Annotated in this window: 32 protein-coding genes, 1 tRNA gene, 2 pseudogenes and 1 riboswitch; of the genes and pseudogenes, 29 read left to right on the top strand and 6 right to left on the bottom strand. The window is 34.6% G+C overall.

Annotated elements, in window-relative coordinates:
• Positions 1-76, bottom strand: a tRNA-Lys gene (locus tag KBI38_01110).
• 144 nt (positions 77-220) lie between these two features.
• Between KBI38_01110 and KBI38_01115 the strand changes: the two genes are divergently transcribed.
• From KBI38_01115 to KBI38_01145, 7 genes are all read left to right on the top strand, one after another.
• Complete coding sequence (locus tag KBI38_01115; protein MBP8628664.1) at positions 221-1,570, top strand: cytochrome ubiquinol oxidase subunit I; 1,350 nt, start codon at positions 221-223, stop codon at positions 1,568-1,570.
• Positions 1,570-2,574, top strand: coding sequence for a cytochrome d ubiquinol oxidase subunit II (gene cydB, locus KBI38_01120; protein MBP8628665.1), 1,005 nt, complete (start codon positions 1,570-1,572; stop codon positions 2,572-2,574). The genes KBI38_01115 and cydB overlap by 1 nt, the downstream gene beginning before the upstream one ends.
• Complete coding sequence (gene cydD / locus KBI38_01125) at positions 2,575-4,296, top strand: thiol reductant ABC exporter subunit CydD (protein ID MBP8628666.1); 1,722 nt, start codon at positions 2,575-2,577, stop codon at positions 4,294-4,296.
• Complete coding sequence (cydC, locus tag KBI38_01130; protein ID MBP8628667.1) at positions 4,296-5,999, top strand: thiol reductant ABC exporter subunit CydC; 1,704 nt, start codon at positions 4,296-4,298, stop codon at positions 5,997-5,999. The genes cydD and cydC overlap by 1 nt, the downstream gene beginning before the upstream one ends.
• 83 nt (positions 6,000-6,082) lie before the next feature.
• A complete protein-coding gene (locus tag KBI38_01135; protein MBP8628668.1) occupies positions 6,083-6,805 on the top strand; it encodes a DUF2225 domain-containing protein in 723 nt (240 codons plus the stop codon).
• An 18-nt stretch (positions 6,806-6,823) separates the two neighbouring features.
• Positions 6,824-8,467, top strand: a complete 1,644-nt coding sequence (locus KBI38_01140; GenBank protein ID MBP8628669.1) for a DUF4127 family protein — start codon at positions 6,824-6,826, stop codon at positions 8,465-8,467.
• A 1-nt stretch (position 8,468) separates the two neighbouring features.
• On the top strand, positions 8,469-10,046 hold the full coding sequence (locus KBI38_01145) for a DUF4127 family protein (GenBank protein ID MBP8628670.1): 1,578 nt from the start codon (positions 8,469-8,471) through the stop codon (positions 10,044-10,046).
• Positions 10,047-10,105: 59 nt separating this feature from the next.
• Here KBI38_01145 and KBI38_01150 read toward each other — a convergent pair whose 3' ends face one another.
• Positions 10,106-10,606: a flavin reductase family protein gene (locus KBI38_01150; GenBank protein MBP8628671.1), complete on the bottom strand. Its 501-nt coding sequence runs from the start codon at positions 10,604-10,606 to the stop codon at positions 10,106-10,108.
• Between the two features lie 90 nt (positions 10,607-10,696).
• Positions 10,697-11,788: a 3-phosphoserine/phosphohydroxythreonine transaminase gene (gene serC / locus KBI38_01155; protein ID MBP8628672.1), complete on the bottom strand. Its 1,092-nt coding sequence runs from the start codon at positions 11,786-11,788 to the stop codon at positions 10,697-10,699.
• A gap of 415 nt (positions 11,789-12,203) precedes the next feature.
• Here serC and KBI38_01160 point away from each other — a divergent pair, with 415 nt between their 5' ends.
• From KBI38_01160 to KBI38_01195, 8 genes and pseudogenes are all read left to right on the top strand, one after another.
• The gene (locus KBI38_01160; protein MBP8628673.1) at positions 12,204-13,787 is read left to right on the top strand and encodes a phosphoglycerate dehydrogenase; all 1,584 of its coding nucleotides are present in this window, start codon (positions 12,204-12,206) and stop codon (positions 13,785-13,787) included.
• Between the two features lie 153 nt (positions 13,788-13,940).
• The gene (locus KBI38_01165; protein ID MBP8628674.1) at positions 13,941-14,687 is read left to right on the top strand and encodes a hypothetical protein; all 747 of its coding nucleotides are present in this window, start codon (positions 13,941-13,943) and stop codon (positions 14,685-14,687) included.
• A 136-nt stretch (positions 14,688-14,823) separates the two neighbouring features.
• A complete protein-coding gene (locus KBI38_01170) occupies positions 14,824-17,094 on the top strand; it encodes a methyl-accepting chemotaxis protein (GenBank protein ID MBP8628675.1) in 2,271 nt (756 codons plus the stop codon).
• 34 nt (positions 17,095-17,128) lie between these two features.
• Complete coding sequence (locus tag KBI38_01175; protein MBP8628676.1) at positions 17,129-19,747, top strand: hybrid sensor histidine kinase/response regulator; 2,619 nt, start codon at positions 17,129-17,131, stop codon at positions 19,745-19,747.
• Positions 19,748-20,500: a response regulator gene (locus KBI38_01180; GenBank protein MBP8628677.1), complete on the top strand. Its 753-nt coding sequence runs from the start codon at positions 19,748-19,750 to the stop codon at positions 20,498-20,500.
• Between the two features lie 130 nt (positions 20,501-20,630).
• Complete coding sequence (locus KBI38_01185) at positions 20,631-21,389, top strand: dihydrodipicolinate reductase (protein MBP8628678.1); 759 nt, start codon at positions 20,631-20,633, stop codon at positions 21,387-21,389.
• 69 nt (positions 21,390-21,458) lie between these two features.
• On the top strand, positions 21,459-22,772 hold the full coding sequence (locus tag KBI38_01190; protein MBP8628679.1) for a TIGR00341 family protein: 1,314 nt from the start codon (positions 21,459-21,461) through the stop codon (positions 22,770-22,772).
• A 6-nt stretch (positions 22,773-22,778) separates the two neighbouring features.
• Positions 22,779-23,348: pseudogene (locus tag KBI38_01195) on the top strand (GntR family transcriptional regulator).
• On the opposite strand, the pseudogene KBI38_01200 reads toward KBI38_01195, so the two are convergent.
• Positions 23,235-24,326: pseudogene (locus KBI38_01200) on the bottom strand (EamA family transporter). The pseudogenes KBI38_01195 and KBI38_01200 sit on opposite strands and share 114 nt — an antisense overlap.
• Before the next feature lie 126 nt (positions 24,327-24,452).
• A complete protein-coding gene (locus tag KBI38_01205) occupies positions 24,453-25,580 on the bottom strand; it encodes an HD-GYP domain-containing protein (GenBank protein ID MBP8628680.1) in 1,128 nt (375 codons plus the stop codon).
• A 568-nt stretch (positions 25,581-26,148) separates the two neighbouring features.
• A riboswitch (SAM riboswitch) is annotated at positions 26,149-26,247 on the top strand.
• Positions 26,248-26,336: 89 nt separating this feature from the next.
• Between KBI38_01205 and KBI38_01210 the strand changes: the two genes are divergently transcribed.
• The 12 genes from KBI38_01210 (at position 26,337) to rsmI (ending at position 37,917) form a co-directional block, all read left to right on the top strand.
• Positions 26,337-27,386: a methionine ABC transporter ATP-binding protein gene (locus tag KBI38_01210; GenBank protein ID MBP8628681.1), complete on the top strand. Its 1,050-nt coding sequence runs from the start codon at positions 26,337-26,339 to the stop codon at positions 27,384-27,386.
• Entirely contained in the window at positions 27,355-28,008 is a 654-nt protein-coding gene (locus KBI38_01215; GenBank protein ID MBP8628682.1) for an ABC transporter permease, read from the top strand. Before KBI38_01210 ends, KBI38_01215 begins: the two co-directional genes overlap by 32 nt.
• Positions 28,009-28,029: 21 nt before the next feature.
• Positions 28,030-28,827 (top strand): MetQ/NlpA family ABC transporter substrate-binding protein, encoded by a 798-nt coding sequence (locus tag KBI38_01220; GenBank protein ID MBP8628683.1) that lies wholly within the window; start codon positions 28,030-28,032, stop codon positions 28,825-28,827.
• Between the two features lie 291 nt (positions 28,828-29,118).
• Positions 29,119-30,258, top strand: coding sequence for a type III PLP-dependent enzyme (locus KBI38_01225; protein MBP8628684.1), 1,140 nt, complete (start codon positions 29,119-29,121; stop codon positions 30,256-30,258).
• Positions 30,259-30,607: 349 nt separating this feature from the next.
• On the top strand, positions 30,608-31,684 hold the full coding sequence (locus KBI38_01230) for a sensor histidine kinase (GenBank protein ID MBP8628685.1): 1,077 nt from the start codon (positions 30,608-30,610) through the stop codon (positions 31,682-31,684).
• Positions 31,685-31,701: 17 nt separating this feature from the next.
• The gene (locus KBI38_01235) at positions 31,702-33,144 is read left to right on the top strand and encodes an aminotransferase class I/II-fold pyridoxal phosphate-dependent enzyme (protein MBP8628686.1); all 1,443 of its coding nucleotides are present in this window, start codon (positions 31,702-31,704) and stop codon (positions 33,142-33,144) included.
• Positions 33,145-33,819: a deoxynucleoside kinase gene (locus KBI38_01240; GenBank protein MBP8628687.1), complete on the top strand. Its 675-nt coding sequence runs from the start codon at positions 33,145-33,147 to the stop codon at positions 33,817-33,819. It begins immediately after the preceding gene.
• A 203-nt stretch (positions 33,820-34,022) separates the two neighbouring features.
• Entirely contained in the window at positions 34,023-34,469 is a 447-nt protein-coding gene (locus KBI38_01245) for a YaaR family protein (protein ID MBP8628688.1), read from the top strand.
• A gap of 11 nt (positions 34,470-34,480) precedes the next feature.
• Positions 34,481-35,470, top strand: a complete 990-nt coding sequence (holB, locus tag KBI38_01250) for a DNA polymerase III subunit delta' (GenBank protein ID MBP8628689.1) — start codon at positions 34,481-34,483, stop codon at positions 35,468-35,470.
• Entirely contained in the window at positions 35,451-36,290 is an 840-nt protein-coding gene (locus KBI38_01255; protein MBP8628690.1) for a stage 0 sporulation family protein, read from the top strand. Before holB ends, KBI38_01255 begins: the two co-directional genes overlap by 20 nt.
• On the top strand, positions 36,283-37,032 hold the full coding sequence (locus KBI38_01260) for a tRNA1(Val) (adenine(37)-N6)-methyltransferase (GenBank protein MBP8628691.1): 750 nt from the start codon (positions 36,283-36,285) through the stop codon (positions 37,030-37,032). Before KBI38_01255 ends, KBI38_01260 begins: the two co-directional genes overlap by 8 nt.
• A 12-nt stretch (positions 37,033-37,044) precedes the next feature.
• Positions 37,045-37,917 (top strand): 16S rRNA (cytidine(1402)-2'-O)-methyltransferase, encoded by an 873-nt coding sequence (rsmI, locus tag KBI38_01265; GenBank protein ID MBP8628692.1) that lies wholly within the window; start codon positions 37,045-37,047, stop codon positions 37,915-37,917.
• A 40-nt stretch (positions 37,918-37,957) separates the two neighbouring features.
• On the opposite strand, the gene KBI38_01270 is transcribed toward rsmI, so the two are convergent.
• On the bottom strand, positions 37,958-38,212 hold the full coding sequence (locus KBI38_01270; protein MBP8628693.1) for an AbrB/MazE/SpoVT family DNA-binding domain-containing protein: 255 nt from the start codon (positions 38,210-38,212) through the stop codon (positions 37,958-37,960).
• Positions 38,213-38,445: 233 nt separating this feature from the next.
• Between KBI38_01270 and metG the strand changes: the two genes are divergently transcribed.
• Together metG and KBI38_01280 are read left to right on the top strand one after the other, a co-directional pair.
• Entirely contained in the window at positions 38,446-40,356 is a 1,911-nt protein-coding gene (metG, locus tag KBI38_01275; GenBank protein MBP8628694.1) for a methionine--tRNA ligase, read from the top strand.
• Positions 40,357-40,359: 3 nt separating this feature from the next.
• Positions 40,360-41,127: a TatD family hydrolase gene (locus KBI38_01280; protein ID MBP8628695.1), complete on the top strand. Its 768-nt coding sequence runs from the start codon at positions 40,360-40,362 to the stop codon at positions 41,125-41,127.
• The last annotated feature ends 8 nt before the right edge of the window (positions 41,128-41,135 follow it).

Here is a 41,135-nt window from a genome sequence, read left to right on the forward strand (position 1 = left end):
TGGTGACACACCGGGGAATCGAACCCCGAACCTACTGATTAAGAGTCAGTTGCTCTGCCAGTTGAGCTAGTGAGTCGAAATATTATGCTTTAATAATACTCCTTTTATTTTTAAATTGCACTAATTTTTTGTAATTGCCAATATTCCTTACTAATTAATAAAGGTTATTATAAATTTATATGGAATATATTATATAAACTATGTAAAAGGAGGAGTTATTTTGGATATTGTAATTTTATCAAGACTACAGTTTGCGATTACAACTTTGTACCATTTTTTATTCATCCCGTTAACCTTAGGCTTAGCTTTTTTCATTGCTGTTTTAGAAACAATGTATGTTAAAACAGATAATGTTAAATATAAAGAGATGGCTAAGTTTTGGGGTAAATTATTTCTTGTGAATTTCTCAATGGGCGTTGTTACAGGAATTGTGCAGGAGTTTCATTTTGGGATGAACTGGTCGGAGTATTCTAGGTTTATGGGTGATATTTTTGGTGCGCCATTAGCCTTAGAAGCTTTGACAGCATTTTTCTTGGAGTCAACTTTTTTAGGGATATGGATTTTTGGTTGGGATAAACTCGGCAAAAAGTTACATGCTGCTTGTATTTGGATTGTAGCGTTAGCTAGTAATTTATCAGGGTTTTGGATTTTGGTAGCAAATTCCTTTATGCAACATCCGGTAGGTTATGTTATCAATAATGGCCGAGCAGAAATGGTTGATTTTATTGCACTTATTACTAATTCTTATGTGGTTGGGCAGTTTTTACATAATTTTCTAGCAAGTATTGTTACAACGGCTTTTTTTGTTTTAGCAATTAGTGCTTATAAAGTTTACCAAAAAGCTAATACAAATGAATTTACGTTGTCTTTAAAAATGAGTTTAGTTTTAGCAACAGTAGGGTTGTTGGGGGTTATGGGAACCGGACATTTGCAAGCGCAACAAGTGGCGGCGATGCAACCAATGAAATTGGCGGCAGTGGAGGCGCTATGGGAGACGAAAAATCCGGCACCGTTTGGTATTTATGCAAAAATTGATGAAATTAAACAAGAAAATGATCATGAAATTAGTGTGCCATATTTATTAACGGCATTGGTTTATAATGATCTTAAAGGTGAAGTTAAAGGAATTAAAGAACTGCAAGCTAGAGCGGTTGAACAGCATGGTGCAGGTCATTATATTCCGGATGTTACTGGTTTGTTTTGGAGTTTCCGCATTATGATTGTGTCAGGTTTAATAATGGCGGGAGTCGTTTTTATCAGTTTAATTGGTTGGTTTAGAAAAACTTTATTTGAAAGTAAATGGATATTAAAATTGCTTATTTTAGTGTTGCCATTGCCGTATTTGGCTAATAGCACCGGTTGGTATGTTACTGAAGCTGGTCGGCAGCCTTGGATTGTAGTGGGCTTACAAAAAGTTAGTAGTGCAGTTTCGCCGAACTTAACACCACTGGAAGTTAATATAACGTTGATTGGCTTTACGCTTATTTATGCTATTTTAGCCGTGGTTGCAGTAAAAGTAGGTTTTAAATTTGTTAAAAAAGGGCTAACCAGTGAAGGAGGTGCTAATTAATGGATCTAAATATTATTTGGTTTATTTTAATTACAGTGCTGTTTATTGGCTTCTTCTTTCTCGAAGGTTTTGATTATGGGGTCGGTGGCTTGTTGCCGTTTTTGGGTAAAACTGATGTAGAGCGTCGGATGATTATCAATACTATTGGACCGGTGTGGGATGGTAATGAAGTTTGGATGATTACGGCGGGCGGAGCATTATTTGCTGCTTTTCCACACGTTTATGCGACAATGTTTAGTAGTTTTTATTTGGCGTTGTTTTTAATCTTGTTAGCACTGATTGTTAGAGGAGTAGGGTTTGAGTTTCGCAGTAAGGACGATAGTCCGGTTTGGCGCAATACTTGGGATTACTTGATTTGCTTTGGTAGCGTGGTTCCGGCGTTAGTCTGGGGAATTGCGGTGACAAATCTGATTAAGGGACTGGCTATTAATGAAAAAATGATTTATACCGGTTCGTTTTTTGATTTATTTAGTGTCTATACTATTGTTGGTGGGTTAACTTTTTTAACTTTATTTTTATTTCATGGTGCATTATTTATCACCTTAAAGGTTGAAGGTGATTTAATTAATAGAGCCGGTGAGCTGGCTAAAAAAATCGGGATTGTGGCCGGTATCAGCTTTGCACTTTGTGGTATTTTAACTTATACTAATACTGATTTATTTAATAGTATGTTGGCGACAATTAGTTTGATTTTGGCAGTTGTTTTATTAGGGGGCAGTTATTGCTATGTGACTGTAGGCAAGTATGGTAGAGCTTTTATTGCTAGTTCTTTAAGTATTGCGATGGTTACATTGGCTTTTTTTGCAGGACTATTCCCGCGCTTCATTGTTTCTACTTTGAATGAAGCTTGGAGTCTTAATATTTATAATGCAGCTTCTTCACCTTATACTCTGAAAATCATGACGATAGCAGCTTTTATTTTGGTGCCGATTGTTTTGGTGTATCAAGGTTGGACGTATTGGGTGTTTAGAAAAAGAGTTGGAGCCAAAGATTTGGAGTATTAGATGTTTGATAGAAACTTGTTACTTGAGCTAAAAACTCACCAAAAGTCGGCGGTGCTACTCTGCTTGTTAGTGTTACTAAACGGCTTTTTGTTGGTGGCACAAGCTAATTTAATAATGGTTATTATCAATAGTGTCTTTAGTGAAGGGTTAGTAATCGGCAGTATGAAAAATTATTTTTACTGCCTATTACTAGCTCTTGTTTTGCGTTCAGCGGTTATATTTTTTCATGAACTTTTAGCACATAAGATTGGCCAGGCGGTAAAATATAATTTACAACAAAGGATTTTGAAAAAATTAATGGATCTAGGGCCGGTAGCCTTAGCGAGTAAACAAAGTGGACAACTGCTGAATTTGGTGACTGAGGGTATTTCTAGTTTAGAAGTTTATTTTTACAAATATTTGCCGCAGTTAGTAATAACTTTATTTATACCGCTGATTATTTTGAGTATTGTTTTTAAGTTAGACTTTATAAGTGGGATAATTTTATTGATAACAGTGCCGCTAATGCCACTGTTTATGATTTTAATTGGTAAAATGTCAGGTCAAGCTAGTAGTAAACAATGGCAGGTTTTAAAATATCTTAGTGGTCATTTTTTAGATGTTATTAAAGGTTTAAAAACTTTAAAACTGTTTGGGCGTAGTACCGAGCAGATTGAAGTTATTGAAAAAATAAGTAATGATTTTAAGGATGTAACGCTGGGTGTGTTAAAAATTGCGTTTGTATCAGCGTTGGTCTTAGAATTGATTGCGACAATGGGCATAGCAATGGTAGCAGTATCGATCGGACTAAGGCTATTAGCGGGTGAGATGGTTTTTAGTGTGGCTTTTTTAATTTTATTGTTGATTCCAGAATTTTATTTGCCGTTTCGTCAGTTAGGAACTAGTTTTCATGCTGGGATGAATGCAATGGCAGCAAGTTCCAATCTTTACCAGACCTTGTTGCTAGAAAATGATGAACTGAAGGGTAGTATCATAATTAAAACCTTTGACTTTTCGACGATTGAATTTCAAGCAGTAAGCTATGTTTATCCTGATCAGCGCAAGGGTTTACAGGAATGTAATTTTAAAATTGAATTGGGTGAAAAGGTTGCAGTGGTCGGTAGTAGCGGTGCTGGCAAAAGTACGGTTTTAAATTTATTGCAAGGTTTAATAACGCCAACGGCAGGTAGTATTGTAATAGATTCAATTCCGTTAAAGTCAATTAATCTTAAAAGTTGGTCGGAACATATTATTTGTATTAATCAAAGACCACATATTTTTGCGACTACTATTTTAGATAATATTAAAATAGCTAATAAAAGTGCTGATTTTGAGGCAGTAAGAACGGCGGTGCAACTTGCCGATGCTACTGCTTTTATTGAAAATTTACCACAAGGCTATGATACGGTAGTCGGTGAGGGTGGGGTAGCATTAAGTGGCGGTCAAATACGCAGAATATCGTTAGCGCGAGCTTTTTTGAGTAAAGCTAAAATAATTTTATTAGATGAGCCGATGGAAGGCTTGGATATTGAGACGGAGCTGGCAATTTTAAAATCATTAGAAAAACTTAGTGTTCAAAAAACAATTATTGTAGTTTCGCATAAACTAAATATGACTGTTAATTTTGATAAGGTTATTTTATTGTCAGAGGGTGCAGTAATAGAGTGTGGAACACCGGCGGAGTTAATCAAGGGCAAAAGTTATTATGCAAAGCTACTGCAAGCTTATCGAGGTATAAGATAATGCTAATAAAAGAATTAATAATCTTAGTAAACCCAAAAATATTATCAATAATGACGGCCTTGGTGTTAGGCATAGGGACAATTGTCAGTTCGCTCTCTTTAATTGGTTTTGCGGCCTATCTTATTAGTATGGCAGCATTACGACCCGGTTTTGAACAGCTGTATTTGGCGATTGTAGCAGTTCGTTTTTTTGGAATTGCTAAAGCGATTTTTCGTTATGGTGAAAGATATGTCGCCCATCAAGCTACTTTTGAAATTCTTACCGCTTTAAGGGTTTGGTGTTATGAAAAACTAGAACCATTGGTGCCGGCAAAACTGAAAAATTACCACAGTGGAAAAATTTTCAATATTATCGTTAAAGATATTGAGATTTTAAAAGACTTTTATTTACGTATTTTTGCACCGATATTTATTGCCTTAAGTAGTATTGTGGTGTTGGGGTTGTTCTTAAGTTATTATTCGCTAACTTTAGCGTTACTGACAGTATTATTTTTGGTGGTGCTTGGCTGTGTAGTGCCGATTCTTACTCATTACTATAATAAAAATAATGATGATAATTTAGCAGTAGCACAAGCTGGTTTTAATATTAAAGTATTAGATATTATTGCTGGGTTAGCGGAGATTAAGAGCTTTTCACTGGAACAAGAACAGTTTGAAAAGTTACAACAAAACATCAATAGCATTGAAAGAATTGAAAATAAAACAGAGTTAGCAAAGTTGTTATTAGAAGCTATCAGCAGTTTTTGGATGGGACTGCTTGTTATGGCAAGCTTATTTTGGTGTGGTTATTTGGTGAATGAACAGATGATAGCCGGTGTTACAATGGTAGTTTTGGTTTTAGTAATTCAAAGTAGCTTTGAAATAGTAGCAGGATTGCCGGCCGTAACATATTATTGGCGTGATAGTTATAATGCGGCCATAGAATTATGGAGCTTATTAAAACAGCAACCTGAAATTGAAAAGCAGTATGGTTTGGGATTACAATCAGGTCAGTTAGTGGTAGAAAATTTGAGTTTTGCTTATGATGATGATCTTATCTTGCGAAATATTAATTTTACCGTAGCAGAACAGCAACATTTAGCCATTGTCGGGGCTAGCGGGAGCGGAAAAACAACGCTGATAAATTTACTATTGAAGTTTTTACACGCTAGCAGTGGTAAAATAATGTTGTCAGGGATTGATTATACATTGTTAAGCAGTACAGAAATTTTACAGAAAATTGCTGTAGTAGAGCAAGAAACACATTTGTTTAATGACACTTTGGCAGCTAATTTATTAATTGCTAAGACTGATGCCACAACAGCGGAGTTACTGACAGTTTTGAAATTAGCACAATTATATGATTTTGTGCAGTCTTTACCAAAAGGTCTTGAGACTGAACTTGGCGAAAATGGTAAAGTTTTATCGGGGGGGCAACGCCAAAGAGTGGCATTGGCTCGAGCGTTGTTGAAAAATGCACAAATAGTTATTTTAGATGAGCCCACGACTGGTCTTGATCCTGAAAATGCTAATGCTTTTATGCAGGTGGTGCAGGAAGTTTTACAAAATAAAACGGTTATTATTATTTCACATGTATTAACAACATTAAGGTCAGTTGATGAAATAATAGTATTAAAAGACGGCGATATTTGGGAAAGAGGGACTTATGCTGAACTGAGTACCAAGGACGGATTGTTTTCAGCGTGGCTAGGACTGCAGACTTAACTGTAAAATATTTCTTGAAATTAGTGCATAGGGTGTAAAATATTTCTTATTTGTGGTAATCTATAAGATAAGGGGTGAAGTTAATGGCAGAATCAGATTATACCTATGTAGCAGAGCGAGAATGCCCGGTATGTAATAAAAAAATCAAGGTTACGATGGTTAGAACGAGGCTAATTAAAACAAAGCAGGATTCAGATTTTTGTACCTACTATAAAGATATTAACCCTTATTATTATTCAATTTGGGTCTGTGAACATTGCGGTTATGCTGCGCAGGATACTTATTTTGAGTCAATAAATGAGCGTGATAAAAAGGTTATTGCAGAATTTTTAAAATCCCGAGAAATTTCTATTAAAATAGATTTAAAAAGAAGCAGAGAGCAAGCGTTGGTTGCTTTTAAATTGGCAATTTACTATGCGGATTTACTAGGTATGCCGGCCAGTAAAATGGGCGGTTTGTATCTTAAATTGGCGTGGATTTATCGAGCAGATAAAATGGAGATGGACGAAAAGAAAGTATTATTACGTGCACTGGGTTATTATGAAAAAGCGTTAATTTCTGAGCGATTTCCTATTGGCAATATGACGGATACTTTCTTGATGTATTTGATTGGAGCGTTGTATCAACGGATCGGTAATTACGATCAAGCGGTGTCATATCTTAGCAAGGTAGTTTCCAGTGAAAGATCAAAAATGGAGCCTAATATTTTAAAAATGGCGCGTGATTTATGGCAAGATATTAGAGAACTAAGACGTCTGGAAGCCGAAGGTCAAACAACCGATGAAACAACAGACAAAATTATTTAGGGGTTTGGAGGAATTTTTTTGAGCAGGAGACTTGTAAGCTTATTTTTAGCTACCTTAATGGTAGTGATGCTTACTGCAGTCACTGGTGAAGCTGCCGCCAAAAAACAACGGATTATTTACATCCCACATGACAATCGACCGATATCTTTTGAACAAACAATCAGTTCAATCAAGGGGATGGAGTTTGAAGTATTGACGCCACCGGAAGAATTGTTAGGCAATCGCACTTATGGTGGTGATCCTGATGGGTTATGGCGTTGGTTGTTTAAAACTACAGTAAAATCATTTACCGATAAGGATAATGAAGTTGAAGATTATATTGTAATGTCATCCGACTCAATGATTTATGGCAGTTTGGTTGCTTCACGCAAGCATGAATTCAGTGATGAAACTATTTTAAGAAGAGTGGATAATTTTAAGGCATTGAGAAAGTTTAATCCTAATGCTAAAATCTATGTATTTTCTTCGATTATGAGATCGCCGAAAGTTAGTCACGGCGGTGTAGAGCCTAATTATTATGAAGAGTTCGGCCCGGCTATTTTTGAAATAACTTCACTTAGGGATAAAGCTGAAATTGATGGTTTAAATAATATTGATATTGAGCGATTGAATAAACTACAAAGCGAAATGCCGAATGCTTTTATTAATGATTGGCTCAGGCGAAGGCAGAAAAACTTTGGCGTTAATGTTAAGTTAATTGAATATGCTAAAGAAAATGTTTTTGATTATTTAGCACTGGGACGTGATGATAATGCAGTTTATTCTCAAACCAGCAAAGAAAATAGAGAGCTTAGCAAGCTGACGTTAAATTTATCAACTGAAAAGTTTAGATCGCTAGCTGGTGTTGATGAAATGGGCTTGATCTTGTTAACAAGAGCGGTTAATAAAATCAAGCAACTTACACCGCGAGTTTATGTTCAATATGGTTATGGAGTTGGTGGAGCAACTATTCCCACTTATTCTGACAGTGAAATCAGCAAATCTATCAATGACCATATTTTAGCGGCGGGAGGCAAGGAAATTTATTTGCCTAATAATATTGATTTGGTTTTGATGGTTAATACTAATGAATATGGAATAACACGAGATGCCAGTTCGTTAATGAATATACCGATTGATAATAAAAATATTATTGAATTTGTTGATAAAGTTAGTAAATTTATTGGGCATGGCTATAAGGTGGCGATTGCTGATATTACTTTTTCCAATGGTTCTGATAATGATTTAATGGCACAATTGGAAAAACGCGATTTACTAACCAAACTTACGGCCTATTCTGGATGGAATACTGCGGATAACTCCGCCGGCTTTGTTATTGGACAAAGTTTGCTTAGTCCAAATTTGTCGACTGATAAAATTAAAGAGTTATTAGTGTTGCGCTTGATTGATGATTGGGGTTATCAAGCTAATGTTCGCCAACAATTAGTGAAAGAGGTTTTAACACCGGAAAATATAAGTTATGTTGATTTAAATGGCAAAGAAAGTATTTTAGAACAAAATGCTAATAAAAGAATATATAAATTTATCAGTAAACATTTGTGGCGTTTTGATATTAAGACGGCAAAACTTTCATTCCCTTGGAAGCGGATGTTTGAAGTTAAGGTTGATGTTAGTTTGAATTATGCTAATCAAAGTTTATTGTATAAAACAAAGGGCTGGTGAGATGATGGTGAGGAAGCTTACGAAAAACTTTGTGGGTCTGATAATAACATTAATAGTGCTAATGGGGCTGCAAAGTAGTGTTTGGGCTAATAGTAAGATAATTTTTATACCACATGATAATCGCCCTATTTCTTTTGCCCAAACGGTAGAAAGTGCCGAAGGATTAGGCTTTGAAATAGTGGTGCCTCCGGAACATTTATTAGGTAATAGAACCGATAGTGGCAAAGTAGAAGCATTATGGCAGTGGTTATTTCAAGAAATAAAAACAGCTGATAGCGTGGTGCTATCAGCAGATTCTTTAATTTATGGCAGTTTGGTTGACTCGCGTAAGCATGAATTATCGCTTGAAACATTATTGGAGCGTACTGATAAGTTTGCTAAGCTCAAACAATTACAGCCTAACTTGCGGATTTATGTGTTTGCTTCAATTATGCGTTCGCCACGCAGTAGTTTTGGTGGGGTTGAACCGAGCTATTATGAGCAATATGGTCCTAGTATTTTTGCGGCAACAGCCTTAGAAGATAAAGCTGAAACGGTAGGGTTAACAAAAGTTGAAGAGAAAGAACTTTTAAAATTCAAAAAAAATGTTCCAGAGGCTGCGTTTGCTGATTGGTTAGAACGCAGAAGTAAAAACTTTACAGTTAACGCTAAGTTAGTATCTTTGGTGAATAATAATGATTTTGTCTATTTGGCGTTGGGGCGTGATGATAATGCTCCCTTTTCACAAACGCGGAAAGAAAGTAGACTGTTAAAAGAACAGGCCGATGCTACTCCTGTTAGTAAATTTCAATGTCTAGCTGGTATTGATGAGTTAGGGATGGTCTTATTAACCAGAGCGATTAACGATCTTTCATTTAATATTCCATTGGTAAAAATTGAATATGCCAATGGTGTGGGAAAAAATACAGTGCCAACTTATTCGGATGAAGAAATTGATAAGTCGATATGGCAACATTTATTGGCAACCGGTGCGCTACCAACAAAATATTATGATAGAGCTGATTTTGTGTTAATGGTTAATACTGCCTTTGATGGTACAACGTTAGAAGCTAACAGTAGTTCCAATGATGTCAACCTAAAGTACAATACGAAAAGTTTTGTAGATGCTGTTGATAAAGTGTTGAATCAAGAACGTGAAGTCGTTATTGCCGATATTGCTTTTGCGAATGGCGCTGATAATGCTCTAATGCAGGAGTTGACAGAGCGTAAACTTTTACCGCAATTATTAGCTTATGGCGGTTGGAATACAGCCAATAATACGGCTGGTTTTGCAATTGGGCAAGGTATTTTGGCTAAACAAAAAAATGAGACTGAAAAGAATTACTTGCTAAGTGTGAGATTATTAGATGATTGGGCTTATCAAGCTAATATCAGACAAGAACTTAACAATGAAATTATTTATAAGTATAATGGTAGTGGTGTTGATGTGGAAAATTTAAAACCATTATTAATTGCTAAGGGCAATGAAAAATTAAAATTGTTTATTAATAAAAACTTGAAGCAATTTAAGATTAAAGAAGCTCAAATAAGTTTTCCGTGGAACAGAATGTTTGAAGCGGAAATTGATGTTAGCTTATAAAAAGAAAAACCTCTCTAAAGTTAATGCGTTAACTTTAGGGAGGTTTAGTTTATATTATCTTATTTTTCGATATAGCAACTTAATATTTCTCCATAATAAAGAGTGTGCAAATCTCCACTGGCATATTTATGATTTAAAATTTCGGGGTTAAGATGATTTGTATCCATAGCTTGTTTATACATTATTTTGCATTCGAAATGTAAACCGCAATTTTTGATGGCTTTAGTTTTAACCTTTTGTCCCGGCATCAATTCGAGGCTAGCAGCTTCGAATTTGTTGATATCTCGACCGGATTTTGAACCGCAAATTTTTAATGCATTACTCATATCGGTTAGTGGAATACTAACCGTAAAATCTTCTTGGCTTTCAATGTTATTAAAAGAATAACGGGAAGGGCGAACCATTACCATAAAAATAGGCTTACCCCAGATAAAACCGATTGAGCCCCAGGCAATGGTCATGGTATTGTCGGTTGTCCCGTCAGTAGTGTTTAAAAAAGCGCCCTTACTTAAAATCTCAATCGCTTGCTGTGCATAATCAGCATAATCTACTTCTTTAATCATTATTTTCTCCTTTGCTGTACAGATGATTTTATATAAATAAAGTTTGCACAAAAAAAGAGAGCTACGCTCTCTTTTTAAAGTTTATAATTATTGCGGGTTGTTTTTTTGAAACTCTACCATGAAATCACCTAAAGCTTGGCAACCTTCTGTTGGCATAGCGTTGTAAATGGAAGCGCGTAAACCACCTACAGAACGATGACCTTTTAAACCATTTAAGCCGGCTTTAGTTGCTTCAGCAATGAATTTTTGTTCTAATTCTTCGCTTGGCAGACGGAAAGTTACGTTCATGATTGAACGACTATTAGGTTCAGCATGGCCGGTGTAATAACCATTGCTTTCATCAATTGTTTTATAGATGATAGCAGCTTTAGCTTTGTTGCGTTTACCCATAGCCTCTAATCCGCCATTATTTTTAACCCATTGTAAAACAAGGTTTAAAATATAAATACCAAAAGTCGTTGGAGTATTATATAAGGAGTTGTTTTTGATATGAGTTTCATATTTTAACATTGTTGATAAATTTTCTGGAGCATTTTTTACTAAATCTTTACGCATGATAACAACAGTAACACCGGAAGGACCAAGATTTTTTTGTGCCCCAGCATAAATTAACGCAAATTTAGTAGCATCAAATGGTTGTGATAAAATATCGGAAGACATATCAGCGATTAAAGGAATAGCACCGGTTTCCGGGAAAACAGTCCATTCAGTACCAAAAATAGTATTATTAGAAGTTATATGAACATAAGCTGGATTTTCGCTGAATTTTATTTCGTCTAAATTCGGAATGCGTTTGTAATTTTCTTCTTTAGTAGAAGCGGCAACATGAGTTTTACCAATTAATTTTGCTTCTTTATGAGCTTTTTCAGCAAAAGAGCCGGTTAAAATATAATCAGCAGTTTTACCTTCTGTTAATAAATTAAGAGGAATCATTGAAAATTGGCTACTAGCGCCACCTTGCAAGAATAAAACTTCATAATCATCACCTAAGCCTAACAATTCCTTCATTGTAGCAATTGCTTCGTTATGAACTGCTTCATAAGGTTTTGATCTGTGACTCATTTCCATAATAGACATGCCGGTATTATTGAAGTTTAGAAATTCAGCTTGTGCTTTTTCCAGTACTTCCAATGGCAAAGTTGCAGGACCTGCACTGAAATTAAAGATACGATTAGTCAAGGTTATTACCTCCAAAATATTATATTTATTTAAAATAATTAAATATCTAGTTGTTTTATATTCTAACGCTTGTTAAGTAATTGTGCAATATAAAAATACACTTGACGATTCATAATGGATAAAATATAATTTAAAATGTGATAATTTAATCAATAAATAGGTGAATATGTTCACGTAGTCTGAATGATATTTTTATTGGAAAAATAAGTTTATGAATTTTGTAAAAAATTTTTCTATGAAGATTTTCAAAGATAAATATAGTATTGATGAGCCTTTGAAGGATTGAGACTGTTGTAGAAAGCTATATTTTTTTTGAAAGACGATGAAACTATTGGCCATTTTTGTCAAAAGTGATTGTGAAGAATTTCTCAAAGTTTAATAATCTCTAATTTTTAAAATAAAAGGAGTGTTTTGTGTGAAAATTTTGGTTGCAGATGGGGTATCGGAAAAAGGTATCGAAATATTGAGTAAAGAGTTTGAATGTGAAATAAGAGCTAAATTACCGGCTGAAGAATTACTAGCAACAATTCATGAATATGACGGGTTAGTTGTGCGTAGCGCCAGCAAAGTTACTAAAGAAGTAATTGAAGCGGCTACTAACTTAAAAGTTATTGGTAGAGCTGGTGTTGGTGTCGATAATATTGATATTGAAGCAGCAACAGCAAAAGGGATCATTGTTTTAAATGCACCAGAAGGAAATACTATTGCTGCTACTGAGCATACTGTAGCGATGATGCTTTCCATGGCTCGCAATATTCCACAAGCTCATTCATCAGTGCAAAATGGTGAGTGGAAACGTAATCAATTTGTTGGTGTGGAAATGCGAGGTAAAACATTAGGCGTTATCGGTTTGGGGAGAATTGGTAGTGGTGTAGCAAAAAGAGCAATAGCGTTTGATATGAAGGTTATTGGTTATGATCCTTATGTTAATGAAGAACGTGCTAAAACGATGGGAATTGAAGTTGTTTCATTAGAGGAAATTTATGCTAATGCTGATTTCATTTCTGTACATATGCCGTTAACAGCACAAACAAAAGATTTAATTAATAGCGAAACAATTTCCAAGATGAAAGATGGCGTATATTTGGTAAATTGCGCGCGTGGCGGAATTATCAATGAAGCTGACTTAGCGGAAGCGGTGAAGGCAGGCAAGGTTGCTGGAGCGGCTATTGATGTATTCCCGAAAGAGCCGATTGAGCCAAATAGTCCATTATTGGGTGTTGATAAAATTGTGTTAACACCGCATTTAGGGGCGTCAACAGTAGAAGCGCAAATCGGGGTATCAGTTGACGTTGCCTATGGTATTGTAGCAGCGTTGAAAGGTGAGCCGGTAACAACTGCGGTAAATATGGCACCGGTTGCTCCGCATGTACTTAAATTTATTAAACCTTATTTCGGTTTAGCGGATCGAATGGGTAAAACTGCGGTTTCATTAGCCGAAGGGCCGATTACGAAAATTGAAGTGGAATATAATGGTGAGATTACGCAGTATGAAACTAAAATGATTAGTACTGCCGTTTTAAAAGGGATCTTAAATCCAATTCTTCAAGAGAGCGTAAACTTTGTTAATGCTCCGGGCTTAGCGAAAGATCGCAATATCCAAGTTAAAGAAGTTAAAAATGAAGCATCGGAAAGCTTTGCTAACTTGATTACGGTTAGAACTACTACGGCTAAAGGTGAAACTGTTATTCAAGGTACATTATTTGGTGAAGAAGAGCGTATTGTGGCGATTAATGGTCATAGAGTTGACGTTGATCCACATTCCAAAATTTTAATTTGTCCGCATATCAACAGACCTGGTGTAATTGGTAAAGTTGGCTCAATTATGGGTGCTGCCGGAATTAATATTTCCGGGATGCAGGTTGGTAGAACAGATATTTCAGGAACTAACATTATGGTCTTGACGATTGATAATGAAATTCCAAGTGAAGTTTTAAATGAAGTAACTGCGATTGATGGAATTTTTGGTGCGAAACTTGTTAACTTTGATATTAACTAGTTGAAATATTAAAAGGTTGCAGAAATGCAACCTTTTTTTGTATCTTTCGACAAAAAAACCAAAAAAATTACAAGACCAGATAGTCTTTGTTTTACAAATGATTTGTTTTGAAATATTATAACCTTAGCAAGTTTTTAAGGAGAGGTTAATTGAATGTTTAAAATTCCCCAGATTTTTATTTTAACGGGATTATTGTTGGTGACATCAGCTTTACAATGTTATGCAGCTGATGGCTACAAACAAGGTGCGGTGGAAGTGGAAGCAGGTGCTTCAATTGGTTCCAAGGTAGTAGGAACCAGTGATAAAATTTTAACAAAAAAAGTTCAGGCTGATGGTGATAAAGGCTATAAATATGGAATTAGTTATGGCATAAATGATAAATTTATATTACAATATAAGGGTGGGACTTTTATCACAGAACGAGCACAAGTACCACAAAAGGTAGGCGCTAATACTTTTATATTATCAGGAGTGGCTAGAGCTGAAGCGGATGAGTTTAATTTATTATATAAAGTTAACGATAATGTTTCGGCAGTGGTGGGGTATTTAGATAGCAGTATTGCTTATAATGATGTTAACTTTACCTTGCCGGGTAAGATTGCCAGTGTGCCGACAGAAGATGTTAAGAGTTTTCAAGCGGGTCTGGTTTACCATAAGCCGATTAATGATAAATATACTTTTTACACCAGTGCGATTTTTGGTAAAGATATTCATACTATTAATACTGGTGTAACTTATAAAATAACGGAAGATACTTCCTTTAGTATTGGTTATGCTGAGCGGGTTTATCGTAATGTTAACTTGAAAATAGCGCTAGATGGTGTGGTTGCTGATAATAAATATCCTGTAAAATATAAGATGTCGGGAATTTCTTGTATGTTTACGCATAAATTAATATAACGGGATTAGAGATTATAAATCCTTATTATTAAACAAACATACAACAACAGTATAGGGCATACTCTGTTGTATGTTTGTTTTTTGATTTTCTGGTTTTATTTAGGTAAAATAGCAAAGTGTAGAAGGGAAGAAAGATATGTTCAAATCAATTAAGCAACAATTTATTTTTCTAAGTTCTAGTTTGGTAGTTTTTACAATGCTCATTGCCATGGCACTTAGCTATTATTGGATTTCCGACGAATATACTGCCAATATTGAAAAAAATAATTTAATTATTGCGGAAAGTTTGGCCGGCAATATCAGTCAGTTTATGAATAATGCTTATACTATTAATGCGCAGCTCGGTAATAATAGCGATATCTACAGTGGAAATAATATGAGACAAGCTCAAATTTTAAAAAATACTGTTAATGAATATCCTTTTTTTCAAGTTATTGCTGCGCATAATTTAGCTGGTGATCAGACCGCGCGGTCTAGTGGCAGTTTGGCTAATAGAGCTGACCGCTGGTGGTTTAGAAAATTTATCAATGAAAAAAAACCGTTTATCAGCAAATCCTATTTATCGTTAAATGGCAATATTCCGGTTACGACGGCGGTAAATGGAATATATAATGATGACAAATTAGTTGGTTTGATGATGGCTGACATTGATTTAAATACTATCCAAAAAATGATTGAAAAATACAAATTAGATGCTGATAGCTATGTTTGTGTACTAGATGGTGACGGGGTAGTAGTTTCACATCCCGATAGTAGTAAAATGTCACAACTGTACAATTATAAAACACAAAAGAAGATGATAAGTGGTGTGGTTGAAAATGGTCTAGCTAAGACGGAAACCGTTTCTTTCACAGTAGCACCGGAACTACAAGATATTGTAGCGAAGGTTATGAATGGTGAAAAAGGGGTTCAAGAGTACCAAGAAAATGGTGAAAGGTTTATTGCCACTTATTGCAGTATTGTGTTGCCTGGAAATTCAGAGCCGTGGAGCTTATTATTAATTCAAAAAGAAACGGCAGTGATGGCTTTTTTAAAGAGTCTTAGAGCAAAAATAATTTGGTTGACGATTTTAACATTAGCTTTGGCATTAGGGATCTCTTACTGGCTATCTAATAAATTTACTAAACCGATTAATAATTTACTAGAGGCAGCGGAAAAAGTTAAAAATGGTGACTTAACAGTGCGTATTGGCACTGAAACTCAGGTGAAGAAAAATGAGTTTGGCAGATTATCAAATAGCTTTGATGACATGCTAAATGATTTGCAGACCTTAATTTGCAAAATTTTCAATGTAACCATTGATTTGAAAAATAGTTCTTCGAATTTGATTGATATTTCTGCACATGTTGCGGCGAATAGTGAAGAATTAAGCGCAACGATGAATGTTATTAATAGTACCGTGCAACATATTAGTGCCGCTACCGAAGAAAATGCTAGTTCGACGGAGAATGTTTCTTTCAATGTTGTGAAGGTAGCAGCGAAGGTCAATGGTATTTCTGATGAGGCTAAAGAAGCTGTAGTGACAGCTAAAGCGGTTACGGAAGAAGTGAAAGAGGTTAGTACTTTAATGGAAGAGGTCTCAAAGAGTATTAATCAAGTAGCTAACTTTGCTAATGATGTAGCGTTATCTTGTGAAAGATCAATTGAAATTAGTGCAGAAGCAGAAAGCAGAGCTAGAGAAACTGATGAAATTATCAGAAGTTTAAATATAAATTCTAAACAGGTAAATAAAATTGTCGATATTATTAGCAATATTGCTGAACAGACTAATATGTTAGCACTTAATGCAACGATTGAAGCTGCTAGTGCGGGTGAGGCTGGTCGAGGTTTTGCTGTAGTAGCAAGTGAAGTAAAAGAATTATCCAGAAGAACTAGTGAAGAAGCGGGAAGAATTGCGTTACAAATTGAGGAAATGCAAAGTGATATGGATGTCGCAGTCGATATGGTCGGAAAAATTAACGAGGTTATTTTGGAATCAAAAGATATTACCAAACGCATTGCTACAGCGATTGGGGAGCAAAGTAGTGAAGAATACAAAAAAGACAAGGGTATTTCAACATTAAAGGAAGAAGTAAATCTTATTGCTAGCAAAGCACAAAATGTTGCTCAAAATGCAGTGCAAGCAACATTAGGCGTGAAAGCAATGTTAAGAAATACGGAAGAGATTGCGGAGAGTGTTGAACAAGTTGCTACTAGTACTACTGAAATCCAAGAATCGATGGCTAATATTAGTAAGGCAACACTAGAAATTGTTAAAGGAACGCAAGATATTTCCAGTAGTTTAGAAGAATCAGATGCAGCGATTGTTGATACTTCTAACAAAGCGGTAAAAGTAAGTTATTGTGCGGATGAAGCCGATGAATTAGCTTCAAGATTAAAAGAATTGGTAAGTCGTTTTAAGTTATAAATAATAGATGGGCTGAGTAGGTGATAATTAATTTATGGATCAAGAATTATTAAATGAGTTTATCCTTGAAGCAAAAGCTAATATTGATCAGATGGAAGAATTATTACTAAAGCCTGAGAGTTTGAATAATAGCAAAAAAATTGATGAATTATTTAGAGCTGCGCACAGTATTAAAGGAACAGCCGGGTTTTTTGGCTTGACAAAAGTTATGAATTTAGCGCATGTGATGGAATCAATTTTAGATGAACTGCGCGAGGGAAATTTAAAGATTAATGATGTCATTGTCGATGGATTGATTCATGCAGTGGATGTTATGCGACGGTTGTTAAATGATGAAGAAGTAGAAATTGAGAGTGTTATTGATGATTTGAAAGTTATTTTGACCACTAAAACTGAGGTTGATAACGGTAAAATCGGTGTAGCTGAACTGCAATCAGCAGCAATGCTGTGGGAACAATTGATGCAGGAAGAACAAAAAGAAGTTAAAGCGGCGGTTGAAATACCGCCACTTCCAGTTGTTGATAATAATACTGAAAAAATTTTAACGGAAGATAGTATCAGGGTTAAAGTTGGTAATTTAAATTCATTGTTAAATTTGACCGGTGAAATTGTATTAATGCGCAATCAATTACTTAGATTGACTAAAGATCCGGAAAAAAATAAGCAAGAACTAAGTGCTTTAGCAAAAAACCTTGATGTAATGATTACGAGTTTGCATAAAGAAGTTATGAAGACTAGAATGCAGCCAATTGGCACTATTTTCAATAAATTTCCACGAATGGTTCGTGAAATCGCCAAAACTTTAGGGAAGAAAGTGCAAATAGAGCTAAGTGGGTTAGATGTAAAAATTGATAGATCAATGATTGAAGCATTAATTGACCCGTTAACACATTTAGTACGCAATGCGATTGATCATGGTATTGAGTTTTCGGTGGAACGTAGTAATAAAGGGAAAAATGTAGCAGGAAAAATAACTTTACATGCTACCTATGAAAATGGCAGAGTTGTTGTTGATATTGCTGATGATGGAGCCGGGATCGATTTAAAAAAAGTTAGAGATAAAGCTTTGGATAAAAAGATCATTAAGGAAAGTGATCTTGATAACATAAAAGAACAAGAGATTGCAAACTTAATTTTTATGCCTGGTTTTTCGACAGCGATAGCGGTTACGTCTTTGTCTGGTCGTGGGATGGGGCTTGATGTTGTAAAGACTAATATTGAAAAAGTTGGCGGGCGCGTTGAGGTTTTTTCTGATAAAGATATTGGGACAACTTTTCGCTTAAACTTGCCATTAACGCTGGTGATTATTAATGCTTTTATAATTATTATTGCTGGTAAGTTTTTTGCGATACCACAAAATGAAATTAGAGAAGTAGTATTAGTTGGTGATGGTGAAAATAAAAACCGGTTCATAAAAATGTTGCAGGAGAAACCATCATTAGTGTTAAGAGGAGAGGTAATCCCCTTGGTTGGCTTAGGTCCATTTTTAGGCTTGGAAAGTGAAAGTGCTTTTAAGGAAAAACTGGATAAGGCGATGCAAGAAAGGTTTTTATTGCGGATTTTAATTATTAAAAGTGGAAAAAGTGCTTATGGGATTGTGGTTGATGAAATTCATGATAGTGAAGAAATCATGTTAAAGCCTTTATCGAAAGCTATCGGTCATTGCTTATTATATTCGGGGATGACGGTATTGGGTGATGGTAAAATTGCAATGATTATCGATACTGATGGGCTGAAAAATGCGGCTAATATTTCTTTTAAAGAATATTCAGTAAAGAAGATTGCAGAATTAAAAGATCATGATAAGGTGCTACAGGAAAAATTACTATTATTGTTTAAAGCATCCGGCAACGAAGTTTTGGGGCTTGATATGAGTTTAATATCGAGAGTACAAAAAAGTAACACTGACAACTTTATTAAGGTTGGCTCAAAATATTATTTCAAGCATAATAACGAAAATATCAGAGTTATTCGGCCGGAATATTATATTCCAATCTCCAATAATAAATGTAAGAAAAAAAATGTTTATGTGATAATTCCGAAAGATCTAAGTTATGCTACGGCGATTATTGCCGAGGAAATACTTGATACTGTTTCAGCTGATTTTGCAATAAGTCAAAATTGCGGTAAAGGGTTGGCTCTTTGTGGTAGTAAATTTATTAAAGATCAACTAATAACATTACTGAATTTGCCGGAATTGCTACAGCTTGTTACGCCAAACTATAATAGGTTGTGTAGTAATCAGGCTTTAGCTCGCAAAAAAGTTGCCAATCAAAAAATAAAAATCTTAGTGGTGGAAGATACGCAGGTTTTTGCGAAAGCTTTAAAGAATATATTAGAACAAGAGGGGTATCAGTCGGTATTAGCGCAAAATGGACTAGAAGGCTTAGCTTTATTGCAGAAAGATAATTTTAATTTGATAATTAGCGATATTGAAATGCCTAAAATGGATGGATTAGAATTTATTAAAAGTGTTAGAGCTAAAGATAAATTCAAAAATCTACCGGTGATTGCGTTAACTTCACTAGATGATGAAGAACATCGGCAAATAGCTTTAGCTGCCGGCTTTGATTATTATGAAATAAAATTAAAAGATCAAGAACTGATGAAAACCGTGAAAAAAATATTGGCTGAGGCAAGGAGTGTGATGTAAATGGCCGATATCTTAATAGTTGATGATTCAGCAGTTGCCAGAGCAGCTTTGAGAAAAATAATAACGTCATTGGGGCATAAGGTAGTAGGCGAAGCTGAAACCGGTGCTAAAGCGTATGTTGAGTATATAAGATTACGACCGGATGTTGTGACGATGGATTTAACGATGGAAGGTATGAGTGGCGCTGAGGCAACTTCGAAAATAGTTGCAACCTTTACTGACGCAAAAATAATTGTAATAAGTGCGATGGAAGAACGAGGCGTTATTATTGATGCCTTAGAGCGTGGTGCTAGACATTTTTTGATTAAGCCAATTACTCAAGAAAAAGTTAGTGCGGTATTAAATAATGTGATAGAGCAAAATCATGATATAAAAAAACATCGTGAAATGGTTCAAAAGTTAAAACGAGAAGATACCGATCACTTAGTTCGAGATTTTAAACCGCCTTATCGTATTGGTTGCGATGGCAAATTAGTAGTAGTAAATATTAATGCTAATATAACAAAAAATAGTTGTAAGACCTTGGTGACAGAGATTGAAGAATATTTGCAAGATGGTGTAATGGTATTATTTGATTTTGGTAATATCAGCAATATCAATGAACTAGTACTTAAGGATATCGATGGGTTGATGTCTAATGTATATGCTAGAGCTAGTGCAGTAAAAGCAATCTGTCGTAATATGAAATTTTTTGATAAAATTCAGTCGAACCAAAGTTTATATAATATTCAATCGGTGTTAAAGCAAATTTAATTTTTAATAAGCCTTTAAGTTCTGTTAACAGGATTTGAAGGCTTATTTGCATTTTAATTGTAATTAATGTAAAATTAAAACAAACAATTCGATGCATAAAACATGGTTGTTTGTTATTAGGAGGATTGCTATGAAAATAAGAGTAGGTTTGTTTGGCTTTGGTAAGACTGGTAAATTAGTGGCGGATGAGTTTATAAAAGATGATAATTTTAATTTAACGTGGGTTGTTAAAAATATTGATTGTGGTAATAAATATGCTTCGCGGTTGCTGGGGTATGAAGAAGATTGTGGTAAAATATTTGCTGCTAAAAATTTAGATAAAGACTTTTTTAAGAATAATGGTGTTGATGTAATAATTGATTTTTCACATCAACAAGCGTTATATTATTATGATAATGCAGCAAAATTAAAAATACCAATTATTTCGGCAGTATCTCATTATGAACAGGCTGAACTGAAAAAACTGGAAGATTATTCGCAAGAAACGGCAGTGTTATACTCACCCAATATAACTTTAGGGATAAACGTTCTAATTGTTGCAGCACAAATTTTACAAAAGATAGCTCCTCATGCTGATATAGAGATTATTGAAGAACATTTTAAAAGTAAACAAGAAATTTCAGGAACTGCTAAAAAAATAGCGAGTAATTTAGAATTAGGTAGTGAAAAAATTCATGCGATTAGGGTTGGTGGCATTGTGGGAAAACATGAAATTGTTTTTGGAATGCCAAATCAGACAATCAGATTAACACATGAGAGTATTAGTAGAGCCGCTTTTGGCCAAGGCGCTATTTTTGCAGCGAAGTTTTTAGTCGGGAAATCAGCAGGCTTATATAATATGGAATATGTTATTAGTGATATGTTTAGAAATAATATTCCGGTATATTAAAATTCCTTTGTTATCACAATGTTTTCAGTAGTATAATTTGACTATAAGCATAAATTAGAGGTGAGTATAATGTCTTGGCCTAATAATGAACAACGAGCGAAAATATATGATAATATTACGGCTGATGCTAAACCGAGTTTTTACTTTTTTGCGATGGTTGTGTTATCTTGTACTGTTGCAACATATGGTCTATTATCTAATAGTACTGCGGTTATAATTGGTGCAATGTTAATAGCACCATTGATTGGACCTATTTTAGGAGGAGCGATAGCGCTGACCAGTAATAATAATGATTTACTTAAAACCTCTATCAAAGCAGAAGTTTTAGGGGCAGTTACAGCAGTGTTATTAGCGGTTATTTTAACCCTTATTTTACCGGGATCTCATATTACAGCCGAAGTTTTAAGTAGAACTAAGCCAACAATTGTTGATTTAGTTATTGCTTTAGCTTCAGGGGTTGCTGGTACTTATGCGATGTGCGTAAAACCGCAGAGTGCAACTTTACCAGGGGTGGCAATTGCGACAGCCTTAATGCCGCCATTATGCGTTGTTGGTATTGGTTTGGCAAAGCAAGATTTTAATATTGTCACGGGAGCTTTTTTGTTATTTTTAGCCAATATGATTGCAATAAATGTTGCGGCGATAGCAACCTTTGAATTGGCGGGTTTTTCGCAGAAAAACAACTTTAATGCAATAAAGTACAGAATTATCACAACTAATAATAAAATATTTTTTTATCCAATTATTTTGTTATTAGTTATTTCAATACCATTAGCAGTTATTATGTATAAAACATATAATACTGCCAATAAAGCAGATATTATAAATAACTCTTTACGAGAAAATATTTCCAGCATTTCACCGCATTCTACCTTGATTTCAACTGATTATAATGAGGATGATGAGAAATTTGAAATAAATGCTGCTTTTCGTACAACGAAGAATTTAAGTTCGGACAACATCAGACAAATGGAAAATTTTTTAGAATTGAAATTAGGTAAAGCGGTAAAATTATATGCTGATGTCGTCTTAATTCAAAAAGTTGATAATAAAAATAGTTTAAATAGTTTTGAACAATTATTACCGAAAATTAAAGAAAAAGAAGTAGTGGAGGTTGAGAAAACTACGACTCCAGAAGATTTGATTGGTGCTGTCTTACAAGAAAAATTTATTATTTTACCGAGTGCTGAATTGTTAGGTTATGATTTTTCTTATAATAGCAATTTAGGTACGTATAAGATTATCATTAAGATAAATGCAGTTGATAAAATTGAAGAAAACCTGATAAAATCTATAAAGTCGGTATTGGAAGAAAAATTAAAACGACGCGTTGAAATTATTATCAATGTTGAAAGAAGTACTAAAGAGAAAGAACAAGGATGAGGATTTATGGCTAGACCGATGGCAGTATATTTAACAATAGCAATTGATATTGCTAATAAAATTATTAATGGCGACTTTAACCGAGGTGATAAAATTTCAGGAAGGTCGTTATTAGCTAGTCGATATAATGTTTCGCCAGAAACGATTCGTAAGGCGATTGCTATATTGAAAGAAGCAAATGTAGTCGATGTTTCGCAAGGAAAAGAAGTTACAATAGTTTCATTAGAACAAGCTAAAAATTTAGTTGAGCATAATAAAAATACGGTATATGCACATTCGTTGAAACAAGAGTTAGAAATATTGCTTAAACAAAAAGAGGATAATGATAAGTGTTTTAAAAACATTATGACTGAAATAATGAAATATTCTGATCAATTAAAAAACTTAACACCATTTAATCCAGTTGAAATAATGGTTAAAGATGAGTCTTTGGTGGTTGATAAGCCCTTAGAAAAAATTGCATTATGGCATAATACTGGAGCAACTATTGTTGCAGTTAGAAGAAATAATGAAATTATAATTTCTCCCGGACCTTATTTTGTTTTGCATAAAAATGATAAAATAGTTGTAGTTGGAACAAAGGATGTGTTTCATAGGGTTAACAAGTTTATCAATGATTAAAAGGGTTAAAGCTAATACTCATTAGCTTTAACCCTTTTAACGATTTGCAATATAAATACTGAGAATTACTAAAAATCCACCCAATAGTTGTAACGGTAAAATACTTTCATTTAAAATTAAATAACCGGAGAGAATGCCGATTATAGGGGTCAGATTAAGATAAATGGTAGTGACGGTTACATCGAGATTTTTTAAAGCAAAGCTATAGAGAAAATAACCGATGGCGGAACAAATGATGGCTAAAAATAAAATATTAGCAAAGGCTAATAAGGAAAAAGAATGCCACTGGTTAAATTCAAAGAGTGATAATGGAACAAGAAACATTGCGCCAAAGATTGTCTGGTAGGTTACTAAAAATAAAGCGGAGTGCTGAGCTTGTAAAAATTTATTAAGAATAGTATAAAAAGCCCAAGAACTCATAGCGCCAATCATAAACATATTTCCTTTAAAGGTGTCAGAAGAAAAATCAATATTGCCACTGGCTGTAACGATTAAATAGGTGCCAATTAGAGCGATAATAATGCCACAAATTTTGGACAAGGATAGTTTGCTTTTGAAAAAAATTACATCAAGGCCGATTGCTAAAATTGGTACTAAAGCGGTTATTAAAGAAGCATTGGATGCGGTTGTCAATTTTATACCGGTATTTTCGCAACAAAAATAAAGTGTGATGCCTAAAAAGCCACCGAGTGCTAATTTAGGCATTATTTTCACAGTGAGGTGATGTTTTGGCTCTATTTTATGTAAAGCAATCCATAAAAAGATACTTGTTATTAAAAATCTGAAACAGGCTGTCGTTATGGGCGGAATTTCATTAACAACAACTTTAATACTGATAAAAGATATTCCCCAACAGACTACAGTAAAGAGCATTGCCAAGTTAGCTAAAGTCTTGTTGGAGAAGGAAGTTACTTTGTTAATAAAATAAGTCATAACGCCACCAGCCTTAAAATAATATATAGTTTCATACTATACACCTTATAATAAGTAAAAGCAAGTAGTATTTTAATTAAAATATTACTTGCTTTTACTTTTTTTTCTTAAATAAAATTATAATTATTAGAGCATAGCGCTGGTGTTTAAAGCTTGAGTACTATTTAAAATAGCAATAGTTTCATTTTCTGATAAATTGCGTAGTACTTTAATGTGGTCATATTCTTTTAAATCAATATACAATTCTTCTTTTAAAAATTCTTTATTAGGCTTCGCTATTACTTTAATGGTTGGATGAAATTGTAGACCGGAAGAAATGCTTGTAACGATGGCATAAAAGCCATTGCTTAACAGTACTAATGAGCCGGGTGTAAAGATGGCTAGATTATCAAAAAAGGACTCTAGTAAGTTTATATCAAATTTTATGCCGGCTTCACTGCTCATTATTTCATAAGCTTGATATGGTGTGCGGGCTTTTTGATAAGGTCGCTCAGTTGTAATGGCATCATAGACGTCAGCAATGGCAACAATTCGGGCATATTGATGAATCTTTAAATTTTTTAAAGCACGGGGATAACCTGATCCATTAAAATTTTCGTGATGTTGAAAGGCAACGTGCATTGGGACAACTGATAAATTCCTGGTTTTCCGTAATAACTCAAAACCATAAGTAGAATGGTTCTTCATTATCTTCATCTCTTCTTCATCCAAGCGTCCCTTTTTGTTGAGGATTTCTAAAGGAACCATAATTTTACCAATATCATGTAGAATAGCTCCAAGCGCTAACTCATATAATCTTTTAGGACTATATTGGTTAATTATGCCCATCATTGTTGAAATAGCACAGACATTAACAGAATGACCAAAGGTATATTCATCAAAAGTAATAATATCACTGAGCTGAATTAGATTAGTTTTACTTTGGGAAATCTCATCGATAATATTTATAGTAACTTCTTTGATTACATCAATATCTAGTTTTTTAGTGCAAAGACATTTCTTAAAGGTATCGCCAATGCTTTTAATCGCCTTTAATCTTGTTTCTTCACGCATAATATCTTCTTGATAAAGAATATTATTGTGGCTTTTTTCAGTGAGAATATAAATTGATCTTAAGCCGATGGTTTTTAAGCGATTTATATACTGCATTGTTAAGATCATATCTTTACTTAATAATAGATTAGCGTCGGCATCATAAATGTTTTTAGCGACAACCATTCCCGGTAATAAATTGTTAACTGATATTTTTAACATGAATTAGAACCCTTTCCGATAAAGTACAGAATGAAAAAATTATTAAAATTTAATTTTTTAACAGGTTTAAACGACTGATAGTTTGAGGTTTATTGTAGATTATAGAGGTTAGACATTAAAATGAGGCATTTTGCTAAAGTAACAAAATGTCTCAGAACGTGGTTTGAAAGCTTATGAAAATAAAACGACGATAAAGTCAAATAATATTAGCTTACTGACTGATAATTTTAAGAATTATTAGTCAGAGCAACTTAAAGTTATTGTGAAATAGGTTAAAAATGTAAACATAGTTCAATATTAATATAAAAATTTTCCAGTGTATATAGGACAAAGGTTTTGTTTTATGGTAAATTAGGTGATTTTTAACGTTATTTTATAGGAGTTTGGCTGTTTAGAGTCTTATGATGGAGAAATTTGAGTTAATAGCAGTCTATTCTTAGCAATGAAAATAGCTAGCAATAGGCTGCCAAATTATTTAAGGTGATAAGAACTAGCGGTTTTTAAAATTATAGCTTATTTTTATTGACAGCGTTAAAACATCGTGATAATATCTTTAATAATATAAATACTCTTATCAAGAGTGGTCGAGGGACTGGCCCTATGACACCCGGCAACCGGCAGAAATGAATTGGTGCCAAATCCAGCAGGAAAATCCTGAAGATGAGAGAAAAGACAGCGTGATTTTGCAAACTCTTTTCTTGATGAAAAGAGTTTTTCTTTTTTGTTGGTAAATAATAAAAAAAGGAGGTTGTAGTCATGATCAAGCTTTCTAATATTCGAAAAACCTATGATGGTTCAACTTATGCGTTGCAAGGCATAAATTTGGATATAGCAAAAGGTGAAATTTATGGCATAATCGGTAAAAGTGGTGCGGGAAAGAGTACATTAATAAGATGTATCAATATGTTGGAAGCTCCAACAGCAGGTGAAGTAGTAGTAGATGGGTTAAATTTAACTAAAATGGCAGATAATCAGTTGCGATTAGCGCGTAAGGATATCGGAATGATTTTTCAACATTTTAATTTATTATCTTCTGCTACTGTGTATGAAAATGTCGCGTTTCCGTTAAAACTGAGTGGCAAAAGTGCTAAAGAGATTCAAGATAAGGTTTTACCATTGCTGGAATTGGTTGGTCTAGAAAGTAAAAAGGATCAATATCCGGCCCAATTAAGCGGTGGACAAAAACAACGAGTGGGGATTGCTAGAGCGTTGGCAAATAATCCGAAAGTGTTATTGTGTGATGAAGCGACATCAGCCCTTGATCCACAAACGACGAAGTCAATTTTAGATTTATTGAAAGATATCAATCAAAGCTTGCAATTGACAATTGTGTTGATAACGCATGAAATGCAGGTAATTAAGGAAATCTGTGATAAGGTTGCTGTTATTGAAAATGGTAAAATTATCGAACAAGGACCGGTTATTGATATTTTCAGTAAACCGCAACAAGAAACGACCAGAGACTTTATTTCCGCTATTATCAATCATGATTTACCGGAGATTTTTCAAGGAACAGAGTTTTCCCCTGAACCAATCAATAATGGTCATTTAGTATTGAGGATTTCTTTTATGGGGCATTCTACCGAAGAACCGATTATTGCAGGGTTAATAAGACGGTTTGATATTGATATTAGTATTCTTTATGGTAATGTGGATCATATTAAAACTACTCCGTATGGAACGTTATTATTAGAATTATCAGGTGATGCTGAAAAAATTCAAGAAGCATTAAGTTACTTGCAAGAAAAGCAATTAGGAATAGAGGTGATTGGTTATGTCGCAAGACATGATAATGTTGCTTCTTAAAGCGTTGTATGAAACAACTTACATGGTATTTGTTTCGACAGTAATATCGGGGTTAATTGGTATCCCCTTGGGCGTAATTTTAATTGTTACTGATAAAAACCATATTTTAGAAAGCTTACATATTAATAGATGTTTAGGTTTAATTGTTAATGCTGCCAGATCAACTCCATTTATTATTTTGATGGTGGCTATTATTCCTTTTACACGAATGGTCGTAGGAAGCTCTATTGGAACAGTGGCGGCGATGGTACCGCTTACTATTGCGGCGATTCCTTTTGTTGCAAGGCTCGTTGAAACTTCGTTGAAAGAGTTAGAATATGGGGTAATTGAAGCAGCTCAAGCGATGGGGGCGACTCCTTGGCAAATTATTACAAAAGTAATGTTGCCGGAAACAATGCCGTCGATTGTAGCGGCACTAACCAATACTATCATTAATTTAATCGGTTATTCGGCAATGGCAGGAGCAATTGGCGGTGGTGGCTTAGGTGACTTGGCAATTAGATATGGTTATCAGCGTTTTCAGCCAATGGTAATGTTAGCAACGGTTATTATTTTGATTATTCAAGTACAATTGGTTCAATCTGTGGGTGATTATATTGCTCGCAGTTTAAATAAAAAATAAAAAGAAAATGAGGGATGTTTAATGAAAAAGATTAGTTTAATCCTTACTGCTTTACTTGTAAGTGCCTTGGTCTTAGTTGGATGTGGAAAAGCGGATGCTCCAAAAACCTTAAAGGTTGGTGCAACGGCAGTTCCGCATGCAGAAATTTTACAAATTGTTAAACCGATATTGGCTAAAGAAAATGTTAATTTGGAAATAGTGGAAATGTCTGATTATGTTACACCTAATCTAGCAGTGGCTGATAAAGAATTAGATGCTAACTTCTTTCAACATACTCCTTATTTAGAAAAATTCTGCAAGGAACGTAATATAAACTTAGTGAATATTGCTGGAATTCATATTGAACCAATGGGAATTTACTCTAAAAAACTTAAAGGGATTAATGAATTAGGACATAATATGGAAGTGGCAATTCCTAATGACCCGACTAATGGTGGTAGAGCCTTAATGTTATTGGCGAAAGCTGGTCTTATTACATTAAAAGAAGGTGCTACTACTAATGCAACGGTAGCTGACATTGTAGAAAACTCAAAACATATTAAAATTACTGAATTAGAAGCACCGCAATTACCAAGAGCATTAGACGATGTTGCATTAGCGGTTATTAATACAAACTATGCGTTAGAAGCTGGGTTTGTACCGACTAAAGATGCTTTAGCAATGGAAAAAGGTGATTCACCGTATGTAAATATTCTTGTAGCTAGAGCTGGCGATGAAAATAGAGAAGATTTGCAAAAATTAGTTAAAGCATTAAAATCAGATGAAGTGAAAAACTTTATTAATGAAAAATATAAAGGGGCAGTAGTTCCTGCTTTTTAAAAATTAATGTTATAAAATAGTATTGGGGTAACCACATTAGTCTGTGGTTACCCCAATACTATTTTGATCAAAGATGATGAAATAAGTTAGTGATTAAAAAGTTATTATTTTTGTTTTTACAGCAAGAAACTAACATAATATAACTGTATTTTCCTATTTTGCTAGTTTTAAAAAATAAAATGCTAAAAACTTTAAAAGTTTGCAGGACTTTTGGAAAAAAAACAAAATACTTAATAACGGTATTTGTTTAAAAAAAGCAAATATACTTGTAAACAAGGATGGGAGAGGGATATGGTAAGAAAATTTCGTTTAACAGAAAGTCAAGTAAAGCAATTGGCGGCAAAATATTCAACGCCGTTATTATTGTTGGATGAGGATCAAATTGAACATAATTACCGTTTTTTAAAGGAACATATGCCAAAAGTTAAGGTTTTTTATGCGGTGAAAGCTAATCCTGATGAGCGGATTATCAAGACTTTGAGTAGTTTAGGGTCTTGTTTTGATGTTGCTTCAGACGGTGAAATGCTAGCCTTAACTGATTTAGGGGTAGCGGCTGATAACATGGTTTATGCTAATCCATTTAAAACACCAAATGGTTTGGCGGTTGCTAAAAAAACGGGTGTTAATAAATTTACTTTTGATAGTGAATCAGAAATTTATAAGATGGCTCAAGCTGTGCCCGGCGGGACAGTCTTACTGCGGGTTAGAGTTGATAATCCTAAGGCACTGGTTGATTTAAATAAAAAGTTTGGTGCAGCACCGGAAGATACAATCAAGTTACTGGGTTTAGCGAAAAAATCTGGTCTAGATGTTGGCGGGCTGTGTTTTCATGTTGGTAGTCAATCACCGACAGCGGAGGCTCATGTTGAAGCATTGAAAATTTGTCGCAGATTATTTGATGAAGCGAAAGAAGCTGGTTTTAATTTGCGGATTTTAGATATTGGTGGTGGTTTTCCAATCCCGACCATTGATACTGATATTGATGTTAAAGAGATGATGCAAGAAATTAATGTTAATATAGAAGAACTATTTCCTGATACGGAAATTTGGGCTGAACCAGGAAGATATATTTGTGGTACTGCTGTTAATTTAATCACCAGTGTAATTGGTACGCAGGAACGCAATAAGCAACAATGGTACTTTTTGGACGATGGTTTGTATGGAAGCTTTTCCGGTGTTATTTTTGATCATTGGGATTTTGAATTAGAATCATTTAAAGATGGCGACAAGAAGCCGGTAACTTTTGCTGGTCCTAGTTGTGACTCTCTAGATGTTTTATTTAGAGATAAAATGAGCGTGGATTTAAATATTGGTGATTTATTGTTAGTGCCTAATTGTGGTGCTTATACATCAGCGTCAGCGACGGTATTTAATGGCTTTGCAAAAACGCCAATTTTATCGTGGAAAGAAGTCAAACAAGAAATAATTTAATGATAATAAGCACTTATCGATAAACGGTAAGTGCTTATTTGTTAATAAAAGCCCAAGTTATCCCCAAACTTATCCCCAAAGTTGGGAGTAATGTGGATAAGTTATAGGAAAAGTAGCAAAAATAGTCTTTTTGAAAATTATTGCTGTGGATAAAATTTATTTTATAGTAAAATAGTACTAAAATTTAAAACTACCATAAATTTTGTGATAAAATGATATTATTGAAATATTATAAATTTTATTTATAATAGCGGTTAAAATTAAAGAAAAGTAGGCTAAGTATGTGAGAAAAGGGAAGAATTTAGACTTAAAATTATTAGACAAGGTTATAAAAGATACTGTTGATGCGATGGAAAAAGGCAAAGAGCAGATTTATGATATCTATGAAGCGGCAGAGAGTGAAGTTTTACATGTTGCCAAAGACATTGACAAAATCAGAGAAGAAACGAATAAGATCATTGTCAAAGTTGATCTTTTAGAAAAAGCTGAAAAAAAAGCACGGGCTGATTTGGTCATTGTTAGCAGTAATTTTAATCTATATTCAGAAGAGAAAATAAAACAATGTTATGAAAATGCTCAAAAATTGCAAATACAGCTAGCGGTTATGCGAGAACAAGAACAAAATTTGCGGCGCAAGCGTGATGAGCTAGAGGTTAGATTAAAGCAATTGCAAGGAACGGCGGAAAAAGCTAAACAATTGGTGTCGCAAGTCGGAGTGATGTTAGGGTTGCTTTGTGCTCAAATGGGTCAAGTTGCTGATAAAATTGAAACTTTAAATCAAGATAAGATTTTGGTGCCAAGTATTATTAAAGCACAAGAAGATGAACGCTTAAGAATATCACGAGAAATTCATGATGGTCCGGCACAAATGATGGCTAATATTGTCTATCATGCGGAAATTTGTGAGCGTTGGATTGATAAAGATAAAGATAAGGCTAAAAAGGAATTACAAGAACTGCGTAATTTGGTACGCGGTTGCTTAAGTGAAACTAGAGATATAATTTTTGATTTAAGACCAATGGCACTTGATGATTTAGGGTTAGAGGCTGCCACGACAAGGTTTATTGAAACAATTAAAGTTCGCTATGGTATTGATCTTAAGCTACGGTTTTTTGGGATGCCGAAACGATTGCCTAATCACATTGAAGTTAGTGTTTTTAGGGTGATACAAGAATCAATAAATAATATTGTGAAGCATTCTAAGACCACAGAAGCAAAAGTAAGTTTAGAGTTTAATGATGAATTTTTGATTATTCATATTGAAGATAAGGGCATTGGCTTTGCGGTTGATGAAAAAAATCAGTCTAGTTCCAGTTATGGGTTAATTGGGATGAGAGAGAGAATTAAATTACTACATGGTAAGCTGAAGATAAGTAGTGAAGCTAATAAAGGCACTAAGCTAGAAATGGTGATACCGCTAAAATAAGGAGAACAATAAATAAAATGTTAACACAAAAGATAGCGCCGATATACCAAGCTTTGAAAAATTATATTAAAGATCAGGCGTTGGCTTTTCATACGCCGGGGCATAAACAAGGTCAAGGGGCGAGTACAGCTTTAAAAAAAATGATGAGCAGTGAAAGTTTATTAATGGATGTATCCTTGATGGCGGAACTAGATGATTTGCATGAACCGCAAAGTTATATTAAAGATGCCCAAGCTTTAGCGGCACAATTATATCAAGCTGATAGTAGTTATTTTGTCATTAATGGTACAACTTGTGCGATTCAGGCAATGATTTTAGCAAGCGTAGGACGTAATGATAAAATTTTAATTCCTCGTAATGCCCATTCTTCGGTTATAGGGGGCATTATTTTAGCTGGAGCGCAGCCACTCTATTTAGAGCCTGAAACAGATGAAATGTTAGGAATAGCGATGGCGGTAAGTCCTGAAACTATTGAAGAAGCATTATTGAAAGAACCGGATGCTAAGGCGGTATTGATTGTTAATCCTACTTATTATGGTGTCGTCGCAGATATCAAAAAAATAGCAAAGATTGTTCATAGTCATAATAAAATTTTATTGGTGGATGAGGCGCACGGGCCACACCTTATTTTTAATGAAAAGCTGCCAATATCAGCGCTGGAAGCAGGTGCTGATATTGTAGCACAAAGTACGCATAAGATCTTAGCAGCAATGACACAATGTTCAATGCTACATTGTCGGCATGACAATATTGATGTAGTAAAACTCGAAAAAGTACTAAGTCTACTGCAATCAACCAGTCCTAATTATTTGTTATTGGCTTCTTTGGATTTGGCAAGGCAACAAATGGCGACAAGTGGAAAAGAGCTCTTAGATAAAGCCATAACCTTAAGTTGTAATTTAAGGCAGGCCATTAATCAGATTGAAGGATTGAGTTGTTTTGGTCGTGAAAAAGAGAATATATATGATTTAGATTGTACTAAAATAACGGTTAGTTTCAAGGGGTTGGGGCTAACCGGTCTGCAAGCTGAACAAATTTTGCGCAATGATTATAAAATACAAGCAGAATTAGCAGATGCTTATAATGTGCTATTTATTATTACTATTGGCGATGATGAAGCTTCGGTCCAGACTTTGTTAGGTGCTCTTAGGGCGATGGCTGTTAAATTTCAAAATACCGTAAACCATGACCTTGAAATTAAGTTGCCACAAATTCCACCTCAAGTTATTTTTCCTCAAGCAGCTTTTTATGCTAGTAAAAAAAGTCTGGCTTTTAAGGACGCTATCGGTGCAGTTTGTGGTGAAACGATAACATTTTATCCCCCGGGAATCCCCATAATTTGTCCGGGCGAAGAAATAACCATTGATATTTATGAGTACTGCCAAAAGATGGTTCAAGCCGGTTACAAAGTAGTGGGACCGGTTGATTGCAAATTAGAACAGATTAGAGTGGTGAAATAAATGACCGGTAAACTTATTATTATTGAGGCTGGCGATGGCTGTGGCAAGGCGACGCAGGCACAAAAACTATATCAAAGATTACAAACAGAGGGCTTAACAACGAAGAAGGTTGAATTTCCTGACTATAACAGTGACTCATCAGCCTTGATAAAAATGTATCTAAAGGGCGAGTTTGGTAAAGCGGTTAATGATGTCAATGCTTATGCTGCTTCGACTTTTTATGCGGTAGATCGCTTTGCTTCATATAAGACAAAATGGGAAGATGATTATTTAGCCGGTAATTTTATAATTGCTGATCGTTATACGACCTCTAATATGGTGCATCAAGCGATAAAAATTAAAGATGAGAAGGAACGAGAAACTTATCTAGACTGGTTATGGGACTTGGAGTTCAAGAAGTTTAAGCTACCAATACCTGACTTGGTAATTTTTTTGGAAATGGCACCAGAGTATAGTTATAACTTAGTTAATGAGCGGGCGATAACGGAAAATAGTATTAAAGATATTCATGAGCAAGACGCAAAGTATTTAGCAGAATGTTATAATGGTTATTGCCAAATTGCGGAAAAGTATAATTGGCAGAAGGTAAATTGTATTGCTGATAGTAAAATAAGGACTATTGATGATATTCATACCGAAATATATCAAATAGTTGCAGAAAAATTTTCGTTATAAATAAAAACCAAAAGGCTCGTTATAAAGAGAGCTTTTTGGTTTTTATTATTATTAAAGGATAAGTTAAAGTCGATAATTATATTAAGGATATATTTTATGGTGGAGAATGTTTGCTAATTTAAGATAAAGCAATTATAATTTAAATTAGGTCTGTCTGTTCATCTATAAAGTATAAATTATCCAATATGGAAGGTTGGTTAGTGATGAAGATTAAAAATATGGAGGCACGAAGCTCGTTTATTGTAACGGAGCATGATAGTTCTAATAAAGTTAGCAAAAAAAATAATGTGTTTTCATCAGAACTTTTAGCTAATCAAGAAAAATATTCTAAAGATAAACTTAATGCATTACTAGAAAAAATAGATAAACAAGGAGCTCGGTTAACAGAGACTCCAACTTATTCTGAGTTAAAGTCATATCGGGATTTAGTAAGAACGTTTGTTAACGAAGCGGTTTCTAATATGTACTCTTTGGAAACCCAACATGGCTGGGATCGTCAAGGGCGACAAAAAGTTTATACTATTGTCAAAAAAATTGATGATACTTTAGAGTCGATGACTGAAGATATTAGGTCAGGGCAAGAACGTGGCCTTAATATTGCTGCCAAACAAGATGTAATTAGAGGAATGTTAGTTGATCTATATATGTGAGGTATTTCATTATGAATTGGCTGGATATTGTAGGGCATGAAAATAATATAAAATTATTAAAAGGAATGTTGGATAAAGATGCAGTTCCCCACGCCTTATTATTTGTTGGCCCTGAGGGGATCGGCAAATTTCAATTAGCAAAAGTTTTAGCTAAGACCTTGCTTTGCCCGAAAGTAGCTTCTTCTTGTCAGGATTGCCAGCAATGCTTAGTGGAGCCGGTTGATCAAAATATTGATTTAGTTATTATTAAACCTGATAATGATGTTATCAAAATAGAGCAAGTAAGAAAATTACAGCAAGATTTAATTTTGGGTCCGCATAAGGCGAAGCGGAAAGTTATAATTATTGATAATGCTGATAAAATGACTGTTCAGACCGCTAATAGTTTACTAAAAACGTTGGAAGAACCGGCTAATAATATTATCTTTATTTTAATAGCGACCAAGCCAGAAGCGTTACTGGATACTATTAAGTCGCGGTGCCAAATTATGAATTTTCAGCCGATTTCACCGAATATTTTAGAAAAATATTTAGTTAACGAAAAAGGGGTTTCATTAGCGGAGGCGGCGGTCGTTTCTAGAGTATCCGGTGGTCGTATTAGTAAAGCGTTGGAGTTATTGAGCGAAGATGGGCTAATTATGCGTAAATTGGCATTTAAAATAGTTAATGCTTTGCCAAAAATGAGAAAAACCGAAGTTTGGGAATATGGCAATAAAGTAGTGGAATTAGAACGAAGCCAAATTGTTGAATTGCTAGTACATGTGAAGATGTTACTACGTGATATTTTAATATTGCATTATGATGAGCAAGATACTTTGCTTTATAATATTGATTTAACAGCTGAACTTAAAGAACAGATAAAATATTGGTCTGATTACCAATTGGTCTGGGTTCAAAAAGAAATAGCAAGAAGTATTCAAGCGATTGAAGCCAATGCTAATCTAAAATTAATTATTGAAGCTATGCTGATAAAAGTTATCGATGAGTTACAAAGGAGGTAAAGATTTGTTATACAATGTTGTAGGAGTCCGCTTTAAAAAGGCCGGAAAAATATATTATTTTGATCCGGGAGATTTTAAAATTACGGATCAAGATGCGGTTATTGTTGAAACTGCCAGAGGGGTGGAATTTGGCCAAGTTGTTTTAGGTCCAAGACAGGTGCCACGTAATAAGGTGGTATTACCGTTAAAGACAGTACAAAGAATTGCTACGGCCGGAGATAAAAAGCAAGTTGTACTTAATGAACAGAAAGAAAAAGAAGCTTTTGAAATTTGTGAGCAAAAAATTGTAGCGCACAATTTACCGATGAAGCTAATTGAAGTAGAATATACTTTTGATGTTAATAAAATTATTTTTTATTTTACGGCAGAAGGACGAATTGATTTTCGTGAATTAGTAAAAGATTTAGCCGCTGTTTTTCGTACAAGAATAGAACTTCGTCAAATTGGTGTCAGGGATGAGGCCAAATTGATGGGGGGAGTGGGCTGTTGCGGTCGTTCGTTATGTTGTGCTACCTTTTTAGGTGATTTTGAGCCGGTATCAATTAGAATGGCTAAAGAACAAAATTTATCACTTAATCCCACCAAAATATCAGGGATTTGTGGTCGCTTGATGTGTTGCTTGAAATATGAAAATGATTGTTATGGTGCAGCTTGCAAGAAAATTATAGCTCCAACGGCGGGACGACGCGTTGTTACAGTGGACGGTGAAGGGAAAGTTATTGCCGTTAATAGTGCGAAAAAGAATGTTACAGTACTACTGGATGATAATAGAACGTTAGTTGTTCCTTGGGAAGAAGTAGTTGAAAAGGACGATGAATAAGGTTTGTTTGAAAGTTAATGAGCGTCTTGATGATTTACTGATAAAAAAATTAAAAATAATTCAAGATGAAACGGAATTTTGTTTTTCGATTGATGCAGTACTGCTGTCGCATTTTACTACGTTTAAAAACAAAGCGAAGGTTGTCGATTTAGGAACTGGAACAGGTATTATTCCGTTATTGTTATCTGCCAGAGGGTTTAATGAGGTGGTCGGGCTTGAACTTAATCCTAAAACTGCCGATATGGCTCAGCGGAGTTTTGCTTTAAATAATCTTAGTGATAACCTGAAGGTTTTGAATATTGACTTAAAGGAAGCGACAACTTATTTACAAGCTAATCATTATGATATTGTCACCTGTAATCCACCGTATTGGAGTAAAGATCAAGGGAAAATTAGTGATAATAAAAATATTGCAATGGCGCGACATGAATTAACGGTAACTTTAGAAGAAATTATTAAAACAGCCCGGCGGTTATTAAAATACCACGGGCGTTTTTCCATGATACATTTACCAGAACGATTAACAGAGATTATGACGTTACTGGCAAAATACAAAATTGAGCCAAAAAGGTTGCAATTAGTGCAACCTTTTATCAATAAAAAGCCCAATCTAATAATGATTGAGGGGATTGTTGGTGCGAAGAGTGGGCTTGAAATTATGGAACCTTTTATTATATACAAGGAAGATAATACTTATACTGAGATGCTAAACCAATATTATATGGCAGCAGTAGAAGATTAATAGGTACAAATCATGACTAATAGTGGTATATTATATCTTTGTGCAACCCCCATCGGCAACTTAGAGGATATGACTTTTCGTAGCATCAGGATATTAAAAGAAGTTGACTTGATTGCCGCGGAAGATACTCGTCATACTATCAAATTATTGAATCATTTTGATATTCATACACCGTTAACCAGTTATCATGAACATAATAAATTATCTAAAGGGCCGGAGTTAATAACAACCTTGTTGGAAGGCAAGAGTGTAGTAGTGGTCAGTGACGCCGGTTTACCGGGGATTGCCGATCCGGGCAGTCACTTAGTATCATTAGCGATAGAACATAATATTGTTGTAACACCTATTCCTGGGGCAAATGCAGCGCTATCAGCACTTATTTGCTCCGGGCTTGATACTACTATGTTCAGTTTTATTGGTTTTTTGCCGAAAACAAATAAAAAAAGAAAAGAATTGCTAGAACAATTAAAAGAAGAGGAAAAAACTTTATTATTTTATGAGTCGCCACATCGCATAAAAGATACTTTAGCTGAGTTGGTTAATATTTTAGGTAATCGTAAGGTGGTAGCAGCGCGTGAACTGACTAAAAAATTTGAAGAATTTTTACGGGGCGATGTGGAGTATTTGATAAAATATTTCAAGGAAAATCAGCCACGGGGTGAATTCACCATTGTTGTAGAAGGATTTAATCAAGAAAAACAGGGCTTAGAAGAAAGTAACGAACCTCTGAGTACAGCTGATATTTGTGATTTAGTGCAAGCTTTAGTACAAGAAGGCGTCGATAAAAAAACAGCTATTAAAAAAATAGCTGTAAAACTTAATCTTTCGCGCCGAGATGTTTACCAAACTATGTTGGAAGCAGAAAAAAAAGAAGACATTAATTGATAAATCAATCAATGTCCTAAAAGGTATAAAGGAATGTAGGTTATGCTGTTGGGTTGCTAACTGCGCTAATGCACTCATGACAAATATTTTTGCCTTTGTGATTAACAACGTCGCCGGCATTTCCGCAGAATACGCAAGCGCAAGCTGGCTCGTATTTACGAAGAACAATACGATCTTGATCCACGTAAATTTCTAAAGCATCTTTTTCTTCAATAGATAAAGTACGACGAAGTTCGATTGGAATAACAACTCTTCCTAATTCATCCACTTTTCTAACAATACCAGTTGATTTCATATAAAATCGCTCCTTTGCTTTCAACAATGTTCGACAAATTCTGTCTGACTAAATAATACCAAATATAACAGTAGGTGTCAACCCTATTTTTTACAAAAAATCATAAAAATATATTGATTTTCATTTAATTTAGAATTAATATGGCGAAAAATGTCGAAAAGTCATTTAAATATCCCGTTTTAAGGGAAATTATTATAGATAATATAAAATTGAAAAAGTGAGGTTTTTGGTAAATGGAAAAAGAAACATTCTATATTTCGACACCGATTTATTACCCTAGTGATAAATTGCATATTGGACATGCATATTGTACGACCATCGCAGATTCGATGGCGCGATATAAAAGATTAACTGATGTTGATGTTTTATTTGTTACGGGCTCCGATGAGCATGGGCAAAAAATTCAACGCAAAGCGGCCGAACAAAATATTACGCCGAAAGAATATGTTGATAAAATTGTGGCAGGGTTTCAAGCATTATGGGAAAAATTAAATATATCAAATGATGAGTTTATCAGAACAACGGAAAAGCGTCATTATAATGTAGTGCAAGAAATTTTCAAAAAGATTTATGACAAAGGCGATATTTATAAAAGTACTTATGAAGGATTATATTGTACGCCTTGTGAAACTTTTTGGATTGAGCGTCAATTAGTTGATGGCAAATGTCCGGATTGTGGTCGTCCGGTGGAGACAGTACAAGAAGAAAGTTATTTTTTTAGAATGTCTAAATATCAAGATCGACTATTGCAATTTATTGAAGATAATCCTGACTTTATTCAACCGGTTAGCCGAAAAAATGAGATGATTAATTTTATTAAAGGCGGTTTAGAAGATTTATGTATTTCTCGAACCACTTTTGATTGGGGAATTCCGGTACCGATTGACAATAAGCATGTTATTTATGTTTGGTTTGATGCATTATCAAATTATTTAACGGCGGCGGGCTATCTGAGTGATACTGAAAAATTTAATAAGTTTTGGCCGGCCGATATTCATTTAGTAGGTAAGGAAATAGTGAGATTCCATACTATTATTTGGCCGATTATTTTAATGGCATTAGAGCTGGAATTGCCGAAAAAAGTATATGGTCATGGGTGGTTAGTTGTTGATGGTGATAAAATGTCAAAATCAAAAGGCAATGTTATTGATCCGGTAGCATTAATTGATGAATTTGGTGCAGATTCTATCAGATATTTTTTATTACGGGAAATTAACTTGGGCTTAGACGGTAATTTTTCGCGAGAAGCTTTGATCCAAAGGATTAATGCTGATTTAGCTAATGATTTGGGTAATTTGTTACACCGCACATTAAGTATGGTTAATAAATTTAATGGCGGCTTAGTGAAAAACACTAAAGTTTTGGAAGATGTTGATACAGAATTAATAGCATTAGCACAAAATACTGTGAAGCAATACCAAGACAGTATGGATAAAATGGAAATAAGTGTAGCGATCAGAACGGTGTGGAATTTAATTAGTCGTTCTAATAAATATATTGATTTAACTGGACCGTGGGCATTGGCGAAAGATGAGAGCAAACAAGAACGGTTACAAACAGTTATGTATAATTTGATTGAGAGCTTGCGTATTATCAGTGTATTAATAGCACCGTTTATGCCTAATACAGCACCGAAAATATGGAAACAATTGGGGCTTGGTGAATTTTCTAAAGTTAAATTTAAAGATATTAAAGAATGGGGTACAGTTATGACAGAAACTAAAGTAGAGCAACCTGAACAAATTTTTCCGCGTATTGAGGAAGAAAAGGCAGAGGCAGTAGCTAAGACGGTTGTACCAGCAGTGGTTGAACAGAAAAAAGACGAAGTTGAAATTACAATTGATGAATTTGCTAAAGTTGATTTAAGAGTAGTCAAGGTTTTGGCGGCGGAAAAGGTAGAGAAAGCTGATAAGCTTTTGAAATTAAAAGTTGACTTGGGGACAGAACAACGTGAAATTGTTTCCGGCATTGCCAAACATTATGCACCGGAAGAGTTAGTGGGAAAAAATGTGGTAATGGTAATAAATTTAAAACCGGCGAAGATTCGTGGTATCGTTTCACAGGGGATGGTGTTGGCAGCTTCTTGTGGTGATGAGTTGAAAGTTGTTGAGGTTGAGATGCCGGAAGGAAGTAAGGTGAAATAATTCATGTTGGTGGATTCACATGCCCATTTGGATGATAGTGCTTATGCTGAAGATTTAACTGCGGTTATTCAAAGAGCTAAGGAAAATGGTGTTAGCAGAATAATTAATATTGGTGCAGATATGGATTCGTCGGCAAAGTCGCTTGAACTTAGTGAAAAGTATGAACAAATCTATGCGGCAGTAGGTATTCACCCGCAAGATGTGGTCAATGCTAAGGCTAAAGATTATGATCAATTGGCAGCATGGCTAAAGCTGCCAAAGGTTGTAGCACTGGGCGAAATCGGGCTAGATTATTATTATGATGATGGAGCACCAAGAGAACTACAACGCAAAATATTTATAGAACAAATTGATGTTGCAAAACAGATGAATAAACCGATTGTTGTACATAATCGTGATGCGCATGGTGATGTGATGGATATTTTGAAAAAGGAAGCTAAAGGTCTAACCGGTGTTATGCATTGTTATTCTGGTAGCTGGGAAATGGCAAAAGAACTGATTAAAATGAATTTCTTTTTATCAGTAGGAGGGCCGGTAACTTTTAAAAATTCAGCGAAATTGCCGGAAATTGTTGCTAAAATCCCATTAGAATACTTATTATTAGAAACTGACTGTCCTTATTTAACACCGCAACCATACCGTGGTAAGCGCAATGAGCCGGCTTATATTAAAATAATTGCCGAAAAAATAGCACAAATTCGTAATATAACAGTGGAAGAATTAGCTGTAACAACTACTGATAATGTTAAAAATCTCTTTGGCATAAAATAAGTGGCAAA

It is taken from the genome of Negativicutes bacterium, from assembly GCA_018052945.1.
Taxonomy (GTDB): domain Bacteria; phylum Bacillota; class Negativicutes; order JAGPMH01; family JAGPMH01; genus JAGPMH01.

Coding starts and splice junctions, on each gene's coding strand:
- cydB (MBP8628665.1), top strand. CDS start 1,570: ATGGATCTAAATATTATTTGGTTTATTTTAATTACAGTGCTGTTTATT.
- cydD (MBP8628666.1), top strand. CDS start 2,575: ATGTTTGATAGAAACTTGTTACTTGAGCTAAAAACTCACCAAAAGTCG.
- cydC (MBP8628667.1), top strand. CDS start 4,296: ATGCTAATAAAAGAATTAATAATCTTAGTAAACCCAAAAATATTATCA.
- KBI38_01135 (MBP8628668.1), top strand. CDS start 6,083: ATGGCAGAATCAGATTATACCTATGTAGCAGAGCGAGAATGCCCGGTA.
- KBI38_01145 (MBP8628670.1), top strand. CDS start 8,469: ATGATGGTGAGGAAGCTTACGAAAAACTTTGTGGGTCTGATAATAACA.
- KBI38_01165 (MBP8628674.1), top strand. CDS start 13,941: ATGTTTAAAATTCCCCAGATTTTTATTTTAACGGGATTATTGTTGGTG.
- KBI38_01170 (MBP8628675.1), top strand. CDS start 14,824: ATGTTCAAATCAATTAAGCAACAATTTATTTTTCTAAGTTCTAGTTTG.
- KBI38_01175 (MBP8628676.1), top strand. CDS start 17,129: ATGGATCAAGAATTATTAAATGAGTTTATCCTTGAAGCAAAAGCTAAT.
- KBI38_01180 (MBP8628677.1), top strand. CDS start 19,748: ATGGCCGATATCTTAATAGTTGATGATTCAGCAGTTGCCAGAGCAGCT.
- KBI38_01185 (MBP8628678.1), top strand. CDS start 20,631: ATGAAAATAAGAGTAGGTTTGTTTGGCTTTGGTAAGACTGGTAAATTA.
- KBI38_01190 (MBP8628679.1), top strand. CDS start 21,459: ATGTCTTGGCCTAATAATGAACAACGAGCGAAAATATATGATAATATT.
- KBI38_01205 (MBP8628680.1), bottom strand. CDS start 25,580: ATGTTAAAAATATCAGTTAACAATTTATTACCGGGAATGGTTGTCGCT.
- KBI38_01210 (MBP8628681.1), top strand. CDS start 26,337: ATGATCAAGCTTTCTAATATTCGAAAAACCTATGATGGTTCAACTTAT.
- KBI38_01215 (MBP8628682.1), top strand. CDS start 27,355: ATGTCGCAAGACATGATAATGTTGCTTCTTAAAGCGTTGTATGAAACA.
- KBI38_01220 (MBP8628683.1), top strand. CDS start 28,030: ATGAAAAAGATTAGTTTAATCCTTACTGCTTTACTTGTAAGTGCCTTG.
- KBI38_01225 (MBP8628684.1), top strand. CDS start 29,119: ATGGTAAGAAAATTTCGTTTAACAGAAAGTCAAGTAAAGCAATTGGCG.
- KBI38_01230 (MBP8628685.1), top strand. CDS start 30,608: ATGGAAAAAGGCAAAGAGCAGATTTATGATATCTATGAAGCGGCAGAG.
- KBI38_01235 (MBP8628686.1), top strand. CDS start 31,702: ATGTTAACACAAAAGATAGCGCCGATATACCAAGCTTTGAAAAATTAT.
- KBI38_01240 (MBP8628687.1), top strand. CDS start 33,145: ATGACCGGTAAACTTATTATTATTGAGGCTGGCGATGGCTGTGGCAAG.
- KBI38_01245 (MBP8628688.1), top strand. CDS start 34,023: ATGAAGATTAAAAATATGGAGGCACGAAGCTCGTTTATTGTAACGGAG.
- holB (MBP8628689.1), top strand. CDS start 34,481: ATGAATTGGCTGGATATTGTAGGGCATGAAAATAATATAAAATTATTA.
- KBI38_01255 (MBP8628690.1), top strand. CDS start 35,451: ATGAGTTACAAAGGAGGTAAAGATTTGTTATACAATGTTGTAGGAGTC.
- KBI38_01260 (MBP8628691.1), top strand. CDS start 36,283: ATGAATAAGGTTTGTTTGAAAGTTAATGAGCGTCTTGATGATTTACTG.
- rsmI (MBP8628692.1), top strand. CDS start 37,045: ATGACTAATAGTGGTATATTATATCTTTGTGCAACCCCCATCGGCAAC.
- KBI38_01270 (MBP8628693.1), bottom strand. CDS start 38,212: ATGAAATCAACTGGTATTGTTAGAAAAGTGGATGAATTAGGAAGAGTT.
- metG (MBP8628694.1), top strand. CDS start 38,446: ATGGAAAAAGAAACATTCTATATTTCGACACCGATTTATTACCCTAGT.
- KBI38_01280 (MBP8628695.1), top strand. CDS start 40,360: ATGTTGGTGGATTCACATGCCCATTTGGATGATAGTGCTTATGCTGAA.